The organism is Pseudomonas sp. AM14(2022) (genome assembly GCF_036346455.1).
GTDB lineage: Bacteria > Pseudomonadota > Gammaproteobacteria > Pseudomonadales > Pseudomonadaceae > Aquipseudomonas > Aquipseudomonas putida_A.
Map to the genome: position 1 here is coordinate 171,811 of NZ_JAOTNY010000011.1, position 53,874 is coordinate 225,684.

The 53,874-nt window shown below is 61.5% G+C and carries 48 protein-coding genes and 1 riboswitch (1 of these 49 only partly in view); of the genes, 16 read left to right on the plus strand and 32 right to left on the minus strand.

Going from position 1 to position 53,874, the window contains the following annotated elements; genetic code table 11:
- From V3W27_RS21060 to V3W27_RS21115, 12 genes are all read right to left on the minus strand, one after another.
- A protein-coding gene (locus V3W27_RS21060) for a methyl-accepting chemotaxis protein (RefSeq protein ID WP_330207437.1) crosses the window boundary here: on the minus strand, positions 1–1,215 show its 5' portion. The gene continues 720 nt to the left of window position 1, outside the view; the window shows 1,215 of its 1,935 coding nt (coding positions 1–1,215); its start codon is at positions 1,213–1,215; the stop codon falls past the left edge of the window.
- Positions 1,216–1,354: 139 nt separating this feature from the next.
- Positions 1,355–2,644 carry an adenylosuccinate synthase gene (locus V3W27_RS21065; RefSeq protein ID WP_003221122.1) on the minus strand — a complete coding sequence of 430 codons (1,290 nt, stop codon included), beginning with the start codon at positions 2,642–2,644 and terminating at the stop codon, positions 1,355–1,357.
- 54 nt (positions 2,645–2,698) lie between these two features.
- Positions 2,699–3,886 (minus strand): ATP phosphoribosyltransferase regulatory subunit, encoded by a 1,188-nt coding sequence (locus V3W27_RS21070; protein ID WP_330207438.1) that lies wholly within the window; start codon positions 3,884–3,886, stop codon positions 2,699–2,701.
- Positions 3,887–4,199: 313 nt separating this feature from the next.
- Positions 4,200–5,069, minus strand: coding sequence for a protease modulator HflC (gene hflC, locus V3W27_RS21075; RefSeq protein WP_027611416.1), 870 nt, complete (start codon positions 5,067–5,069; stop codon positions 4,200–4,202).
- A complete protein-coding gene (gene hflK / locus V3W27_RS21080) occupies positions 5,069–6,244 on the minus strand; it encodes an FtsH protease activity modulator HflK (protein WP_007967435.1) in 1,176 nt (391 codons plus the stop codon). Before hflK ends, hflC begins: the two co-directional genes overlap by 1 nt.
- Before the next feature lie 96 nt (positions 6,245–6,340).
- Positions 6,341–7,642, minus strand: a complete 1,302-nt coding sequence (gene hflX, locus V3W27_RS21085) for a ribosome rescue GTPase HflX (protein WP_003221114.1) — start codon at positions 7,640–7,642, stop codon at positions 6,341–6,343.
- Positions 7,643–7,654: 12 nt separating this feature from the next.
- Positions 7,655–7,915 carry an RNA chaperone Hfq gene (hfq, locus tag V3W27_RS21090; protein WP_003221112.1) on the minus strand — a complete coding sequence of 87 codons (261 nt, stop codon included), beginning with the start codon at positions 7,913–7,915 and terminating at the stop codon, positions 7,655–7,657.
- A gap of 94 nt (positions 7,916–8,009) precedes the next feature.
- A complete protein-coding gene (gene miaA, locus V3W27_RS21095) occupies positions 8,010–8,981 on the minus strand; it encodes a tRNA (adenosine(37)-N6)-dimethylallyltransferase MiaA (protein WP_330207439.1) in 972 nt (323 codons plus the stop codon).
- Positions 8,981–10,879 carry a DNA mismatch repair endonuclease MutL gene (gene mutL, locus V3W27_RS21100; protein ID WP_330207456.1) on the minus strand — a complete coding sequence of 633 codons (1,899 nt, stop codon included), beginning with the start codon at positions 10,877–10,879 and terminating at the stop codon, positions 8,981–8,983. The genes miaA and mutL overlap by 1 nt, the downstream gene beginning before the upstream one ends.
- Positions 10,880–10,884: 5 nt before the next feature.
- Positions 10,885–12,264: an N-acetylmuramoyl-L-alanine amidase gene (locus V3W27_RS21105; RefSeq protein WP_371260346.1), complete on the minus strand. Its 1,380-nt coding sequence runs from the start codon at positions 12,262–12,264 to the stop codon at positions 10,885–10,887.
- 51 nt (positions 12,265–12,315) lie between these two features.
- Complete coding sequence (gene tsaE / locus V3W27_RS21110; RefSeq protein ID WP_027611413.1) at positions 12,316–12,786, minus strand: tRNA (adenosine(37)-N6)-threonylcarbamoyltransferase complex ATPase subunit type 1 TsaE; 471 nt, start codon at positions 12,784–12,786, stop codon at positions 12,316–12,318.
- Positions 12,774–14,273 (minus strand): NAD(P)H-hydrate dehydratase, encoded by a 1,500-nt coding sequence (locus tag V3W27_RS21115; protein ID WP_330207440.1) that lies wholly within the window; start codon positions 14,271–14,273, stop codon positions 12,774–12,776. Before V3W27_RS21115 ends, tsaE begins: the two co-directional genes overlap by 13 nt.
- A 63-nt stretch (positions 14,274–14,336) precedes the next feature.
- Between V3W27_RS21115 and queG the strand changes: the two genes are divergently transcribed.
- A complete protein-coding gene (queG, locus tag V3W27_RS21120; protein ID WP_096794762.1) occupies positions 14,337–15,407 on the plus strand; it encodes a tRNA epoxyqueuosine(34) reductase QueG in 1,071 nt (356 codons plus the stop codon).
- A gap of 2 nt (positions 15,408–15,409) precedes the next feature.
- Here the strand turns inward: queG and V3W27_RS21125 are convergent, their stop codons facing one another.
- The 3 genes from V3W27_RS21125 to orn form a co-directional block, all read right to left on the minus strand.
- Positions 15,410–16,456, minus strand: a complete 1,047-nt coding sequence (locus V3W27_RS21125; RefSeq protein WP_027611410.1) for a Fic family protein — start codon at positions 16,454–16,456, stop codon at positions 15,410–15,412.
- 154 nt (positions 16,457–16,610) lie between these two features.
- A complete protein-coding gene (locus V3W27_RS21130) occupies positions 16,611–17,222 on the minus strand; it encodes a trimeric intracellular cation channel family protein (RefSeq protein ID WP_003221099.1) in 612 nt (203 codons plus the stop codon).
- A 204-nt stretch (positions 17,223–17,426) separates the two neighbouring features.
- Positions 17,427–17,969 (minus strand): oligoribonuclease, encoded by a 543-nt coding sequence (gene orn, locus V3W27_RS21135; RefSeq protein WP_003221098.1) that lies wholly within the window; start codon positions 17,967–17,969, stop codon positions 17,427–17,429.
- 107 nt (positions 17,970–18,076) lie between these two features.
- On the opposite strand from orn, the gene rsgA reads away from it, so the two are divergent.
- The 4 genes from rsgA (at position 18,077) to V3W27_RS21155 (ending at position 21,175) form a co-directional block, all read left to right on the plus strand.
- Positions 18,077–19,108 (plus strand): small ribosomal subunit biogenesis GTPase RsgA, encoded by a 1,032-nt coding sequence (gene rsgA / locus V3W27_RS21140; RefSeq protein ID WP_123585491.1) that lies wholly within the window; start codon positions 18,077–18,079, stop codon positions 19,106–19,108.
- Positions 19,109–19,320: 212 nt separating this feature from the next.
- The gene (locus V3W27_RS21145; protein ID WP_330207441.1) at positions 19,321–19,728 is read left to right on the plus strand and encodes a TIR domain-containing protein; all 408 of its coding nucleotides are present in this window, start codon (positions 19,321–19,323) and stop codon (positions 19,726–19,728) included.
- 2 nt (positions 19,729–19,730) lie between these two features.
- Positions 19,731–20,690, plus strand: a complete 960-nt coding sequence (locus V3W27_RS21150; RefSeq protein ID WP_096794760.1) for a caspase family protein — start codon at positions 19,731–19,733, stop codon at positions 20,688–20,690.
- Positions 20,690–21,175, plus strand: coding sequence for a toll/interleukin-1 receptor domain-containing protein (locus V3W27_RS21155; RefSeq protein ID WP_027611406.1), 486 nt, complete (start codon positions 20,690–20,692; stop codon positions 21,173–21,175). The genes V3W27_RS21150 and V3W27_RS21155 overlap by 1 nt, the downstream gene beginning before the upstream one ends.
- A 52-nt stretch (positions 21,176–21,227) precedes the next feature.
- Here the strand turns inward: V3W27_RS21155 and motB are convergent, their stop codons facing one another.
- A complete protein-coding gene (motB, locus tag V3W27_RS21160; protein ID WP_096794759.1) occupies positions 21,228–22,304 on the minus strand; it encodes a flagellar motor protein MotB in 1,077 nt (358 codons plus the stop codon).
- A 3-nt stretch (positions 22,305–22,307) separates the two neighbouring features.
- Positions 22,308–23,159 carry a flagellar motor stator protein MotA gene (gene motA / locus V3W27_RS21165; RefSeq protein WP_007952169.1) on the minus strand — a complete coding sequence of 284 codons (852 nt, stop codon included), beginning with the start codon at positions 23,157–23,159 and terminating at the stop codon, positions 22,308–22,310.
- Positions 23,160–23,325: 166 nt separating this feature from the next.
- Between motA and V3W27_RS21170 the strand changes: the two genes are divergently transcribed.
- Genes V3W27_RS21170 through asd form a run of 3 tightly spaced genes read left to right on the plus strand, consistent with a single transcriptional unit; the run spans position 23,326 to position 26,600 of the window.
- Entirely contained in the window at positions 23,326–24,864 is a 1,539-nt protein-coding gene (locus tag V3W27_RS21170) for an HDOD domain-containing protein (protein ID WP_330207442.1), read from the plus strand.
- Between the two features lie 42 nt (positions 24,865–24,906).
- On the plus strand, positions 24,907–25,740 hold the full coding sequence (gene rhdA, locus V3W27_RS21175) for a thiosulfate sulfurtransferase (RefSeq protein ID WP_330207443.1): 834 nt from the start codon (positions 24,907–24,909) through the stop codon (positions 25,738–25,740).
- Entirely contained in the window at positions 25,740–26,600 is an 861-nt protein-coding gene (gene asd / locus V3W27_RS21180) for an archaetidylserine decarboxylase (RefSeq protein ID WP_027611402.1), read from the plus strand. Before rhdA ends, asd begins: the two co-directional genes overlap by 1 nt.
- A 60-nt stretch (positions 26,601–26,660) precedes the next feature.
- Here the strand turns inward: asd and V3W27_RS21185 are convergent, their stop codons facing one another.
- On the minus strand, positions 26,661–27,062 hold the full coding sequence (locus V3W27_RS21185; protein ID WP_027611401.1) for a lectin OAA family protein: 402 nt from the start codon (positions 27,060–27,062) through the stop codon (positions 26,661–26,663).
- Positions 27,063–27,282: 220 nt separating this feature from the next.
- Between V3W27_RS21185 and V3W27_RS21190 the strand changes: the two genes are divergently transcribed.
- Entirely contained in the window at positions 27,283–29,037 is a 1,755-nt protein-coding gene (locus tag V3W27_RS21190) for a molecular chaperone (protein WP_330207444.1), read from the plus strand.
- Between the two features lie 103 nt (positions 29,038–29,140).
- Here the strand turns inward: V3W27_RS21190 and serB are convergent, their stop codons facing one another.
- Positions 29,141–30,355 (minus strand): phosphoserine phosphatase SerB, encoded by a 1,215-nt coding sequence (gene serB, locus V3W27_RS21195; protein ID WP_330207445.1) that lies wholly within the window; start codon positions 30,353–30,355, stop codon positions 29,141–29,143.
- 134 nt (positions 30,356–30,489) lie between these two features.
- Here serB and V3W27_RS21200 point away from each other — a divergent pair, with 134 nt between their 5' ends.
- Positions 30,490–31,998: an AhpA/YtjB family protein gene (locus V3W27_RS21200; protein WP_330207446.1), complete on the plus strand. Its 1,509-nt coding sequence runs from the start codon at positions 30,490–30,492 to the stop codon at positions 31,996–31,998.
- Positions 31,999–32,253: 255 nt separating this feature from the next.
- On the opposite strand, the gene V3W27_RS21205 is transcribed toward V3W27_RS21200, so the two are convergent.
- The 9 genes from V3W27_RS21205 to V3W27_RS21245 all read right to left on the minus strand — a co-directional run bounded on the left by V3W27_RS21205 (position 32,254) and on the right by V3W27_RS21245 (position 41,637).
- Positions 32,254–32,964 carry a PqiC family protein gene (locus tag V3W27_RS21205; RefSeq protein WP_330207447.1) on the minus strand — a complete coding sequence of 237 codons (711 nt, stop codon included), beginning with the start codon at positions 32,962–32,964 and terminating at the stop codon, positions 32,254–32,256.
- A gap of 186 nt (positions 32,965–33,150) precedes the next feature.
- Positions 33,151–35,415, minus strand: a complete 2,265-nt coding sequence (parC, locus tag V3W27_RS21210) for a DNA topoisomerase IV subunit A (protein ID WP_096794754.1) — start codon at positions 35,413–35,415, stop codon at positions 33,151–33,153.
- Positions 35,416–35,422: 7 nt separating this feature from the next.
- Entirely contained in the window at positions 35,423–35,947 is a 525-nt protein-coding gene (locus V3W27_RS21215) for a retropepsin-like aspartic protease family protein (protein ID WP_330207448.1), read from the minus strand.
- Positions 35,944–36,933: an esterase-like activity of phytase family protein gene (locus V3W27_RS21220; protein ID WP_098966918.1), complete on the minus strand. Its 990-nt coding sequence runs from the start codon at positions 36,931–36,933 to the stop codon at positions 35,944–35,946. The genes V3W27_RS21215 and V3W27_RS21220 overlap by 4 nt, the downstream gene beginning before the upstream one ends.
- Complete coding sequence (gene parE / locus V3W27_RS21225; protein ID WP_007967400.1) at positions 36,933–38,840, minus strand: DNA topoisomerase IV subunit B; 1,908 nt, start codon at positions 38,838–38,840, stop codon at positions 36,933–36,935. The genes V3W27_RS21220 and parE overlap by 1 nt, the downstream gene beginning before the upstream one ends.
- Positions 38,841–38,882: 42 nt before the next feature.
- Entirely contained in the window at positions 38,883–39,491 is a 609-nt protein-coding gene (locus tag V3W27_RS21230) for a YqiA/YcfP family alpha/beta fold hydrolase (protein ID WP_330207449.1), read from the minus strand.
- 170 nt (positions 39,492–39,661) lie between these two features.
- A complete protein-coding gene (cpdA, locus tag V3W27_RS21235; RefSeq protein ID WP_027611393.1) occupies positions 39,662–40,477 on the minus strand; it encodes a 3',5'-cyclic-AMP phosphodiesterase in 816 nt (271 codons plus the stop codon).
- A gap of 99 nt (positions 40,478–40,576) precedes the next feature.
- Entirely contained in the window at positions 40,577–41,029 is a 453-nt protein-coding gene (locus tag V3W27_RS21240; RefSeq protein ID WP_007967395.1) for a DUF1249 domain-containing protein, read from the minus strand.
- Complete coding sequence (locus V3W27_RS21245; protein ID WP_027611392.1) at positions 41,020–41,637, minus strand: NUDIX domain-containing protein; 618 nt, start codon at positions 41,635–41,637, stop codon at positions 41,020–41,022. The genes V3W27_RS21240 and V3W27_RS21245 overlap by 10 nt, the downstream gene beginning before the upstream one ends.
- 229 nt (positions 41,638–41,866) lie before the next feature.
- Between V3W27_RS21245 and V3W27_RS21250 the strand changes: the two genes are divergently transcribed.
- A complete protein-coding gene (locus V3W27_RS21250) occupies positions 41,867–42,613 on the plus strand; it encodes an RsiV family protein (protein WP_027611391.1) in 747 nt (248 codons plus the stop codon).
- Here V3W27_RS21250 and cytX read toward each other — a convergent pair.
- Together cytX and thiC are read right to left on the minus strand one after the other, a co-directional pair.
- Complete coding sequence (gene cytX / locus V3W27_RS21255; RefSeq protein ID WP_330207450.1) at positions 42,582–43,874, minus strand: putative hydroxymethylpyrimidine transporter CytX; 1,293 nt, start codon at positions 43,872–43,874, stop codon at positions 42,582–42,584. The genes V3W27_RS21250 and cytX overlap by 32 nt on opposite strands.
- 186 nt (positions 43,875–44,060) lie before the next feature.
- Positions 44,061–45,950: a phosphomethylpyrimidine synthase ThiC gene (gene thiC / locus V3W27_RS21260; protein ID WP_330207451.1), complete on the minus strand. Its 1,890-nt coding sequence runs from the start codon at positions 45,948–45,950 to the stop codon at positions 44,061–44,063.
- A gap of 147 nt (positions 45,951–46,097) precedes the next feature.
- Positions 46,098–46,203: riboswitch (TPP riboswitch) on the minus strand.
- 205 nt (positions 46,204–46,408) lie between these two features.
- On the opposite strand from thiC, the gene V3W27_RS21265 reads away from it, so the two are divergent.
- Positions 46,409–47,842: a TolC family outer membrane protein gene (locus tag V3W27_RS21265; protein ID WP_330207452.1), complete on the plus strand. Its 1,434-nt coding sequence runs from the start codon at positions 46,409–46,411 to the stop codon at positions 47,840–47,842.
- A gap of 168 nt (positions 47,843–48,010) precedes the next feature.
- Here V3W27_RS21265 and waaA read toward each other — a convergent pair whose 3' ends face one another.
- Together waaA and V3W27_RS21275 are read right to left on the minus strand one after the other, a co-directional pair.
- The gene (gene waaA / locus V3W27_RS21270) at positions 48,011–49,285 is read right to left on the minus strand and encodes a lipid IV(A) 3-deoxy-D-manno-octulosonic acid transferase (protein WP_330207453.1); all 1,275 of its coding nucleotides are present in this window, start codon (positions 49,283–49,285) and stop codon (positions 48,011–48,013) included.
- An 11-nt stretch (positions 49,286–49,296) separates the two neighbouring features.
- A complete protein-coding gene (locus V3W27_RS21275; protein WP_096794744.1) occupies positions 49,297–50,199 on the minus strand; it encodes a LysR family transcriptional regulator in 903 nt (300 codons plus the stop codon).
- A gap of 102 nt (positions 50,200–50,301) precedes the next feature.
- Here V3W27_RS21275 and V3W27_RS21280 point away from each other — a divergent pair, with 102 nt between their 5' ends.
- The 4 genes from V3W27_RS21280 (at position 50,302) to V3W27_RS21295 (ending at position 53,823) form a co-directional block, all read left to right on the plus strand.
- Positions 50,302–50,634, plus strand: a complete 333-nt coding sequence (locus tag V3W27_RS21280) for a DMT family transporter (protein ID WP_003221050.1) — start codon at positions 50,302–50,304, stop codon at positions 50,632–50,634.
- 204 nt (positions 50,635–50,838) lie between these two features.
- Positions 50,839–52,014 (plus strand): NAD(P)/FAD-dependent oxidoreductase, encoded by a 1,176-nt coding sequence (locus tag V3W27_RS21285; protein WP_247269723.1) that lies wholly within the window; start codon positions 50,839–50,841, stop codon positions 52,012–52,014.
- Positions 52,011–52,823 carry an aldo/keto reductase gene (locus V3W27_RS21290; RefSeq protein ID WP_247269722.1) on the plus strand — a complete coding sequence of 271 codons (813 nt, stop codon included), beginning with the start codon at positions 52,011–52,013 and terminating at the stop codon, positions 52,821–52,823. Before V3W27_RS21285 ends, V3W27_RS21290 begins: the two co-directional genes overlap by 4 nt.
- Positions 52,824–52,854: 31 nt before the next feature.
- Entirely contained in the window at positions 52,855–53,823 is a 969-nt protein-coding gene (locus tag V3W27_RS21295; protein ID WP_027611383.1) for a hypothetical protein, read from the plus strand.
- Positions 53,824–53,874 lie beyond the last annotated feature (51 nt).

The window sequence follows — 53,874 nt, forward strand, 5'->3', positions numbered from 1 at the left end:
CAGGCTTTCCGCCACTTCGTCACGCTGCATCCCGGCCGCCGCATCCGCCCCGGCATTACGCAGGGTCATGGCACCAATCTCGACACCGGTACGCTGCGCGACATCGCCCGCCTCGCGCACGATCGGCTGCAACTTATCCACAAAGCGATTGACCGCTGAGGCCATGTCGCCGATCTCGTCCTTGCTGTGGATCTGCACGCGTTTGGTCAGATCGCCCTCGCCCGCCGCCAGATCATCCATCGCGGCATTGAGCATCTTCAGCCGATTGACTACGCGATGGCCGAGCACGACCGCGAGCAACAGCAGCACCCCGCAACCGACCAGCGCCAGGCCCATGCCGATCCGCCAGCGCAAGGTCGCAGCGGCGTCCTGTACCGTGCTGGTGGTATTGGCTTTCATTTCGGCAGCGGTGGATTGCGCCGACTGCAGGCGCGCCTGCATTGCCGTCGCGCTGTCGGCGGCGGCGCCCTTGAGGCTGTCGCCCACCAGTTGATCGCTGCTGGCGATCAGCGCCGAGAAGCGCTGGTCGAGCGCCGCCAGATCGGTGTCCACCGAAGCCGTCGATACGCCCATCAGCACCTTGCCGATTTCCACGCCGTTGGGATTGATCGAGGCCTCGAGGTAGTAGACCGACGGATCGTTTTTCGCCGCGTCCAGCACTTTATCCAGCGCGCGTTCGCCCTGGCCCTTTTCCAGCAAGGCCTTGTTGATCGGGTTTTCGCGGTTGAGATAACGCGTCAGGTGCTGTCCGGTGGCATCGTCGTAAACCACGAACAACACGTTGGGATTGCGCTGGGCGCGACGAGCAAATTCGGACAGGGTCGGCACGTCGCTGTCCCACATGGCGCGCGGCGCCACCGAGGCGAGCAACTGAGCCATGTCATTGGCCGAGTCCTTGAGGTCCTTTTCCAGTGTCGTACGCAGTTGCGCCTGCTCTTCCTTCAGACGGGAAGACAGGCCGGCGGTCAGGCGCTGCCGGGTACTTGAGGAAAGGTTATCGAGGCTTGAGGTGACTTCACGCCCGGCCTGCTCCAGCTCGCCGGAGAGCTTTTGGCTGTCAGCGCCCAGACGAGCGCCGAGATCGGCTTCCAGCGCCGTGACCGTGCTTCGTGTCAGGGCGACTGCCACCAGCACTTGCACCAAAAGGGCGATACCAAGGGTAACGAACACGGGCCGCAACAAACGGCTTTGTAACAGTGAGAGAACGGCCGACACTGTGAATCCCTCTACTTCTGACGCCATTAATTTGATGGCACTCTTGTAGGAAGATTTACAGCAAAGGTCATGCCGTCCAACAGGCATAAACGACAAAGGCCCCGATTAAGGGGCCTTTGTTTTTTACATCAACGACTTATCAAGCGAACGGATGACGCAGCACGATGGTTTCGTTGCGATCCGGGCCCGTCGAAATAATGTCGATCGGCGCGCCGATCAACTCTTCAACGCGTTTGATGTAGGCACGAGCGTTAGCTGGCAGCTCTTCCAGGGTTTTGGCACCCACGGTCGATTCGGTCCAGCCCGGCACTTCTTCGTACACAGGCTGCAGGCCCACGTAGCTGTCAGCGTCAGTCGGCGCCACGGCATTGCCTTGCGCGTCCTTGTAGCCGGTGCAGATGTTGATGGTTTCCAGACCATCGAGTACATCCAGCTTGGTCAAGCAGATGCCCGAGATGCTGTTCACATCGATAGCGCGACGCAGGATGACGGCGTCGAACCAGCCGCAACGACGGGCACGGCCGGTGGTAGCGCCGAACTCGTGACCTTGCTTGGCCAGGTGCGCACCCACGTCGTCGAACAGCTCAGTCGGGAACGGACCCGAACCGACGCGAGTGGTGTAAGCCTTGGTGATGCCCAGGATGTAGTCGAGGAACATCGGGCCAACGCCCGAACCGGTCGCCACGCCACCTGCGGTGGTGTTGGAACTGGTCACGTACGGGTAGGTACCGTGGTCGATGTCGAGCAACGAACCCTGAGCGCCTTCGAACATGATGTCCTTGCCGGCGCGACGCAGGTCGTGCAGCTCGGCAGTCACGTCGAGCATCAGCGGCTTGAGCAGCTCGGCGTATTCCTTGCACTCGGCCAGGGTCTTTTCGAACTCGATGGCCGGCTCTTTGTAGTAACCGACCAGCATGAAGTTGTGGTAATCCACCAGCTCACGCAGCTTGTCTTCGAAGCGCGGCATGTTCAGCAGGTCGCCCACGCGCAGGCCACGACGTGCAACCTTGTCTTCGTAAGCCGGGCCGATGCCGCGACCGGTGGTACCGATCTTCAGCTCGCCACGGGCTTTTTCACGGGCCTGGTCCAGCGCCACGTGGAAGGACAGGATCAGCGGGCAGGACGGGCTGATACGCAGGCGCTCGCGCACCGGTACGCCTTTCTCTTCCAGCTTGGTGATCTCACGCAGCAGGGCGTCAGGTGCAACCACCACGCCGTTGCCGATCAGGCACTGCACGCCTTCGCGCAGTACGCCCGACGGAATCAGGTGCAAGACGGTTTTCTCGCCGTCGATCACCAGGGTGTGGCCAGCGTTGTGGCCACCTTGGTAGCGCACTACGGCGGCAGCATGTTCGGTCAGCAGATCAACGATCTTGCCTTTGCCCTCATCACCCCATTGGGTGCCCAGGACTACGACATTCTTACCCATAACACTTGTCCTCATTCGCGCAAACTTGGTGCCGGCGATGGCCGGCAGGAAAACTCAAGAAGCCAGTGGCGATACTTGCCAAAGCCCGTTCTGCTGAATCAATTGCCGGTCGCAGTCCGCATCACGGGCGGCGGCCAAAGGTTGTCCAGGCAATGCCTGAACGACACGCTGACCCTCACTGCGCAACTGGCAAACCTGCTGCCAGAGTGCCGCATCCGTACTGTCAGGCATCCAGATACCGCCAGACGGTAGCTCGATCTCAGCACGCCCCAGGGTCACCAGGGTTTTCAAATCGGTAGAGAAGCCGGTCGCCGGACGGGCACGACCGAAGTCGGCGCCGATGTCGTCGTAGCGACCGCCCTGAGCGATGGACTGGCCCACGCCCGGGACAAACACCGCGAACACCACACCGGTGTGGTAGTGGTAGCCGCGCAGCTCGCCCAGGTCGAAGTACAGCGGCAACTCCGGGAAACGCGTCGCCAGACGATCGGCGATCTCCAGCAAATCTTCCAGCGCCGCCAGCACCGGCGGCGGTGCATTGGCCAGACGCTCACGGGCCGCACTCAGTACTTCACGTCCGCCACACAGATCGACCAGCGCCCGCAGCATGCCGGACAGATCGGCCGGCAGGCCTTCGGTCAAGGTAATGACCTCGTCGATGGCCTTGCGTTGCAACGCATCGAACAACTGCTGCTCGACTTCACCGGACAGACCGGCGGCACGCGCCAGACCACGGTAGATGCCGACATGGCCAAGGTCCATGTGTACATCCGGCACATCGGCCAGTTGCAGCATGGCCAGCATCAGGCTGATCACTTCAACGTCGCTGCTCGGGCTGGCATCGCCGTACAGCTCGGCACCCAACTGGATCGGGCTGCGCGAGGACGACAGTGCACGCGGCTGGGCATGCAGCACGCTGCCGGCGTAGCACAGACGGCTCGGACCTTCGCGACGCAGGGTGTGCGCATCGATCCGCGCCACTTGCGGCGTGATGTCGGCACGGAACCCCATCTGCCGACCCGACTGCGGGTCGATGACCTTGAAGGTACGCAGATCCAGGTCCTGGCCCGCACCGGTCAGCAGGGATTCCAGGTACTCGATATGGGGAGTCACGACAAACTCGTAACCCCAGCTCTGGAACAGATCCAACACCTGACGACGCGCGACTTCAATGCGCGCCGCTTCCGGTGGCAGTACTTCTTCGATGCCATCTGGCAGCAGCCAGCGGTCTACCGTTGCCATTACGCCATTCCCCTTTGATCCGGGCGGCCAGCCTGCGGGCGAGCCTTGAGTGAAGCAGAAAATGACCGATCCGTTCAAAACGCACGCGCATGAACGACGCGGCGAAAGGCCTGTTACCGGCTTCGCCCATCACTTTCCTCGAAAAACGCTCGGGCCATTCAACCCGATGCCTGCAACAAAAAACAGCAATCAAACGTGCAGACGCAAAAAAGCCGGGAATTTCCCGGCTGCCGCATCATACACACGTTTTCCCAAAGGATCACCCCGCCCGAGGTTTTAGCCGCCGGGCGGAATGATTCAGGTCAACGTCGTATCAAGGCTTGGACTTTTCCAGGTAACGGAAGAAGTCGCTGCTTGGGTCGAGAACCATGACGTCGGATTTGTTCGCGAAGCTTTCACGGTAGGCACGCAGGCTACGGTAGAAACCGTAGAACTCCTGATCCTGGCCGTAGGCCTTGGAGTAGATCGCAGCGGCTTGGGCATCGCCATCACCGCGAATCTCTTCGGACTCACGATAGGCTTCAGCCAGCAGCACGCGGCGTTGACGATCGGCGTCGGCACGGATGCCTTCGGCCAGCTCGTTACCCTTGGCGCGGTGCTCGCGAGCTTCACGCTCACGCTCGGTGCTCATACGCTCGAACACACTGCGGTTCACTTCCTTCGGCAGATCGATGGCCTTGACCCGGACATCGACGACTTCGATACCCAGCTCTTTTTCCGCCATCTTGTTCAGCGACGCGGTGATGTCAGCCATCAGCGCATCACGCTCACCCGACACCACTTCGTGCAGGGTGCGCTTGCCGAACTGGTCACGCAGACCGGATTCCAGACGACGGGACAGACGCTCGTCGGCGATCTGCTTGAGGCCGGAAGTCGCGGTGTAGAAGCGCTCGGCATCTTTCACGCGCCACTTGGCGTAGGCATCGACCATCACGGCTTTCTTTTCCAGGGTCAGGAAGCGCTGTGTCGGTGCATCCAGCGTCATCAGACGTGCGTCGAATTTACGCACCTGGTTAACGTAAGGCACTTTCACATGCAGGCCCGGCTGAACATCGGCCTGAACCACACGACCGAATTGCAGCAGCACCGCACGCTCGGTCTGAGCCACGATGTAGAAGCAGTTCCAGCCCACCAGCACCACGACAACGCCAACGATCAGGGCGATCAGCGATTTATTGCTCATCAGCGGGTCTCCCTTGTACGTGTCTGCGGCAGGTCAGTGACATGCGGCGCGACGTCCGTGTTGTTGCTGGCGGCAGCCGAACCGGTGACCGGTGCATTGCTGCCCGAACTGTTCTGGATCATTTTGTCCAACGGCAGGTAAAGCAGGTTGCTCTGGCCGTTCTTGTTGCCGGTCACGAGTACCTTGCTGGTATTGCTGAAGACTTCCTGCATGGTGTCCAGGTACAGACGCTGGCGGGTGACTTCAGGGGCCTTGCGATACTCGGCGACCAGTTTGGTAAAGCGATCCGCCTCACCCTTGGCGCGCGAAACCGTTTCGTCGCGGTAACCGTTGGCATCCTCGAGGATACGCTGGGCCTGACCACGGGCTTCCGGCACGACGCCGTTGGCGTAGGTTTCCGCCTGGTTGCGCGAACGCTGCTCGTCTTCACGGGCGCGGATCACGTCGTCGAAGGCTTCCTGCACTTCACGCGGTGCCGCTGCGCTCTGTACGTTGACCTGGGTGACGGTGATACCGGTGCGATAGGTATCGAGGAAACGTTGCAGACGCTCCTTGATTTCGCTGGCCATCAATTCACGACCTTCGGTCAGCACCTGATCCATGGCGGTCGAACCCACCACGTGGCGCAGGGCGCTGTCGGTCGCATGCTGCAGACTGATTTCCGGCTGATCGACGTTCAGCACGAAGTCCTGCAGATTGCTGATCTTGTACTGCACGGTCAGCGGCACTTCGACGATGTTCTCGTCTTCGGTCAGCATCTGGCCCTGCTTGGTGTAGGCACGCTCACGCGTGACGTTCTCCATGTACTTCTTGTCGATCGGCGGGAAGTAGATGTTCAGGCCGGGGCCGACGGTCTCGTAGTACTTGCCGAAGCGCAGCACCACGGCTTGCTCCTGCTCGTCGACCACATAGACCGCGCTGTACAGCCAGACAGCCGCCAGCACCACGAGGCCGATGCCGAGCAGACCGCCGAAGCCGCCACCACTCCTGCCCGAACCACCGCCGTCATCACCACCGCGTTTCTTACCACCACCGAACAACCCGTTCAGGCTTTCCTGCAGCTTTCGGAAGGCCTCGTCGAGATCCGGTGGCCCCTTGCGGTCGCCGTTATTGCGGCGCTTGCCACCCCAAGGATCCTGATTATTCGAGTTGCCACCCGGCTCATTCCAAGCCATAGCGCTCTCCATCTGATAAAGCAAAGACGCACCCACGGCGCGCCGACCAATGCTACAGAATGCCTGCCGTTGCGGCACAACCGCTTTGCCAGGCTTTTATTGCAAAGTGTGTTGCTCGATGAATTCCATCGGCTGCAATCCTTCGCGGCTTACCAGTCGATTCAACTCGACACGGGGCAAACGAACGGCCAGCAGGCAGATGCCTTCTTCGTCATGCTCTTCTTTCTGTACCGCACCGAGTTCGAAGAACTGCGCACGCAGTCGAGCGAACCGTTGCGGCAAGCGCAATGTCCCCACAAACAAATCACTGCCCAGCAACTCGGCAATGGCTTGCTCAAGCAATTCCAGACCCGTGCCATCGCGCGCCGACAGCCAGACCCGCTGCGGTTTGCCATCGGCATCGCGCTGGATCTGTGGCTCAACGCCTTCAAGCAAATCGAGTTTGTTGTATACCTCGAGGATCGGCAAGTCCTGGGCTCCGATCTCGCCCAGTACCACCATCACCTGCTCGATCTGCAACATGCGATCCGGTTCGGCCGCATCGATCACGTGCAACAGCAGGTCGGAATTGCTCGACTCTTCGAGCGTAGACCGAAATGCCTCGACCAGCTTGTGCGGCAAGTGCCGAATGAACCCTACCGTGTCCGCCAGAACGATCGGCCCCAGGTCGTCCAGTTCCAGACGGCGCAGGGTCGGGTCGAGCGTGGCGAACAACTGGTCGGCCGCGTATACCTCGGACTTGGTCACGTTATTGAACAGCGTGGATTTGCCGGCGTTGGTATAGCCCACCAGAGACACGGTAGGGATATCCGCACGGGAGCGGCCGCGTCGCGATTGCTCGCGCTGGCTGCGCACTTTTTCCAGACGACCCTTGATCTGACGCAGACGAACCCGCAGCAGACGCCGGTCGGTTTCGAGCTGGGTTTCACCCGGGCCACGCATGCCGATACCGCCACCCTGACGCTCAAGGTGAGTCCAGCCGCGAACCAGGCGGGTGCTCATGTGATCAAGCTGGGCCAGTTCTACCTGGAGCTTGCCTTCATGGGTACGGGCGCGCTGGGCGAAGATATCGAGAATCAGGCCGGTACGGTCGATCACGCGACACTCGAAAACACGTTCGAGGTTACGTTCCTGACTGGGCGTGAGAATGTGATTGAAAATCACCAGATCGGCCTTTTCGGCATGGACCAGGTCGCGTAATTCCTCGACCTTGCCGCTGCCAATCAGGAATTTGGCGGTTGGCCGATGACGCGGTACGTTAAAAAACGCAACGGTCTCGGCGCCCGCCGAATTAGCCAATTCCTGAAACTCCTGCGGATCTTCGCGCGCCTCAGGGTCCTGACCTTCCAAGTGAACGAGTATGACTCGCTCACCACCACCGTGGCGCTCAAAGAACAAAGGAGACTCCTATCAGGCGTTACCTGGCTCAGCGTCACCTGCATCGGATTCGGTTGCGCTAGGCAGACGAATTGGACGTACTGGCACGACTGTCGAGATAGCGTGTTTGTATACCATCTGGCTGACGGTGTTTTTCAGCAGGATAACGAACTGGTCGAACGACTCGATCGTGCCTTGCAGTTTGATACCGTTGACCAGGTAGATGGAAACCCCAACTTTCTCTTTACGTAAAGTATTCAAGTAAGGGTCTTGTAGCGAATGCCCTTTTGACATGTGCCGCACTCCTTTAAGGATTCAATAATAAAAATAGGTAATTCAGATGGCTTTGGCCGCCACACCCCCAAGGATAGACGGCAATTGCAAGGACTCAGCTCAATATGGAGATGGTCCCAAGGTATTTCAAGGCGCGTGGCAGATTGTCGCAATCAAGACTGTCCAGCCAGTGCAGTTCTTCCCAGCTGCGCAGCCAGGTGAACTGGCGCTTGGCCAATTGACGCGTGGCAATGATGCCGCGTTCCTGCATTTCAGCTAACGACAGCTTGCCATCCAGGTAGTCCCAGACTTGGCGGTAGCCTACCGCACGTATAGACGGCAACCCGGAATGCAGGTCACTTCTTTTACGCAGGGCTACGACCTCGTCGATGAACCCCTGTTCCAGCATATTTGTGAATCTTTGTTTAATGCGCTCATGCAGTACCTGACGATTTGCCGGAGCAATGGCCAAGTTCGCGACAGTATAGGGCAATTGTTGCCGTCCCGAAGCGGCTGCTTCAGTACTTTGCGCAGATTGTTGCTGACGCAGGGCAGTCATGCTCTGACCGCTGACCCGATAAACCTCCAGCGCCCGACTCAGGCGCTGCGGATCGTTCGGATGAATGCGTGCCGCCGACACCGGATCGATGATCGCCAGGTGATCGTGCAGGGCTTGCCAGCCAAGGCGTGCAGCCTCTTCTTCGATCTGCGCACGAACCTCGGGATCGGCCGCCGGCATGTCCGCCAGGCCATCAACCAACGCCTTGTAATAGAGCATGGTGCCGCCAACCAGCAGCGGAATTTTTCCGCGCGCGGTGATCTCGGCCATGGCTTGCAGGGCATCACGACGGAAATCTGCTGCCGAATAGGCCTCGGCCGGATCGAGAATGTCGATCAACCGGTGCGGAAACTCGGCCAGTAGTTCTTTGGAAGGTTTGGCGGTGCCGATGTCCATGCCGCGATAGACCAGCGCCGAGTCGACGCTGATCAGCTCGCACGGCAGCACCTTGGTCAGCTCGATGGCCAGGTCGGTCTTGCCCGCAGCGGTCGGGCCCATCAGGAAAATCGCTGGAGGGAGCTGGCTCATCAACGACCGCGCAGGAACAGTTTGTCCAGATCGTCCAGGCCCAGTTGGGTCCAGGTCGGTCGGCCATGGTTGCATTGACCGCTGCGCTCGGTATTTTCCATGTCGCGCAGCAGACCGTTCATTTCCGGCAGGGCCAGGCGCCGGTTGGCACGGATCGCGCCGTGGCAGGCCATGGTGCCGAGCAGTTCGTTCAGGTGCGCCTGAATCCGGTCGCTGGTGCCGTATTCCATCAGGTCCGACAGCACGTCACCCACCAGTCGATTGGCCTCGGCCTGCTTGAGCAGTGCCGGAATCTGGCGGATTGCCAATGTTTCCGGGCCCAGACGCTGCAGCTCGAAGCCCAGCTTCTGGAACCATGCAGCGTGTTCTTCAGCGCAATCGGCTTCACGCTGACTGACCGCCAGCGACTCCGGCACCAGCAGCGGCTGGCCGCTGAGGCCTTCGCTGGCCATGGCGATTTTCAGGCGTTCGTACATGATCCGCTCGTGCGCGGCGTGCATGTCCACCAGCACCAAACCCTGAGCATTCTCGGAGAGAATGTAGATGCCCTTGAGCTGCGCCAGCGCGTAACCGAGCGGCGGAATATCTTCCTGACCGACTGGCAGCGCGTTGGCATTCGCTTCCGGCAACGGTGCGAAGAACTCGCGGTAAGCAGCTTGTGCCTCGGCGGCCGGCACAGCCGACTGCGGACGCGGCGTGTACTGATACTGATAAGCGCCGCCAGCGCTGGCGCCCGACGAGGTGTTGAACACCGGTTGCGCCTGCGGCTGTTCCAGCAGCGCGTTGGCCGCCAGACGCATTTCGCCCTGCGGGCCGAATTCACCGGCCTCGATACCGGTTGGACGCACCACGGCTGTGGTGACAGAGCCGGCCAGTTGATCTTCCGGACGCACATCGCCCAACGCGCGGTGCAATGTGCCGTAAAGGAAGTCATGCACCATGCGTCCGTCACGGAAGCGCACTTCGTGCTTGGTCGGGTGCACGTTGACGTCCACCGCCGCCGGATCGACTTCGAAAAACAGCGCGAAGGTCGGATGACGACCGTTGAACAGCACATCGCGATAAGCCTGACGCACCGCGTGGGCCACCAGTTTGTCGCGTACCGCACGGCCGTTTACGAAGAAATACTGCAAGTCCGCCTGGCTGCGGTTGAAGGTCGGCAACCCGACCCAGCCCCACAAGTGCAGGCCATTGCGCTCGATCTCGATCGGCAGCGCCTGTTCGAGGAAGCCCGAACCACAGATCGCCGCCACACGCCGAGCGCGGGCTGCATCATCGTGGGCCTCGTGCAGGCTGAGGATGGTCTTGCCGTTGTGGCGCAGATGGAAGGCCACGTCGAAACGCGCCAGCGCCAGACGCTTGATCACTTCTTGCAGGTGATCGAATTCGGTTTTTTCGGTCTTGAGAAACTTGCGCCGCGCCGGCGTATTGAAAAACAGGTCGCGCACTTCCACCGACGTACCGACCGGATGCGCCGCCGGCTGAACGCGAGGCGCCATGTCGCGACCTTCGGTTTCGACCTGCCAGGCCTGATCGGCATCGCGTGTGCGCGAGGTCAGGGTCAGGCGCGCCACGGAGCTGATCGACGCCAGTGCTTCACCACGGAAGCCCAGGCTCATCACCTGCTCCAGATCTTCGAGATTGCGAATCTTGCTGGTGGCGTGACGGGCCAGCGCCAGCGGCAGGTCGTCAGCGGAAATGCCGCTGCCATCGTCACGCACCCGCAGCAGCTTGACGCCACCCTGCTCGACATCGACATCGATGCGCTTGGCACCGGAGTCGAGACTGTTTTCCAGCAACTCCTTGATCACCGAAGCCGGGCGCTCGACCACCTCGCCGGCGGCGATCTGGTTCGCCAGCCGCGGGCTGAGCAGTTCGATGCGTGCGGCGTTCAACACCTGATTCATTCTTTGGACGCCAGTTCGGTGCCGGGAATGGTCAGGTGCTGGCCGATCTTCAGCTCATCGCTACTGAGGTTGTTGGCACTGCGCAGCGTCGCGGGGGACACCTGATAACGCACGGCGATCATCGCCAGCGTCTCGCCCGGGCTCACGCGGTGATCGCGCGGGCCTTGGGCGATCTTGCCGGAGTCACGCAGCCAGGCGATGTAGGTGCCCGGTGGCGGATTCTGCTGGAAGAACTGGCGCACGCCGCTGCTGATCGAACGCGCCAGCGCCTGCTGGTGGCTTGAAGCCGAGAGCTTGTTCGCTTCGTTGGCGTTGGAGATGAATCCGGTTTCGACGAGGATCGACGGGATGTCCGGCGACTTCAACACCATGAACCCGGCCTGCTCCACGCGCTGCTTGTGCAACGGAGTCACGCGACCGATGTTGGTCAGGACTTTCTGGCCGACGTTGAGGCTGGAAGTCAGCGAAGCGGTCATCGACAGGTCAAGCAGTACGCCGGCGAGCATGCGGTCCTTGTCGTCGAGGCTGACATTGCCGGCACCACCGATCAGGTCGGAACGGTTTTCGCTGTCGGCCAGCCAACGGGCGGTCTCGGATGTCGCGCCGCGATCGGACAGGGCAAACACCGAGGCACCGAAGGCTGCCGCAGACGGCGCAGCGTCGGCGTGGATCGAAACGAACAGGTCGGCGCCCTTCTTGCGGGCAATTTCGGTACGGCCGCGCAACGGGATGAAGTAGTCGCCGGTACGGGTCAGTTCGGCGCGGAAACCTTTCATGCCGTTGACCTGACGCTGCAGCTCGCGGGCGATCTGCAGCACCACGTCTTTCTCACGCTGGCCGCGCGAGCCGGACGCACCCGGGTCTTCGCCGCCGTGACCGGCGTCGATCACCACAATGATGTCGCGCTTGCCGGCCGGGGCCGGTGGCAACTTGATCGCCGGTTCAGACGGTGTCACCGGCACTGCCGGCACGGTGGCGACCGATGGCGTTGGCGCAGGTGGCGGCGCGGCATCGGCCGGGTTGTCGAACAGGTCGACCACCAGACGGTTGCCATATTGCGCGTTCGGCGCCAGCGAGAAACTTTTCGGGGTGACGGCTTTTTTCAGGTCGATGACCACTCGCAGATCGGTCGGCGTGCGCTGGGCCGAGCGCATCGCGGTGATCGGCGTGTTAGCAGTCGAGACCTTTAACGGCGCCCCCAGGGTGGCGCCATTGATGTCGATCACCAGCCGATCCGGTGCGGTCAGGGTGAAGACGCTGTGCTGCACCGGACCGCTCAGGTCGAAGACCAGTCGCGTGTTGTCCGGCGCCCGCCACAGGCGCACGCTGTTGACCTTTGTCTCGGCCACAGCGTTGACGGTTACTGCCATCAACATCAGTCCAACGGCAGCCACCAACGCGCGAAAGCGCATACCTAACCCCATCATTTAATTGGATTCCAATGCCAAAGCGGCACACCAGGCCTCGCCACGCGAGCCCTGGGATAAAATTTTCAGCGAACGCCCGCTGTCTTGCGGGCTAATGGTAATGGTCAGGTCAGGCTTTGGCAAAAAGCCTGCACCTTTATCGGGCCACTCGATCAGGCACAGGGCATCGTCTTCGAAATAGTCGCGGATGCCGAGAAACTCCAGCTCCTCCGGATCGACCAGGCGATACAGGTCGAAGTGGAAGGCACGCACGTCGCCGATCTCGTAGGGTTCGACCAGGGTGAAGGTCGGACTTTTTACCGCGCCGACATGCCCCAACCCACGAATGATGCCCCGCGACAGGGTGGTTTTGCCCATGCCCAGATTGCCTTCCAGGAAAATCAGGCCGTGGCCCCGGGTAACGCGGGCGATCCGTGCGCCAAAGTCGCTCATGGCCTGTTCATCGGCCAGGTACAGGGTTACTTCAGACACGGTGCATGCTCCTCCAACAACTGACGAATGACTGGAATCAGATCACTGGCCGCCAGCCCACGGCCGAATTTACCTTGTTGCGCGCCGGCATTGGCGTGCAGCCAGACTGCCAGGCACGCGGCATCGAAGCCGTCCATACCCTGCGCCAGCAATGCCCCGGTCAAGCCGGCGAGTACGTCGCCCAGGCCGGCGGTGGCCATGGCCGGATGGCCTTGATGACACAGCGCCAGACGCCCATCGGGGTGGGCGATCAGGCTGCCGGCGCCTTTGAGCACGACGACGGCCGAGTATTTTTTGCTCAACGCCCGCGCGGCGGCCGGGCGATCTGCCTGCACCTCAGCGGTACTCACGCCCAGCAGGCGTGCCGCCTCGCCCGGATGCGGGGTGATCACGCATTCCTTGGGCAGACTGACAAATCCGCTCGCCAGCAGATTCAATGCGTCGGCGTCCCAAACCTGTGGCAGCGGCGCATTGGCGGCCGCCGACAACAGCGCCCGCCCCCAGCTCGCCTGCCCGAGACCCGGGCCAACCACCAGCACCGAAACCTTTTCCAGCAGCCCCATCAACTGATTGGCTGACGACGTGCCGAGCACCATGACTTCCGGCATCCGCGTCAGTGCTGCCGGGACATGTTCCGCACGGGTTGCCAGCGACACCATCCCGGCGCCACTGCGCAAGGCCGTTTCGCTACTGAGCAGAATCGCCCCGCCAAAACCCTGATCGCCGCCGATCAGCAGCAAGTGCCCGAAGCGCCCTTTGTGTACAGCGGGCGCACGCGGGGCCAATCGTGGAAGATTAGCCGCCGAGAGACGCAGAGCGCTGACAGGAATGTCACGGTAAATGTCGGCGGCGGCTTGCAGATCGTTAAACACCAACGCCCCGACCTGATCCGCCGCCGCCCCGGTGAACAGGCCGAGCTTCAAGCCGATGAAAGTCACGGTAAGGTCAGCGTGAACCGCAACGCCGAGGACATGTCCAGTATCGGCAGACAATCCGGAAGGAATATCCACCGCCACCACCGGCAGGCCACTGGCATTGATCGCCTTGATCGCAGCGGCATACGGCTCACGTACATCGCCGGCCAGCCCGGTGCCGAGCAAGGCATCGACAATCACCCCGCGCAGCTCGCTTTGCGCGGTCCAACCCTGCACAGCGACGCCATCGTTGATGGCCTGCGCATAAGCCTGTGCTGCATCGCCCTGCAAACGTTGCGGATCACCGACGGCCAGCACCCGCACCGCCCAACCGGCCCGGTGCGCCAGTGTGGCGATCAGAAAACCATCACCGGCGTTGTTGCCATGCCCGGCAAGCACCGTCATTTCGCTCGCCGACGGCCATTGCCGTACCAGTGCACGCCAGGTCGCGTGCGCGGCGCGCTGCATCAATTCGAAGCCCGGCGTGCCCGCAGCGATCAGCCGCGCATCGAGTGCTCGCACCTGTGCGGCGCCATACAGCGCGTCGGGTAATTGATCTTTCGTGTGCGGCATGCGTCTTCGGGCTCCGATGTCTGGCAGAATTATACGCACCTCAGCTCCGGTTTCTCTCGCCTCATGTCCGCCATCACCACAGATCTGCCCGCCCTCGCCCAATCGATCAAGGATTGGGGCCGCGAGCTGGGCTTCCAGCAAGTCGGCATCAGCGGTCTGGACCTGGCCGAGCATGAGCAGCACCTGGAGCGCTGGCTCGCCGCCGGCTACCACGGCGAAATGGATTACATGGGCGCCCACGGCAGCAAACGCTCGCATCCGGAGCAACTGGTTCCGGGTACGTTACGCGTGGTTTCGCTGCGCATGGACTACCTGCCCGGCGACACGCAAATGGCGCAAATGCTCGCGCAACCGGAGAAAGCCTACGTTTCGCGTTATGCCTTGGGCCGCGATTACCACAAATTGATCCGTAAACGTGTGCAGCAATTGGCCGACAGGATTCAGTCGGAGATCGGCCCGTTCGGTTTTCGCGCCTTCGTCGACAGCGCCCCGGTGCTGGAAAAAGCCATCGCCGAGCAGGCCGGGCTGGGCTGGATCGGCAAAAACACTTTGGTGCTGAACCGCAAGGCCGGCAGTTATTTCTTCCTGAGTGAACTGTTCGTCGATCTGCCGCTGCCGGTGGACGAACCGCACAGCAGCGAACATTGCGGACGTTGCACCGCGTGTCTGGATATCTGCCCGACCAACGCCTTCGTCGGTCCCTATGTGCTGGACGCCCGGCGCTGCATCTCCTACCTGACCATCGAGTTGAAAAACGCCATCCCCGAAGACCTGCGCCCGCTGATCGGCAACCGCGTGTTCGGCTGCGACGACTGCCAGATCGTCTGCCCGTGGAACCGCTTCGCCCGACCATCCGGGGAAAGCGATTTCAAGCCCCGGCACAACCTGGACAACGCCGAACTGGCGGAGCTGTTCATGTGGGACGAGGACAAATTTCTCAGCAGCACCGAAGGCTCGCCGCTGCGCCGCGCCGGTTACGAGCGCTGGTTGCGCAATCTGGCGGTCGGGCTGGGCAACGCGCCATCGAGCATTCCGGTGCTGGAAGCCTTGAAGGCGCGCCGTGACTACCCATCAGAGCTGGTGCGTGAACATGTTGAGTGGGCGCTGAAACAGCACGCTGAACGCCGTAATTGAGGCTATGCCGGCTTTCTCCACTTGGCTGTGCGCCCCTTACCTGTCGGCTCAATCAGCCCTTCTGCTTTCAGTGATCGTAAAACCAGGCGCACTGTATCGCGACTGACTCCCGGACAGGACTCTTCAATTTCCGAGATGGAAAAAGGGAGGACTCGCTTCAAGGCTTCGTCTCTGATTCGGTCGCTTTTACCCCCTCGACGCTTCTCAATCGTACCCACTCGCTCTTCGAACTCTTTGTACGCTCTAAGCAATGCCCCCCAAAAATAATCCATCCATGGCCGAACATCATGCGTGCCCTCGTGCCATCCCTGAGAACTCAGTTCGAGTGTTGCGTAATAGCCCTCCTTTGACTCCTCGAATATCCGTTCAAGACTGATAAATCGCCCGACTCGGTAATCAAATTGATAGAGCAGCAGCAATGTCAGCAGACGAGCGACGCGACCATTTCCGTCAGAGAAGGGGTGTATGCAAAGGAAGTCGAGGACCGTAAGCGGCACTAAAACCAAAGGGTCAGCCAGATTCAATGCCAGCGCCCGGTGGTAATGCCCCAGGGTTTCAGTCACCGCAATAGGGGTCATATGAGCAGGAACAGGTTGGAAGCGAATCCGCGATGAACCATCGGCATGACGCTCGATGATGTCGTTGTTCATCGCCTTCCATTCACCACCATCCTGAGGTAGATAGCGGTAAAGAAGACTGTGTAATTGTCTAAGTACACCTTCGGAAAATGGCATCCCATCGGCAGATTCATGGATGAGTGACAGTGCGTCCCGATAGCCAGCAATTTCCTGTTCGGATCGGCTCTTGGGATCAGTGTTTTTGCTCATCAGTGACTTCAGCCGCGCTGGCGCGACAGTTACACCCTCCAGTCGGTTAGATGACTCCGTGGATTCGATTACGGCTATCTGCGTAAGCCCTTGGAGGACCTGCGGCGATTGAGCAACGAACAGTTGTTGCTTACCCCGAAACTCTCCCAATGCACGAAGCGTCGCAATCTGAAGACCGTCGAAGCGCAAGGCGTCAAGAAATTCCGGGGTGAGTGAGTGCATGATTCAGGCAGCCGTCTAAATGAGGTAAAAAGACTTAAATAGGGTATTTCATGACAAAATACCCCTTTTAGGCTTTATTTTTTACCCTATTTAGAGGCGCAGCATCTATTCAACATTCCCGACAGAATATTTCCACGCGCCCGCCAGCGTGACGTCAAGGTGCGTCGTTATAAACGAACTTGGGCATTTCCCAGTGGAAACGAATGGCCAGCAACCGCAACAGAAAACCGCCGAACAGGGTAATCAGAATCGCCTGTTCGCTCGGCACATTCAGGTACAGGCAGAGCATGTAGCACCACGCGGCGGCGAACGAGACGCTGGCGTACAGTTCGCGGCGGAAGATCAGCGGGATGTCGTTGCAGAAGATGTCGCGCAGGATGCCGCCGAAGACGCCGGTGATCACACCGCTGACCGAGGCCACCAGCATGCCGTGGCCCATTTCCAGAGCGGTCATGCAGCCGATCAGGGTGAACGCCACCAGACCGACCGCATCGAGCACCAGAAACAGTGAGCGCAGATGACGCATCCAGCGTGCGGTGAATACAGTGAGCATCGCGGCGGCCGAGGTCAGCACCAGGTATTCCGGGTGCTTGACCCACGTCAGCGGATAGTGCCCGAGCAACACGTCACGTACCGAACCGCCGCCCAACGCCGTGACACAGGCGATCAACACCACCCCGAACCAGTCCATGCCGCGCCGCCCGGCAGACAGCGCGCCGGTCATGGCTTCAGCGGTAATGGCGATCAGATAGAGCATCAGCAACATGGCGGCGGTCCTGGCAGGAAGGCGCGCAGTCTAGCCATTTCAGCGCCGCACCAGAAGGGGGCGCGCTCCGGGATGCATTTCTGGCTTGAATCTTACGGGACTCTGACGCCCTCTTCGCGAGCAAGCCCGCTCCCACAGGGGGAACGCATTCCAAATGGTGGGAGCGGGCTTGCTCGCGAAGACGTCAGGGCAGACACCCCTCAATCAGAACTTGATGAAATGCTTGCGGTAGTGCTGCAGCTCGGCGATCGACTCGCGGATGTCGTCCAGCGCCAGGTGAGTGCTGCCCTTCTTGAAGCTGTCGCGCACGTCCGGTGCCCAGCGTGCGGCCAGCTCTTTGAGCGTCGACACGTCGAGGTTGCGGTAGTGGAAGTAGCTTTCCAGTGCCTTCATGTGGGTATAAAGGAAACGACGATCCTGGCAGATGCTGTTGCCGCAGATCGGCGACTTGCCCTTCGGTACCCATTTCTCGAGGAAAGCGATGGTTTCTGCCTCGGCCTCGGCCATGCTGATACGGCTGTCACGCACGCGCTGGGTCAGGCCCGAGTTGCCGTGGGTGCGGGTGTTCCACTCGTCCATGCGGGCGAGCACTTCGTCACTGTGGTGAATGGCGATCACCGGGCCTTCGGCCAGGGTGTTCAGGTCACTGTCGGTGACGATGGTGGCCATTTCGATGATGACGTCGTTTTCCGGATCCAGACCGGTCATTTCCAGGTCGATCCAGATCAGGTTCTGCGGGTTTTGCATATTCGGGCTCCTAGACAATGCTGCGCAGTTTAGCCTAGGCCGGTGCCCGGGCGTGCTAAACTCGCGGCCGTTTTACCTAATCGCTGCATTCTTCAGACGGAACACCCATGGCCAAACGCCAACTCAATCGTCGTCAAAACTGGCGCATCGAAAAGATTCAGGGCGAGCGCGCCGCGCGCGCTGCCAAACGCGAGTCCTCGGCGGTCGAAGCCCTCGAGGGCGGCGATCTCGGCCCCGAGCAACACGGCCTGGTGATCGCCCACTTCGGTGTGCAGGTCGAAGTCGAGGCTGTGGACGGCGAACAAGCCGGCCAGGTTTTCCGTTGCCACTTGCGCGCCAACCTGCCGGCGCTGGTGACCGGTGATCGGGTGGTCTGGCGCGCCGGCAACCAGGGCATCGGGGTGATCGTTGCGCAACTGCCGCGCACCACCGAACTCTGCCGCCCCGACAGCCGAGGCCAGCTCAAGCCAGTGGCCGCCAACGTCGACATGATCGTCATCGTCTTCGCACCGCTGCCCGAGCCGCATGCCAACCTGATCGACCGCTACCTGGTCGCTGCCGAACACGCCGGCATCCGCCCGTTGCTGTTGCTGAACAAGTTCGACCTGATCGACGAGCAGAACGCCCCGGCGCTCAATGCCCTGCTGGCGGTGTACCGCACGCTGGGTTATCCGGTGCTGGAAGTCTCGGCGCATCACGGCAATGGCATGGAACAGTTGCAGAAGCAGCTCGACGGGCGCATCAGCGTGTTCGTCGGCCAGTCCGGCGTCGGCAAGTCGTCGCTGGTCAACAGCCTGCTGCCGGAAGTCGAGACCCGCGTCGGCCCGTTGTCGGAGCTGTCCGGTCAGGGCACGCACACCACGACCACCGCACGCCTGTTCCACTTCCCGGGCGGCGGCGAGTTGATCGACTCCCCGGGTATCCGTGAGTTCGGTCTGGGCCACGTCAGCCGCGCCGACGTCGAAGCCGGTTTCATCGAGTTCAACGACCTGCTCGGCACCTGCCGCTTCCGCGACTGCAAGCACGATCGCGAACCCGGTTGCGCACTGCTCAAGGCCCTGGAAGACGGCCGCGTGCAGCAGCAGCGGATGAACAGCTACCGCTCGATCATCGCCAGCCTGCCGGAAAACGGCTACTAAACATCTGCACCGGCAGCCTCTCGCCCGAGGGCTGCCGGATGTCGGACCGCGCCTGACAAATCCTCGATTCCGTTAAACGTCAGACTCTTCTGACAGACTCGTTCGCACCTGTTTGCAGGACATTTCTCTTTCACCGCCCAGCCCTTGTAGGCTCGCGTCAGATGCCTAGATTGGGGTCCTCCTTCGCACCTTCGCGACCTTCGAGGAACCCCATGCAGACCTACCATTTGTTCATCAGCCATTCGTGGAACTACGCCCACACTCACGACAATCTGGTGCGCCTGCTCGGCGCCAGACCGGATTTCAGTTTCAAGAATTTTTCCGTGCCGCCGCACAACCCGATCATGGGCGCGCAGACCGACAAGCAACTCGAAGAAGCCATCGAGAACAAGATTCGCCCGTGCTCGGCGGTGCTGATCATGGCCGGGATGTATTCGACTTACAGCAAGTGGATCAACAAGGAAATCGAGATCGCCAAGCGCATGGGTAAGGTGATCATCGCGATCAAGCCGTTCGGCGCCGAGCGCATTTCCACGGTAGTACGTGAGGCGGCTCACGCCGAGTGCGCGTGGAACACCAACAGCATCATCGGTGCGATCCGTCAGCACACGGCGGTGTAACCATGCGCAAGGGACTGTTTATCGGCATCAACCACTACGACCACGTCTCGCCCTTGAGCGGCTGTAACAACGACGCCATGGCCATGGCGTCGGTGCTGGAGCGTCATGCCAACGGGCGACCGAACTTCAGCAGCAAAGTGCTGACTTCAGCCGAAGAAAAACTCACGCTCAGCCACATGAAACAGCAGATCCAGAGCCTGTTCTCAGGCGATTGTGACGTGGCACTGCTGTACTTCGCCGGCCATGGTCAGTTTGACACCAGCATCGACGAAGGACTCCTGATTCCCCAGGACTATCAGCCTGGCGGAGACGGGATCCGCATCAGCGACATTCTGGAGTGGGCGGACAAGGCCCCGCACATCAAGAACAAAATCATCATTCTCGATTGCTGCCAGGCCGGCGCAGCAGGCGCCATGCGCAATCTGCGTGGCGGCAGCAGTGTGATCGGCGAAGGCATGACCATTCTCACGGCCTGCAAAAAAGAGCAGTACGCCCTGGAAAGTCGCGGTCATGGCGTATTCACGGATCTGTTGCTGCAAGCGCTGCACGGTGGCGCTGCCAACGTACTCGGCAAGGTCACCCCCGGTAGCGTTTACTCGTTTGTCGACAATGCGCTGGGCGCCTGGGAACAGCGTCCGGTGTTCAAGACCAATGTCTCGCAGTTCGTACCGCTGCGCGAAGTCGCGCCGCTGATTGCCGAGGAAACCTTGCGCAAACTCAAGGACTGGTTCCCGGAGCCGAGCTTCGTTTTCAGACTCGATCCCAGCTACGAGCCCACCGAAGCACTGTTCGACCCCGAACACGGCGACATCTTCAAGCAACTGCAAATGTGCAATCGCCACAGCCTGATCGAACCGGTGGATGCCGAGCACATGTACTACGCCGCCATTAACTCCACGGGCTGCCGCCTCACGGCGCTCGGCGCCTATTACCGTGAACTCGCCCTCAAAGGACACTTCTGATGCCCGTATTCATCAGCTACCGCCACATGGATCGCCCGCAGGCCATGGCGATCAATGCGCAATTGATGCAGGCCAATATCAAAACCTACCTCGACGTGCTCGACCCAGAATCGCAGACCACCGACGACATCACCGGGGTTATCACCCGCAACATCACCGAATGCACGCACCTGCTGGCGGTGGTTTCGGAGAAAACCGCACTGTCGTGGTGGGTGCCGTTCGAAATCGGCGAAGCGACCATCAGCAACCGCCGGATCTGCTCGTTCCGCACCGGGCCGGCAAAGCTGCCGGAGTATCTGGACAAGTGGCCGAAGCTGAGCACGGCCAGTGATCTGAATTTCTTCATCGATGCCTATCGTGAAGAAGTATCGAGCAAGCGCTCGATGACGCTGGATTCGAGCAACGAATCCTTCAGCGGCACCTATAAGCGCAACGCCGATCTTTTCCATGAACAACTGAAGAACCGAATTCGGCGCGGTTTCTGAGGCCAATCGACAGCCACAAAAAAGCCGACATCACTGTCGGCTTTTTTGTCGCTCACTGCTTCGGCGCAGGGGCCGGTGCAGCGGCTGGCGGAGCTGTTGGCGCTGGCGCCGCAGTCCCCGGCACTGCCGGTTTCGGTGCGGCGTCGTCGAACAGGTTCAAGCGTTCGCGCAACTCGTGCGCCGGCACCGGTTGCTGATCCGCCGGCAGCGCGTTCGGATCGACCGGCGTCGCCGGAGCGGCGCCGTTCTGATCTTCGGCCGCTGGCTTGGCCGCGTCGGCACCTTGCGAACCTTCGATGGCGGCCTGGGCCTTTTTGGTCAGGACCACAATGTCGATGCGGCGGTTGACCGGGTTGAACGGGTTTTCCTTGTCGAACAGCGCCGACGAGGCGTAACCGACCACGCGCGCCACCTGCGAATCCGGATAGCTGCCTGCCACCAGCGCACGCCGCGCGGCGTTGGCACGGTTGGCCGAGAGTTCCCAGTTACCGAAATCGCCGGTGCCGGTGTACGGCTTGGCGTCGGTGTGGCCGCTGATGCTGATCTTGTTCGGCACCGCTTTGATGGTGTCGGCCATGGCCAGCAGGATGTCTTCGAAGTACGGCTTCAGGCGTGCGGAGCCCGAGTCGAACATCGGCCGGTTTTCCGCGTCCATGATCTGAATGCGCAAGCCGTTCGGGGTGATCTCGAACAGGATCTGATCCTTGAACTTCTGCAGCTGCGGGTTCTCGTCGACCTTGTTCTGCAGTTCTTGCAGCAACAGCTCCAGGCGCTCTTTCTCGACCTGCTCGGCCATGCCTTCGACCTGTTCGGTGTCGACCGTGACCTTGTCCGGTTGCGGCTGCGACTTCACCTCAGGGTTGAGGGTGTTTTCTGGGGCCAGGGTCGGCGTGCCGCCCAGATCAATGATGTACGGCGTGCCACTTTCGGAGAAGCCGACCGGGTCCTTGAAGTAACCGGCGATGGCGATCTTTTGCTCAGGCGTTGCGGTGGACAGCAGCCACAACACCAGGAAGAACGCCATCATCGCCGTGGCGAAGTCGGCGAAGGCGATTTTCCACGCCCCGCCGTGGTGCCCACCGGCTATGCGCTTGACGCGCTTGATGATTATCGGCTGATTATTTTCCATGGCTTAGCGACCGCGAACGGCTTGTTCCAGCTCGGCAAAGCTTGGACGGTGCGCCGGGTACAGAACCTTGCGCCCGAACTCCACGGCCAGCGATGGCGGCATGCCGGAAGCCGACGCCACCAGCGAGGCCTTGATGGCTTCGTAGACGTTCAGTTCTTCCTTGGCATCGTGCGCCAGGGAATGCGCCAACGGCCCGAAGAAGCCGTAGGCCGCGAGAATACCGAAGAAGGTACCGACCAGTGCCGCACCCACGTGCAGACCGATGGACTTCTGATCGCCTTCACCCAGCGACGCCATGGTCACCACGATACCCAGTACCGCCGCGACGATACCGAAACCGGGCATGGCGTCGGCGATGCCGTTCACCGCATGGGACGGGTGCTCGAGATCTTCCTTGAGGCTGTAGAGTTCCATGTCGAACAGGCCTTCCAGCTCATGCGGAGCCATGTTGCCGGAGGACATGATGCGCAGGTAATCGCAGATGAACGCGGTCATGCGTTCGTCTTTGAGCACGGCCGGGTACTTGGCGAAGATCGGGCTCGCGGCAGCGTCTTCGATGTCGCCTTCGATGGCCATCATGCCTTCGCGGCGGCTCTTGTTGAGGATCTCGTAGATCAGGCCGAGCACTTCCAGATAGAACGTGTGGCTGAAGCGCGAACTGAACATGCTCAGGGATTTCTTGAGCACGTGCATCGTCATGTAACCGGGGTTGGCCTGGAGGAATGCACCGAGGGCCGCACCACCGATGATCATCACCTCGAAGGGCTGGATCAGGGCGGCAATTTTGCCGTGGGAGAGCACGTATCCGCCGAGCACGCTCGCGAATACGACGATGATGCCGATAATTTTAGCCATAGGTAGAAAGTACTTATTTAAGTCGGGTTCAAGGTCATATTCGGAAGTTAAAAAATCTCTTCTTCTACTTATCGGCAAAACTGCGCCAGACTATAGCCAGTTCAGGCGAAAAGCCAATTTAGCCCATGCCGGGCGCGTCTACAGTCAGTGAAGATCTCGTCCAGACATGGCTAATGAAACGAACGTCCCACACGCAAAACCGACCACGCTCGAGGGCTGGGTCAAACTGCTCGATGGCGTGCGCCTGCCCGTGCCGCAAGAGGCGCACGACAAGGTTTGCCGGGCGATCCGCGACAACCGCAGCTCGTTGCGCGATATCGCCGACCTGATGCAGGACAGCCCGGCGCTGGCCTTGAGCATCATCCGTGAGGCAAATCGTCACACCCACGGCACCATGGCCGCTCCGGCGGAAAATCTCGAGGTGGCGATCAACCGTCTGGGCCTGGCGCGTACCGAAGAATTGCTCACACGTCTGCCCGTCGAACCGCAGATGCAGATCCCCAAGGCCCTGCGCCAACTGCAGATGATCAGTCAGCACGCGACGCAACAGGCCAACGGTTTTTTTGCCAGTCGTTTGGCGCGCCTGTGGCAGGACATTCACTGGGGCAGCCTGTTGTTTCTGTCGCCGTTATGGCCGCTGGCGCTGACGTTTCCCGAATTGCTCGAAGAGTGGGAGCTGCGGGTTATCCACAAGGGCGAATCGGCGCGCACGGTCGAGAAGCAACTGTTTGGCGTGCGCCTGCTGAAGATCGCCGAAGCGCTGGTACAAGTCTGGCACCTGCCGATCTGGGTGCAGCAGGGTTATAAACTGTTGCTCAGCGAACAGCGCGAACTGGTGAAAGTTCTGCGCATCGCCCGCGACAGCGAACATCCGTTGCGCCAGCAGAATCGCCTCGACGACGATCCGACCCTGCGCCGCTGGCTCAACCAGCCGGCCAACACCGTGTTGCTGGCCAACGGCCTGGCGCTGTCGGCACAACAGGCCTGGGACAGTCCGCACAGCGAGCGCTGGCAGTACCTGACCAGCCTTTATCTGCAAATCTCGATGGACGAAGTGCAGCAGCAGTTGCACCAGCAAGCCGCCAACAGCGCGCGCCAGCATGCCATGCCCGATCTGTGGCACCCGGCCGTTTCATTATTATGGCCATGGGGCACCCATCGCTTGCCGGCCGGGATGCTGCCGGCGGCGGCGCCGAATGCCGAGGATCTGACTCAATGGCGCCGGCAATGCGCCGAACTGCTGGCCGAGCCGAGCCGCTTCACCAATGCCATGAGCCTGACCGTCGCCGCCCGTGATGCGCTGGTCGCCAGCGGCATGCGCCGGGTGATGATTCTGATGGCCGACCGCACGCAATCGAATCTGCGAGTGAACCAGACCTTCGGTTTGCCGAAGGAAGCCGCCGCGCTGAATTTTGTCGTCAGTCAGAGCAAAGTCTTGCAGCGCCTGCTCGCCCAACAGGCACAGGTGCGGATCAACCCCGAGAACAACGCACAATTTTCCGCATTGTTACCGCCGGGCCTGCGTGCGCTGTTCCGTGGCGAGCATCTGTTCCTGCGCTCGCTGGTCAATAACGGCCGGGTGATCATGATCGTCGTCGCCGACCAGGGCGGTGGGCCGTTCGCCGACATCAGCGTGCAGGCTTTCGGCAAAACCGCGCAGTGCATCGAAAAGGCCCTGCACAGCTTTAGCAGCCGTGGTCGATGAGGCTGCGCTACAATCCCCCCCTTTGTGCTCTGGAGACCTCACATGTCTGACTTCTCTGGCTTGCCGCTCGTCATCGAACCGAGCGACCTGCTCCCTCGGCTGGATGCCAGCGAACTGATTCTGGTGGACCTGACCAGTGCCGCCCGCTATACCGAGGGCCATCTGCCCGGCGCACGTTTTGTCGACCCCAAGCGCACCCAGCTCGGCCAGCCGCCGGCGCCGGGGCTGCTGCCGGCCAAAGCCGATCTGGAAGCGTTGTTCAGTGAGTTGGGCCATCGTCCAGACGCGGTGTACGTGGTCTATGACGACGAGGGCGGTGGCTGGGCCGGGCGTTTCATCTGGCTGCTCGACGTGATCGGTCACGACAAATACCACTACCTCGACGGCGGTCTGCCGGCGTGGCTGGAAGCGGGCATGCCGATGTCGATCCAGGTTCCGCCTGCGGTGGGTGAGCCGGTGGCGCTGACCCTGCATGACGAGCCGACGGCAACCCGCGAATACCTGCAAAGCCGTCTCGGCGCCGCCGATCTGGCGATCTGGGACGCACGCGGGCCGCTGGAATATTCCGGTGAGAAAGTCCTGGCCGCCAAGGGTGGACACATCCCCGGCGCGGTGAACTTCGAATGGACCGCCGGCATGGACAAGGCGCGTCAGCTGCGGATTCGCACGGACATGCCGCAGATCCTCGAAGACCTCGGGATCACCAAGGACAAAGAAATCATTACCCACTGCCAGACCCATCACCGGTCGGGCTTCACTTATCTGGTGGCCAAGTCCCTCGGTTATCCGCGGGTCAAGGGCTACGCCGGTTCCTGGGGCGAATGGGGCAACCACCCTGACACGCCTGTCGAGATTCAAGGTTCTAAGGACAACTAATGAAAGAGCGTCTGTTTATCCTCAGCCAGTACCTGCTGCCTCATCACCTGCTGTCGCGCCTGGCCGGCTGCGTTGCCGAGTGCCGCGTGCGCTGGTTCAAGAATGCCTTCACCCAGTGGTTCGCCAAGCGTTATCAGGTGGACATGTCGCAAGCGCTGGTCGAAGACCTGACCGCCTACGAGCACTTCAACGCGTTCTTCACCCGAGCCCTGAAAGACGGCGCGCGGCCACTGGATCAGACCCCGGGCGCGATCCTCAGCCCGGCCGACGGTGCGGTCAGCCAGCTCGGCCCGATCGAACACGGTCGGGTGTTCCAGGCCAAGGGCCACAGCTTCAGCGTGCTGGAACTGCTGGGCGGTGACACGGCGAATGCCGCGCCGTTCATGGGCGGCGACTTCGCCACCATTTACCTGTCGCCGAAGGATTATCACCGCGTGCACATGCCGCTGGCCGGCACCCTGCGCGAGATGGTCTACATCCCGGGCCGGATCTTCTCGGTCAACCAGACCACTGCGGAAAACGTTCCGGAGCTGTTCGCCCGCAACGAGCGTGTAGCATGCATTTTCGACACCGAACGCGGGCCGATGGCCGTGGTGCTGGTCGGCGCGATGATCGTCGCTTCGATCGAAACCGTGTGGGCCGGTCTGGTCACCCCACCGAAGCGCGAACTGAAAACCTTCCGCTACGACGAAGCCGCCCGTGCGCCGATTCATCTGGAAAAAGGTGCGGAACTGGGGCGCTTCAAACTGGGTTCGACGGCGATCGTGCTGTTTGGCCCGGATCAAGTGAAATGGGCTGAAGAACTGGTGGCGGGTTCGCCAGTGCAAATGGGCCAGGCTCTGGCCCTGCCGACGGCCTGAGCCGGCTGATCCGCCCTTTCACACGTCTGTGAAGGGGCGGACACGACCTGGGAGGCGCCGTTACTCTATCTGCCCACGGAAGCCGATCGGCCCTTCGTTGGCGTAGGTATTGGTGCCACTGAGGTTTTTCCCTCCATCGCTGGAAGTGACGCTCAACGCGACAACGTTCTGATTGTCCCGTCCACCGATCACCCACTTGCCACCCGGATGCCATGGGGCATCATTGCCACCCCACTGGTTCTCGACGTTGTATTGATTCTGACCGGTGCGCTGCGCCTTGAAGCCAATCGGGCCTTCGCCGGCGTAAGTCATGGTGCCGGTGAAGCTTTTGCCGCCATCGCCCGACTTGATCTCGATGGCGACGACTTGCTGGTTGTCCCGCCCGCCCAGCACCCAGGTTCCACCCGGATGCCACGGTGCCGAACTACCGCCCCATTGATTTGCCACTGCATATTTAGACATGAACCTCATCTCCTTGAAGTTTCGGGAGACCTGCCCGAGGTTGACGGCAGGCCGTGCAACCGTGCGTTTCCGATCGCACGTCTGAGAGACTAGTAGGGCTTGTTGAATGGCATCCGGCCAGCAGACCAGTGGTCAAAAAGCCTGACGCCATCCGGCGAAACAGACTACAGCTGCTAGAGTTCTTGGTGTTGCCAATTTCGCCGCTGGAGCCAGTCACGGCATGAGTGAGTCACGCCCCCAACCCTCCCTGCGCGCCCCGATCCCGACGCAAACGCGCCTGTCGTTCTGCGAAGCCACCCCGCGCGATCTCAAGCGCTGGATCGCCGGCCTGCCCAAGGCCAACATCGGCGAAACCGCCCGCCAGTTGTACCTAGGCCTGGGCGAACTCAACCAATTGCTCACCCCTAGTGACAATCGCCTGCAACTGCTGGAGCTGCTGCGCCCCGAGGTTTACTTCGTCTGCCAGCATCTGGAGCGGCACTTTCTGCATCAGGCAATCATGCTCGATGAGCGCTCTCGCAAGATCAGCAACTTGTGCCAGGCGCTGCAAAGTCATCTGGCTATCGGCTACAAGCAGATCGTTCTGCGCATTGTCCCCAAGTATCACAAGGATCGGGCGGCACTGGTCAGTCAGGCCCTGCAACGGGCCGCGCATGTGCTCAAGGGGCAACTGCTGCGGGCGACGCAGCTGTACAGCCCGCCGCCGGAACATCTGTGGTTCGAGCTGCATCAGTTGTATCGCTGCGCTTGCGCCTTGCAGTTGCAACAGCGTCGGGTGCATGACGATCTGGCGAGCCTGAGCAGCGAACTGAGCCTGGAACAGACCTATATTGCCGCCCTGCTGCTGGGCAGCGCCCGTTGCAATCAACTGCGCCAGAACCAGATCGCCCGGCTGGCCGAAGTGCTGGAGCCGTGGAGTGCCCTGCTCAAGCTGCATCCCGGCAGCCCGCAGGATGGACTGTTCGCCATCAGCGCTGAACTGGACGCCGGCCCGCGCTACCGCAGCATGTTTCGCAAAGAACAACAGGGCGCACTGCTGGGCTTCGATCCGCAACCGCTGGTGAACGTGATCGAAGCGCATTTACTGCAGCAGGAGACGTCGACGCCGTTGCCGATCCCGGCAGGACTGAGCCTCGATACCCTGCAACATTTGCACGCCAGTTGGGGCCAGGCCGCTGAGCGCAGTTTTCAGCGCACCGCCGGTCAAGGCAACCTGACTGTTTGTGTCGGCATGAGCGCCCTGCACTTTTACCTGGGCGGCGAACGCAGCTTCAGCGAACTGCTCAAACATCCCGGTGCTCGCGCGGCCAATTTCAGTCGCGTCGTGGTCCAGGGCGAAAAGGACAGCTGGAGCCAGGCCTTCGACGCCGCACCGCAGGGCGGGACTGAGGAGTTGCTGCCCTACGAAGAAATCCAGTACGACCATCTGGGCGAAGACGAGAGCAACGCGGACAGCCCTCCACACTATCCGACCTACAGCTTGCCGGTGATCAACCACAGTCCCGGCGGCTATTGTCTGGCGTGGCCGAGTGAAGTACCCGCCGAATTGCAGGCCGGGGAAATGCTCGGGATTCAGGACAGTGCGAATCAGGGCTGGAGCATTGCGGTGGTGCGCTGGATTCGTCAGGTGCGCGGCAGCGGGCCGCAAATGGGCATAGAACTGGTGGCGCCACACGCCGAACCTTGCGGTTTGCAACTGGTGCGCTCGCGAGATGATCACAGTCAGTATTTGCGCGGTCTGCTGCTACCGGAGATCAGCGCCATCGACTTGCCCGCGACCTTGCTCGCCCCGCGCCTGCCGTTTCAGGAAGGCAATAAAGTGCTGATCAACACCCACGGCGAGGAACACCGCGCCGGGCTGGATCGACGGGTGGCGAGTACGCACAGTTTCAATCAGTTTGCCTATCGCTCGCTGGAGGCCGCGCAGAATGGCGGGGGCGAGGAGGATTTTGATTCGTTGTGGAAGTCGCTTTAGATCGGGTTGAGCCCTTCGCGAGCAGGCTCGCTCCCACACTGGAATGCATTTCAACTGTGGGAGCGAGCCTGCTCGCGAAGAGGCCAGTCAGACGATAGAGATGTCAGAGCTGCCCATCGCGATCGCGGAAGCCCAGCAGATACAGCACGCCATCCAGCCCAAGGGTGGAAATCGCCTGCTTCGCCGACTGTTTGACCAGCGGCTTGGCGCGGAACGCCACACCCAGCCCGGCAAGCGCCAGCATTGGCAGGTCATTCGCGCCGTCGCCCACAGCGATGGTCTGCTCCAGACGCAAGCCTTCCTTGTGCGCCAGTTCCTTCAGCAGATCCGCTTTACGCTGCGCATCGACGATCGGCTCGATGGCCACGCCGGTGCACTTGCCGTCGACCACTTCCAGTTCGTTGGCGAACACGTAGTCGATGCCGAGTTTGGCCTGCAACTGCTTGGCGAAGTAAGTGAAGCCGCCGGACAGGATCGCGGTCTTGTAGCCCAGGCGCTTGAGTTCGGCGAACAGGGTTTCGGCGCCTTCGGTCAGGCGCAGCGAAGCGCCGATCGAGTCCAGCACGCTGACATCCAGACCTTTGAGCAACGCCAGGCGCTCTTTGAAACTGGCGCGGAAGTCCAGTTCGCCGGCCATCGCGCGCTCGGTGATGGCCGAGACTTGCTCGCCGACACCGGCGGCCTTGGCCAGTTCGTCGATAACTTCGGCTTCGATCAGCGTGGAGTCCATGTCGAACACCGCGAGACGCCGGTTGCGGCGGAACAGCGAATCTTCCTGGAAGGCGATGTCGACGTTCAGCTCCTGCGCAACGCTGAGGAATTCGGCACGCAGCGCCTGCGGATCAGCCGCTTCACCACGCACGGAGAACTCGATGCAGCCCTTGCCCTTGTCCGCCGGAGTGTCCAGCGGCATGCGACCCGACAGACGGTCGATATGGTCGATGTTCAGGCCATATTTGGCGGTGATCGAGCTGACCGCCTGCAATTGGCCGGCGGTTACTTTGCGGGTCAACAGGGTGACGATGTGGCGTTTCTTGCCCTGATTGCCCACCCACTGCTGGTAATCCTCTTCGGACACCGGGGTGAAGCGCACCTGCTGGTCGAGCTCGTAACCCTTGAACAGGATGTCCTTGAGCACGGCTTTGCCTTGCTCGGAGTCGGGAATCTCGACCAGGATGCCGAACGACAGGGTGTCGTGGATCACCGCCTGACCAATGTCGAGAATGTTCACACCACCTTGTGCCAGAACGCCGGTAATGGCCGCAGTCAGACCCGGACGGTCGACTCCCGTGATGTTAATCAGGACGATTTCGCGCAACGCGCACCCCCGCAACTGGAAAAAAACCGCATTCTACCCACTTTCAGTGACCATCGGGCACCGCGAGCGCTTTGCCGGTCTAGGGCCTGTCGCTATACTGCGCGTCAACTTCACGGACAAAAGAGCCGAGCTCAGTGAACCGGCCCACGCCAGTTAAAACCGATAACTTCTTCCTGCTGATCTTCCGTGCACTGCGCCACCGCCGTGTGCCGATTGCATTGCGCATTGCCAGCCATAACGTGATCCTGGTCGCTCTGGCCTTGGTGATCTATGCCGGGGTGATGGGCTTGCAGTTCAAGCAGGCCATGCACGAGCAGGCCGATGCGCTGGGCGAAAGCCTGACCACGCAGACCGCCACCTCTGCCACTGAACTGTTGGTGTCCAACGACATCCTCAGCCTCAACGTGCTGCTCAACAACCTGACCAAGAACAAGCTGGTGGCACACGCCGCTATCTATAGCGTGGACAACCGCATTCTCGCCGAATCCGGTCAGCGCCCCAAGCACAGCCTGCTGGGCGAAGCCGAGGGCATGTACGAGAGCAAGATCACCTTCCAGGACGTGACTGCCGGGCAACTGCGCATCAGCCTGGACATGGATCAGTTCCAGCAGCCGATGACCATCAGCCTGCAGAGCATGGGCATTCTCAGTGCGATCCTGCTGGCCTTGTCGCTGGCCCTGAGCCTGCGCATGGGGCGCTATCTATCGACGCCGTTGCTGCAATTGCGCGTCTGGCTGCGGCGCATCGACGAACACACGCCGGGCATAGATCGTCAGGACGAAATCGGCGATCTGGCGCGTCAGCTGCACGCCAACTACGCTCCGGAGCCTGCGCCTGAGCCAGAGCCGGAACCCGAGTTCGAGGAAGAGGATGAGCCAGAGTTCGAAGTGCGCAACCTGCGTGACCCGAGCTTTGACGAAACCCGCCCGATGGCCGCGCAAAAGCCTGCGCCGCGCCACATGGTCAGCACCGTTGAAGACGATGATGACGACGAAGACCCGTTTGCCGATCTGCGCGACGAGTCGCTGACCGAAGCTGTTCCGGCGCCGCGTAAAGCGACACCAAGCGTGCCGCAGCACAGCGCGGTGCTGGCGATCCAGCTGGGTTCGCAAGAGCAACTGCGGCGCCTGCCGCGTGCCCGCCTGGAAGAGTTGCTGGAGCGCTATCGCGATTGTCTCGATCAGGCCGCTTCGCTGTATCAGGGCGAAATCGAAACCCTGAACGATGGCAGCACACTGATGCTGTTCCACACCGAAGACAGCGGTGACGACTACCTGACCAACGCCATCTGCTGCGGCGAGTTGCTGCGGGCGCTGGGCCATCAGTTGCAGATCGAAGTCGCCGACAGCGGCATCACCCTGCAATTGCAACTGGGCCTGACCTTGGGCGACGAGTTGTTCGGCCTGAGCCAGATCGACCTGCTGCTGACCGATTCGGCTCAGGATGCCCTGGCCCTGTCGCAACACAGTCGCAACCTGCTGCTGGTCGAGCGCAAGATCGGTGACGATGCGCTGATTCGTCAGCGAGCGCGGATCCGCCCGATCGCCAGCCCGGAAGGCGCTTGCTGTGTCGAGCGCTTGATGGAGCCGTATCCGTCGATGCTTGAGCGACAACTGGCGCGGATGCATGAGCGCCGGGCGTAAGCCTTAGGCCTGAAACACAGAAGCCCGCAGACGAGCGATCGTCTGCGGGCTTTTTTGTTGCCTGCGATCTTTTATGGCGCCTGTTCCGGCCCCTTCGCGAGCAAGCCCGCTCCCACAGGGTGTGTGCCCGCCGCTGATCAAATGTGGGAGCGGGCTTGCTCGCGAAGGCGTCAGCACTGACGACAACTGTCCTCCAGCCCCCCAGAAACAACAAAGCCCGCACAAGGCGGGCTCTGGTTTGACTCTGATTCAGACTCAGAAGCGGAACACTTCCATATCCGTGCGAATCGGCGAAGCCATCGGAATCTTCGGCTGCTTCTCTGCATCCGCCGCCGGCGCTGCCGGTTTAGACGCTGCCTTACGCGGTGCTTCGGCCACCGGAGGCTGGTTGGCCAATGGCTTGAGCGCCACCGACAACTGCTCGGCCAGACGCTGCAGCAGAATCCCCTGCGCCTGCACCTGCGAAGCCGTGGTGCCGGCATGCAGCTCCTGCAGATGAACGATGCGGTTATCGCGCACCTGACCACGACGGTCGATCAGGCGCCATTGTGCATCGAGGATCGCCGGTTGCTTCTCACCGGAGTCCAGACGCGTGATGGTCAGCAATACCTGCACATCCGGGGCAAATCCCAGAGTGGCGGGTGCCAATACCACACGCTGGCTGTCCAGATGACCGGCCACCTGACGCATCAGCAATTGATCGATATCCGACGAAAGGCTGCCCGCCCAGCGACCGTCGGTCGAGGCTTGCAGGCTGCCGTCCGGTTGACGTTGCAGCAAAGTTTCACGTTGCAGGTAATCAGCAATGACTACCGGACCCAACAAAACCGCCATGCCTGTGCTTTGCGCAGGCTGAGCCGGACTTCCGCTGTCCAGCTGATACAGCGACACCGGCTGGTGAACGCTGCAACCCGCCAGGCCCAAAACGCCGGCGAGCAGGAAAATAAGGGGGCGCAGAGCAGTCATCATCCCGTCCAGGTGGCCGCCACAAGGCTGACCACAGTGAAAATACTCAATAAATATGAAGAACGCTCGGCCACGCCGGCGCTTGGAAAGGCCATATCATCCGTGAATATGCGTTCCGACTCCAGCGCCAAAGCGTCGATCTACGCGTTAAATCGTAGATCGACGCCTCTAGATGGGCGTTTTCGCCTAATTGAGGTTTTCGACGAGCAGTGCATCGACCCGCTGGAAGCCACGTGGAAGCTTGTTGCCACGCCGTCCACGCTCACCTTTGTAGTGTTCGAGGTCTTCAGCTTTCAGTTTATACGGACGTTTGCCTGCTTGCAGGATCAAGGTTGCACCCGCGGGAATCACAGCAATGTCCGTGACAAACTCTTCACGGCTGGCGACACGGTCACCCGGTACACCGATGATCTTGTTGCCCTTGCCCTTCGCCAACTGCGGCAAATCGCTGATATTGAAGACCAGCATCCGCCCCTCGCTTGTCACGGCGGCAAGCAAGTCATTCTCGCGATCAGTCACCGGACGTGGCGCGATCACCTTGGCGTTGTTCGGCAAGCTCAACAGGGCTTTACCGGCCTTGTTCTTGGCTTGCAGGTCTTCGCCCTTGACCACGAAACCGTAACCGGCGTCGGAGGCGATCACGTACAGCGCATCGTCTTCCGGCATCAGCACGCATTCGAAGGTCGCACCCGGTGGCGGGGTCAGACGGCCGGTCAACGGTTCGCCCTGGCCACGCGCCGACGGCAAGGTGTGGGCGGCGACCGAATAGCTGCGGCCAGTGGAGTCAATCACCACGGCAGACTGGTTGGAACGCCCCGCCGCCGAGGTCTTGAAGCCGTCACCCGCCTTGTACGACAGGCCGGTGGCATCGATGTCATGGCCTTTGGCCGAACGGATCCAGCCTTTTTCCGACAGCACGACGGTAACTTTCTCGTTCGGCAGCAGATCGTGTTCGGTCAGCGCTTTCGCTTCAGCACGTTCGACGATCGGCGAACGACGGTCATCGCCATAGGTTTCAGCGTCTTTGAGCAGCTCGGTGCGCACCAGCTTCTTCAGCTTGGCTTCGCTGCCCAGCAGGGCTTGCAGCTTGGCCTGCTCCTTGAGCAGTTCGTCCTGCTCGTCGCGCAGCTTCATCTCTTCCAGACGCGCCAACTGCCGCAGGCGGGTGTCGAGGATGTAGTCGGCCTGGATCTCGCTGAGGGCGAAACGCTCGATCAGCTTGGCTTTCGGGTGCTCCTCGGTGCGGATGATGTGGATCACTTCATCCAGGTTGAGGTAGGCGATCAGCAAACCGTCCAACAGGTGCAGGCGACGCTCGACCTTGTCGAGGCGGAATTGCAGACGGCGCCGCACGGTCAGCACGCGGAACTCCAGCCATTCGACCAGCAATGCACGCAGGTTCTTCAGTTGCGGCTTGCCATCCAGACCGATGATGTTGACGTTGACCCGGTAGGTCGACTCCAGCTCGGTGCTGGCGAACAGGTGCTGCATCAGCGCTTCGTGATCGACGCGGCTGTTGACCGGAATGATCACGATGCGGCACGGGTTTTCGTGGTCGGACTCGTCACGCAGGTCAGCGATCTGCGGCGCTTTCGACGGCTTGGCCTGCATCAGCGCGGCGATCTGCTCCAGCACTTTGGCCCCGGAGACCTGGTGCGGCAACGCGGTGACGATGATGTCGCCGTCCTCGACGTGGTACACGGCGCGCATGCGTACCGAGCCCTTGCCGGTTTCGTACATTTTCAGCAGGTCGGCACGCGGCGTGATGATTTCCGCTTCGGTCGGATAGTCCGGGCCCTGAATGTGTTCGCAGAGCTGCTCGACCGTGGCTTTCGGCTCATCGAGCAAACGCACGCAGGCAGTGGCGACTTCGCGCAGGTTGTGCGGCGGTACGTCGGTGGCCATGCCCACGGCGATACCGGTGGTGCCGTTGAGCAGAATGTTCGGCAGGCGCGCAGGCAGAACCAAAGGCTCCTGCAGGGTACCGTCGAAGTTCGGCCCCCAGTCGGCCGTGCCCTGGCCCAGCTCGCTGAGCAGCACTTCGGAATAGCGCGACAGGCGTGCTTCGGTGTAACGCATGGCGGCGAAGGACTTCGGATCGTCCGGCGCACCCCAGTTGCCCTGGCCGTCGACCAGCGTGTAGCGATAGCTGAACGGCTGCGCCATCAGCACCATCGCTTCGTAACACGCCGAGTCGCCGTGCGGGTGGAACTTGCCGAGCACGTCACCGACGGTACGCGCCGATTTCTTGTGCTTGGAATCGGCGTCCAGCCCCAGTTCGCTCATGGCGTAGACGATACGCCGCTGTACCGGTTTCAGGCCGTCGCCGATATGCGGCAGGGCACGGTCCATGATCACGTACATGGAGTAGTTGAGGTAGGCATTTTCGGTGAAGTCAGCCAGCGAGCGGCGTTCTACACCGTCCAGGCTGAGATCAAGGGAGTCGCTCATGCGGGCCTCATCGGTTCGTTGTCTGGCGCAGCAACATGGTGCCACCGCGCTGGGTAAATTCAAGTTTGTTTAGGGCGCTCATGCCGAGCAGCACCTGATCGCCATGCAGCCCCGGCGCCACCAGCGCGCGGACGTCCCGCAGCACAATGTCGCCCAGTTGCAGACGGTCGATCTTTGTCCGGTAGCCCTGGCTCAGGCCGTTGGCCGTGCTCAGGGTCACGCCGAAACCTTCTTCCAGCTTTAACCGTTTGGCCAGATCCGCCGGGATCGCCACATCGGTGGCACCGGTGTCGAGCATGAACTCCACCGGCTCACCGTTGATCTGGCCGCTGGCGACAAAATGCCCTTGGGTGTTGCCGGCCAGCTTCACTTCGATCACGCCACCATGCTGCTCGGACGTGACCACCACGTTCGGATTCTGCTGACGTTCTTCCCACTGGCCGAAAAACCGCGTGGCCAGAAACAGCCCCGCGCACCAGGCCAGAATCATCAATACCCGGCCGGCGCGCTTGCCCGGCGGTTGCTGACTCACGGCTTGGCGCTCCAGCCACCTTCAGGCGCGGCGAAGCGCCAGACGATCGGGCGAACCTCACCGTCGGCGCGGGGGCCGAAATTATTGTCGACGCCGACCCACGCACCCTCAGCGTCAACGATCAATGCTTCTTCCAACCCGAAGTTCTGCGAGTAACGGCGGTTGGCCTGCAACAGTTCAGCGGCGTACGACCAGCAGCGCTCGACCTTGGCAGTCTGCGCATCGCGCCGACAAATCTGGAAGGCGTTGCGTTCAAGGGTAAACAATTTGCCGTTGAACAACGAAAGGTCGGAAAAGTCGCGGTCGACCGCTTTGGCGTGCGGGAACTGCGGCGGCTGCATCTCCTTGCCGCCCTCGCTGAGCAGCACGCAACGACCGTCGCAATCCCACACCGTCTGCTGACGCTTGATCAGCAGCAAGCCGCGGTTTTGCCGTTCGCCGGCCAGCCACATCTGATCGCCCGCCGGGTTGATCGCCAGACCTTCGAAGATCGCATTGAAATGCAGGAGCATGCCACTGGCCCGCGCTTCGCGAACCATCATCGGCGAAATCTTCAGCCAGTTGACCGGGCCGCTGACGGGCACCTGCAAGACCGCCGCGTGGCCCTCGCTGACAATGTAGCGATTGCCGGCACTGTCGCAGCTGATGCCTTCGAAATCCAGGTCGCCACCGCGCACGAACGACGCGGCCCAATTGCGCGAGCGCAATCCCCACGGCAAACCGGTCTCCGGCACCAGCGGTACGTCGATGTGCAAGGCTTCGGCCTGCCAGACCTGATCGGCGGTATTGAGCCGATAGATCTGATCGTCATCGCGGTCCGACACCGTCCACAACTCGCTGCCACACATGGCCAGTCCCGACAGGTTACCGCCACGCATGCCTTCGACCGGATGTTCCGAGAGCACGCGCAACTCCTGCAGCGGCTCCGCCGACACGCCCATCGCACTCAGCAGCAATGCACCCGCCAAGGCCCAGCCAAACCGCATCAGGCCAGCACCTCGGCAAGGTTGCCCTTGGATTCGAGCCAGGTTTTGCGGTCACCGGCGCGTTTCTTCGCCAGCAACATGTCCATCATTTCCGAGGTTTCGGCAAAATCATCGCCCAGCGTCAACTGCACCAGGCGCCGGGTGTTCGGGTCCATGGTGGTTTCACGCAATTGCGGCGGGTTCATTTCACCCAGACCTTTGAATCGGGTGACCTGCGGTTTGCCGCGTTTCTTCTCGGCCACCAGACGGTCGAGAATCCCGTCGCGCTCGGCTTCGTCGAGGGCGTAGTAGATCTCTTTGCCGAGATCGATGCGGTACAGCGGCGGCATCGCCACGTAGACGTGACCGGCGTCCACCAGTGGGCGGAAATGCTGGACGAACAACGCGCAGAGCAACGTCGCGATGTGCAGACCGTCGGAGTCGGCGTCGGCGAGGATGCAGATCTTGCCGTAGCGCAGTTGACTCATGTCTGCCGCGCCCGGATCGACCCCGATGGCCACGGCGATGTTGTGCACTTCCTGGCTGGCAAGCACTTCGCTGCCGTCGACTTCCCAAGTATTGAGGATCTTGCCGCGCAACGGCAGGATCGCCTGGAATTCCTTGTCCCGCGCTTGCTTGGCGGAACCACCGGCGGAATCACCTTCGACCAGGAACAGCTCGGAACGCATCGGATCCTGTCCGGCGCAGTCAGCCAGTTTGCCCGGCAACGCAGGGCCTTGGGTGACGCGCTTGCGCTCGACCTTTTTGCTTGCCTTGAGGCGGCGACCGGCGTTGTTGATCGCCAGTTCGGCCAGCGCCAAACCGGTTTCCGGGTTGGCGTTGAGCCACAGGCTGAAGGCGTCCTTGACCACACCGGAGACGAATGCCGCCGCTTCACGGGACGACAGACGCTCTTTGGTCTGGCCGGAGAATTGCGGCTCCTGCATCTTCATCGACAGCACGAAAGCGATGCGCTCCCAGACGTCTTCCGGCGCCAGCTTCACCCCGCGTGGCAGCAGGCTGCGGAATTCGCAGAATTCGCGCATCGCATCCAGCAGGCCCTGACGCAAACCGTTAACGTGGGTACCGCCCTGCGCCGTCGGGATCAGGTTGACGTAGCTTTCCTGCACCGCGTCGCCACCTTCCGGCAGCCACAGCAGCGCCCAGTCCACCGCTTCTTTATTACCGGCGAGGCTGCCGCAGAACGGCTCGTCCGGCAGGCGTTCGAATTCGCTGACCGCGTCCACCAGATAGGAGCGCAGGCCGTCTTCGTAATGCCATTCGACTTTCTCGCCGGTGCCTTTGTCTTCGAAGCTGACCAGCAGCCCTGGGCACAGCACAGCCTTGGCCTTGAGCACGTGCTTGAGGCGGCTGATGGAGAATTTCGGTGAGTCGAAGTATTTCGGATCCGGCGCGAAGTACACGCTGGTGCCGGTGTTGCGCTTGCCGACGGTGCCGACGATTTCCAGCTCGGTGGCCTTGAAGCCATCCTTGAAGGTCATCTGGTATTCGTTGCCGTCACGCTTCACGCGCACCCGGACTTCGGTCGACAAGGCGTTGACCACGGAAATACCCACCCCGTGCAGACCGCCGGAGAACTGGTAGTTCTTGTTGGAAAACTTGCCGCCCGCATGCAGCTTGGTGAGGATCAGCTCGACACCCGACACACCCTCTTCCGGGTGAATGTCGACCGGCATGCCGCGACCATCGTCGCTGACCTCAAGCGAGTGATCGGCGTGCAGAATGACCTGCACCGATTTGGCGTGGCCGGCCAGGGCTTCGTCGACACTGTTGTCGATGACTTCCTGGGCGAGGTGGTTCGGCCGACTGGTGTCGGTGTACATGCCGGGGCGTTTGCGCACCGGGTCGAGGCCCGAGAGGACTTCGATGGCGTCGGCGTTATAAGAGCTAGCGCTGGGAGTGGCCATAGGGTCTCGTCGTCAGTGATTCAATGAAAAATGGGCAAGACTTCACAGTGCGGTGAAATCGATTGCCTGATACAAATCGGCGCCAATGCCGGCAAAACTCAACAACGCCGGTAATTGTTCGGCAAAACCCTGGTAACCATGGTCGCCGCCGGCCTGAATGCGCAAGGCGCAGGCCCGGTAATACTGCTGGGCGAGGCGATAATCCAGTGTTTCATCGCCGGTCTGCAACCACACCTGATAACGCTGTGCATCCGCGGATGCCGGCACTTCCAGCTCGGCCAGGGCCGTCACATGGTCGTGGGTCAATTCCCAGGTCTCATCGGTATACAGGTTTTTCTGTGTGCCCAGGTAGCCGTCGAACATCCGGTGCGGGCTGACCGCCGGGTTGACCAGCAGGGCTTTCAAGCCGTGGCGCTCAGCCAGGTGAGTCGCATAGTAGCCGCCGAGTGAGCTTCCCACCAGCAACGGCCGGCCCAGCTCGGCAATCGCCTGCTGCAACTGACCGATGGCTTCACGCGGGTGGTGATGCAGCGCCGGGACACGCAATTGGTCGCTCAAACCCAGCCGTTCCATCACCTCGACCAGCTGACAGGCCTTTTTCGAGGCCGGCGCGCTGTTGAAACCGTGGATATAGAGGATCGAACCGGACATTTGAGCTCCCTGGGTGTCGGCGAAAGATAGCGGAGTTTACAGGGAGTCAGGGAAGTCGTGGGTGTTTGTAGGGACGCCTTCGCGAGCAAGCCCGCTCCCACAAGGGATTTGCGAACGGCACAGATCCTTTGTGGGAGCGGGCTTGCTCGCGAAGGGGCGCAACTCGGTTTTCAGTAGCCTTCGGAGCCGTAATCGACGGTGAATTGGAAGTCGGTAACGCGCTCGACACCGGTTTCCAGCCGCCCGTCCGGCAACAGCCGCAACCAGCGATAGCCCGGCGCCTGCTCACCGACCTTGAAGTCGTGACTGCCCGGCTCGAACTGAATGCAGGTCGAAGGCGAGGCCATCAGCCGTACGCCGTTGCGTTCGCGGTCGATCTCCTGATGCACATGCCCCCACAGCACCGCGCGAGCCTGAGGAAAACGATCGAGCACGTCGAAGAATGCTTCGGGATTGCGCAAACCGATCGGCTCCGCCCAGGCACAACCCACCGGCACCGGATGATGGTGGAAACACACCAGATGATGGCGCTCCGGCGCTTCGCTCAGCGAGCGCGCCAGCAGTTGCAACTGATCATCCTGCAGATACCCCGGCACAGAGCCCGGCACCGCCGAGTCGAGCAAGGTCACGCGCCAGTTGCCGACATCGACCACTGACTCCAGCAACGCACTTTGCACCGCGGCCTGAGCCATGATTTGCGGCTCATCGTGATTGCCGGGAATCCAGCGCGCCGGCGCATCGATCTGAGCCGTCATCTCACGAAACTGTTGATACGACTCCAGAGTGCCATCCTGGGAAAGGTCCCCCGTGGCCAGAATCAAGTCGATCCGAGGTTGCTGCCCCAGCACCAACTCGATGACCTTTTGCAGGCTCTCGCGGGTGTTCATGCCCAGCAGTGTGCCGTCCGCCTCGGCGAACAGATGACTGTCGGATAACTGCACCAGCAGCGCCGGATCGGCGGTGGTCAATGTGGATACGCTCGGCAAGGCGTTCTCCCAGGGCAAAAGCACGGAATCGGTTGAGTGCCGCAATTATGCTGGGGGATGACGCAAAGGGGAAACCGGCGAACCGGACGCAGTTCACAACTAGCGTACGACTTCGTACTCGTGCCCCAGGGCCAGACAATGGCTCAGCCATTCCCCCAGGAACAGATTGAGCTGGGCCTTTTCATCCGGCTGATGCATCGCGGCGTTCGGGTAAGGATAGATGCCGCGAAAGCGTCGTGCATGTTCGGCGCTGATCACCTCGGCCATGCGCGCGTCGTGATAGACCTGCACTTCCAGTTGCGGCACCGGCAGCCACGGCAAACTGTGTTCCTGACGCACCTGCAAAGTGGTGGTGTAGGGGCAGGTCTGCAGCACTTCGAGGGCCAGCACGCCGAGCATCTGCTCGCCCTGGGTCACGGCGATCCGCCGCGCCTCGGGGTCGTTGCGCATGTCCGGCACCAGTCGCATCAGGCGCGCGTAGTTGGCCTCGCAGGCGGCTTGCAGCCCGGCGAGGTCGACTCGATAGCGATCGCGCAGCTTGTTTACGACCATAACCCCCTCACTTCGGCGCGGTTCAGCGCCAGCCATTGCAAGGCGATGATGCTCGCCGCGTTGGCAATGCGTCCGTCACGGACGGCCTGCAAGGCATCTTCAAAGGCCCAGACCGTGACACGGATGTCTTCTGCTTCTTCCTCCAGCCCATGCAGGCCGCCTACGCCTTCGGTGCTGCAGTGCCCCAGGTACAAATGCACGAATTCGTTGCTGCCGCCCGGCGACGGGAAATATTTGGTCATCGGCCACAGGGCCTTGATGTCCAGCCCAGCTTCCTCCTGCGCCTCGCGGTGAGCAACTTCTTCCGGCACTTCGGCCTTGTCGATCAGACCGGCGACCAGCTCAACCAGCCACGGGTTGTCGGTCTTGCCCATGGCACCGACGCGAAACTGCTCGAGCAGCACCACTTCATCGCGCTTTGGATCGTAAGGCAGCAGGCACACGGCATCGTGACGCACGAAGACTTCGCGGTTGATCTCGCGGCTCATGCCCCCGGCGAACAGTTCATGGCGCAGGTGCAAACGGTCGAGCTTGTAGAAGCCCTCGTAGCAGCGCTCGCGCTTTACGACATCGACGGTGGCCGGAGTGGCGTTGGCAAAATCTGTCATGAGCATCCTCTCTTGCTGCAAATCCAATACGAGGCTGCTTTTGGTTACTGGCGACCTCGACTTCGCGCCATCCTAACGCGCCCGCGATGATTGATGCAGCCCCTTTACCGTCAGCGGGATGGACGGTGGAGGCGAAACCCACTCTAATTAGCTTAGTGGCGAACTGACTGCTTCGGCGAGAGTCGAAGCGGATAACTTTTTGCCTTCCCCTGTTTCAGAAAGGACGCCCATGTCGCTTTTCAAAATTGCCTCCGTGGCCGCCATCGCCCTGACCCTGGGCGCCTGCGCCAACCTGTTCCAGCCCAACTACCGCACGCCGCTGGAAACCACTCGCGATGCGTCGGAAACCCTGAAACCCGGCTGTTCCAACCCGGACTGCCCGCTGGTGAATATCGATACCGTGCACTTCGCGGCCGAGCCTGCGCTGGACGGCATCATCGAAAAACGCCTGCTGCAAATGACCCGCACCGAGCAGAACGCAGCGGTGGCGCCAACCCTGGCTGCCTATCGTGATCAATTCCTGCGCAACGCCGGCCCGCGCAACAGCAGCTATTTGCAGGCCAAGGTACGCGAGCAGCATGACGGCTTGGTGATCATCGAACTGTCGAGCTACCTCGACACCGGCGGCGCCCATGGCACGCCGGGCCGCGGTTTCATCAACTATTCGCGTCAGCAGCATAAAGTGCTGAACCTGTCGGACATGTTGCTGCCGGGTCAGGAAGAGGCGTTCTGGAAAGCGGCGCAAGTGGCGCATAACAGCTGGCTGATCAGCACCAAGCTCGATCAGGAAGCGGATTTCGTGAAGAGCTGGCCGTTCGTCAAAACCCCGAACGTGGCGCTGACCTACGGTGGCGTGATCCTCAAGTACGACGTGAGCACCATCGCGCCTTACGCGCTGGGCCACGTCGAACTGAAGATCCCTTACCCGCGTCTGAACGGCATTCTCAAACCCGAGCTGTTTCCCGGCCGTAACTGAACGCCCGACCGAGCACCAGTTGCAACAGCCCTGCCAGCACCAGTGCCGGCAGGGTCGCGCCGACATCCGGATACAGATTCGCCAGCAAGTGGTAGGTGCTGATCCCGCCCAGCCACGCCAACAGCGCCGGCCAGCGCAATGCGGCTGACGCCACCTGAGCGCTGCGCTTGCGCAGGATGAAGTGATCCACCAGCACCACGCCGAACAGCGGCGCAAACACCGAGCCGATCAGCAACAGGAAGTTCTGGTACTGCGCCAATGGCGCCAGCAGTGCAATCAGGGTGCAGATCACGCCGATGGCCAAGGCCAGATGCTCGACTTTCAAGCGCAACAGAATCCCGCTCGACACCGCTGCCGAATGAATGTCGGCGAAAGCGTTTTCCGACTCATCCAGCAGAATCAGCAACAGCGGAATGCCCAGACCGGCCCCGGCCAGTGCCAGCAGCAACGCATTGACTTCACCGCTCGGCGCGAACGCCAGGGTGTAGGCCACGCCTAGGCTCATCAGCCAGAAATTGCCGATGAAGAAACCGATGGCGGTGCCGCCGAAGACGTTCTTCGCACGCTTGCCGAAGCGCGAGTAATCGGCGATCAGCGGCAGCCACGACAACGGCATGGCGATGGCAATGTCGAAGCCCACGGCGAACGGCATCGAACCGTCCCCGGCACGCGCCCAGAGTGCCGCCAGATCAGCCTTGGCGAACAGACTCCAGGTCAGCCAGATGCACGCGGCCAAGATCAGCCAGATACCCCATTTACGCAGGATCTTGCGCACGAACGTCAGCGGCCCGCTGACTGCGAGCAAAGTCGCCAGTGCGCCGAAGCACAAGGTCCAGAGCATCGGGCTGGCCCACAGCGAACCTTCGCTGAACGCACGGCTGCCGAGCAGGCTGGCAGCGTCACGCATGACGATGATTTCGAACGAGCCCCAACCGATCAGTTGCAGCAGGTTGAGCAGCGCCGGCAGGCTCGCGCCTTTGTGGCCGAGGCTCAGTTTGAGTGCGGCCATCGACGACAGACCGGTATCGCTGCCGATCACGCCGACCGCGGCCAGCAGCAGCACGCCAACCAGTGTGCCGAGGAAAATCGCCAGCAGCGAACCGGAAAGGCCCAGACCCGGCGCGAGCAAGGCACCGGTTTGCAATACCATCAGGCCGATGCCGAGGGAAAACCACAGGGAAAACAGATCGCGACCGCCGAATACTCGCTTGTCGGCGGGTACGGCGAGGTCGGGGGAATAAGTGCCGGGTTGAATGCTCAAGGTGTTATCTCAGAGGAGTATTTTTGTCATTGAGATCCCTGGCGCCTGTTCTGACGCCTTCGCGAGCAAGCCCGCTCCCACACTGGATCGCCTGTGAACACAAGTTTCGTGAACAACTGGATTCAAATGTGGGAGCGGGCTTGCTCGCGAAGGGGCCAGCACAGACACCGCAGACTTCAGGTCAGATCAAACCTTCTTGTACAGCTGACTGCCTTCCTTCTTGAACCGCTCGGCCTGCTCCGCAAGACCCTGGGCGACGTCCACGTCGACCGCGTCGATCCGCTGGTTGGCCGCGTATTCACGGACTTCCTGAGTGATCTTCATCGAGCAGAATTTCGGCCCGCACATCGAGCAGAAGTGCGCGACCTTGGCCGAGTCCTTCGGTAGGGTTTCGTCGTGATACGAACGCGCGGTGTCCGGATCGAGACCAAGGTTGAACTGGTCTTCCCAACGGAATTCGAAACGCGCCTTGCTCAAGGCGTTGTCGCGAATCTGCGCGCCCGGATGCCCTTTGGCCAAGTCCGCTGCGTGGGCGGCGATCTTGTAGGTGATGATCCCGGTCTTCACGTCATCCTTGTTCGGCAAGCCGAGGTGTTCCTTCGGCGTCACGTAGCAGAGCATGGCGCAACCGAACCAGCCGATCATCGCCGCACCGATACCCGAGGTGATGTGGTCGTAACCCGGAGCGATGTCGGTGGTCAGCGGGCCGAGGGTGTAGAACGGCGCCTCGTCGCAGCACTCCAGCTGCTTGTCCATGTTCTCTTTGATCAACTGCATCGGCACGTGGCCCGGGCCTTCGATCATGCACTGCACGTCGTGTTTCCAGGCGATCTTGGTCAGCTCGCCGAGGGTTTCCAGTTCGCCGAATTGCGCTTCGTCGTTGGCGTCGGCAATCGAGCCCGGACGCAGGCCGTCGCCCAGCGAGAAGCTGACGTCGTAGGCCTTCATGATTTCGCAGATTTCGTCGAAGTGGGTGTAGAGGAAGTTCTCTTTGTGGTGCGCCAGGCACCACTTGGCCATGATCGAACCACCACGGGAAACGATGCCGGTCACGCGCTTGGCGGTCAGCGGCACGTAGCGCAGCAGCACGCCGGCGTGGATGGTGAAGTAGTCGACGCCCTGCTCGGCCTGTTCGATCAGCGTGTCGCGGAACAGCTCCCAGGTCAGGTCTTCAGCAACGCCGTTGACCTTCTCCAGCGCCTGATAGATCGGCACGGTACCGATCGGCACTGGCGAGTTGCGGATGATCCACTCGCGGGTTTCGTGAATGTGTTTGCCGGTGGACAGGTCCATCACCGTGTCCGAACCCCAGCGAATGCCCCACGTCAGTTTCGCCACTTCTTCTTCGATGGACGAACCCAGGGCGCTGTTGCCGATGTTGCCGTTGATCTTCACCAGGAAGTTACGGCCGATGATCATCGGTTCCAGTTCGACGTGGTTGATGTTGGCCGGAATGATCGCGCGACCACGGGCGATTTCTTCGCGGACGAACTCGGGGGTGATTTCTTTCGGAATGCTCGCGCCGAAGCTGTGGCCGGCGTGTTGCTGGGTCAACAGGCCGGCGGCGCGGGCCTCTTGCAGCTTCATGTTTTCGCGGATGGCGACGTATTCCATCTCGGCGGTGATGATGCCTTTGCGCGCGTAGTGCATCTGGCTGACGTTGGCCCCGGCCTTGGCGCGGCGCGGGTTGTTGACGTGAGCGAAACGCAGTTTGGTCAGTTCAGGGTCGGCGAGGCGCTCCTGACCGAAGTTGGAACTCAGGCCTGGCAAACGCTCGGTGTCGCCACGGTCGTCGATCCACGCCGAACGCACGTCGCCCAGACCTTTGCGCACGTCGATCACCACGTTCGGATCGGTGTACGGGCCGGAGGTGTCGTAGACGGTGACCGGCGCGTTGATTTCGCCGCCGAAGTCGGTCGGGGTCACATCGAGGGTGATTTCGCGCATCGGCACGCGGATGTCCGGGCGCGAGCCCTGAACGTAGACTTTTTGCGAACGGGTGAACGGCTGAACCGACTGTTCATCGACCTTGGCCGAGTCACTCAGGTTGATCGCGTTTTTTGCTTTTGTAGTCATCACGGGCTCTCCAGACAGCATCCAGGCAAATGGATTGTCGGAGCAGAACCTGAAAGGCACGGACGCACCAGGACTGGTGCTGTGCATCGTCGTCGAGCGTTCGATTGTCGAACAATTTCCCGGACGAAGCACAAGAGGACTCGCCGGGTGACGAGAAATCTTGTTCCCTACGCAGGCGCTAACCTGATCAGGTTCAACGGGATCCGAAATTATTCGATCTCAGCCTCATAGCAAGGCACCCCGACAAGAACCCGGCCAGTCTAGACACAACCGGCAAAGAACGCCAACACCGCGGCAAACACCATGATGAATGGCGCAATTACCGGGACTTGCAGGATTGTTGCCGCACGATTGCGCAACTACACTCGCTGTGCCCTGCGCGCCTTGACGCTGCCGGGGCCGCGCCGTAGCCTTGGCGCGCACATTATTTCCGTAATATTTTTGCTAGGGATCGCCTCATGCTGCGCAAACTTTCACTGGCTGTTGCCGTGTCTTGTGCGTCCAACGCAATGGCCTGGGCAGCAGAAGCGCCCTTGTCGACCAAGACCGATCTGGTCAGCGTCTATCAGGAAGCCGTCGACAACAACGCCGATCTGGCCGCCGCCCGCGCCCAGTACGGCGCCCAGAAAGAAGTGGTGCCGCAGGCCCGCGCGGGGTTGCTGCCTAACCTGTCCGGCGGCGCCGAAGTGGCGAATGTGCGCACCTCGATCGACCAGCCTTCAGCCATTGCCAATCGCAGCGCGCATTCCTATCAGGCGACTCTCGCCCAGCCGTTGTTTCGCGCCGACCGCTGGTTCCAGTACCAGGCCGCCAAGGACGTCAACGAACAAGCCGCCCTGCAACTGTCGGCCACCGAGCAGAACCTGATCCTGCAATCGGCTGAAAGCTACTTCAACGTGCTGCGCAGTCAGGACAACCTGGCCTCGACCAAGGCTGAAGAAGCCGCGTTCAAGCGTCAGCTCGACCAGTCCAACGAGCGTTTCGATGTCGGCCTGTCGGACAAGACCGATGTCCTGCAATCGCAGGCCAGTTACGACACCGCGCGCGCCAACCGCATTGTCGCCCAGCGTCAGGTCGACGATGCGTTCGAAGCGCTGATCACTCTGACCAACCGTCAGTACAACTCGATTCAGGGCATCGTCCACACACTGCCGATCCTGCCACCGGCGCCAAACGACGCCAAGGCCTGGGTCGAAACCGCGGGCAAGCAGAACCTCAATCTGCTGGCGAGCAACTTTGCGGTCAGCTCCGCCGAACAGACCCTCAAACAGCGCAAGGCCGGTCACCTGCCGACCCTCGATGCCGTGGCCAAATACGAAAAGGGTGACAACGACGCCCTCGGTTTCGCCAACCCGAACGCCTTCGGTACGCCGTACAGTGGCAACGTCGAGCAAAGCACCCTGGGCCTGCAACTGAACATTCCGATCTACAGCGGCGGGCTGACCAGTTCGCAAGTGCGCCAGTCCTATGCGCAACTGGATCAGAGCGAGCAACAGCGCGAATCCCTGCGTCGGCAGGTGGTGGAAAACACCCGCAACCTGCACCGCGCGGTGAACACCGATGTCGAGCAGGTGCAGGCGCGCCGCCAGTCGATCATCTCCAACCAGAGCGCGGTGGAAGCCACGGAAATCGGTTATCAGGTGGGTACGCGCAACATCGTCGATGTGCTCGACGCCCAGCGTCAGCTGTACACCTCGGTGCGCAACTACAACAACACTCGCTACGACTACATCCTCGACAACCTGCGCTTGAAGCAGGCGGCGGGGACCTTGAATCCGGGTGACTTGCAAGACCTGGCGCGCTATCTGAAGGCCGACTACAACCCGGACAAGGACTTCCTGCCGCCGGATCTGGCCAAGGCAGCGGAAGCACAGCTCAAGGCGCGGCCCTAAACAATCTGGAAAATCCCCTGTGGCGAGGGGATTTATCCCCGATGGGGTGCGTAGCAGCCCCAAAACCATTCACCGCGGTGATTCAGTCTGATATGGCAAGCAGGGTTAACGACTGCTGCGCAGCCGATCGGGGATGAATCCCCTCACCACAATAAATGTTCCAGGCAACTACTTGATCAATCGGCCCAGCCCATCCAGCAACCGCTGCAGCGCACCCTGATTACGCCGCATCACCGCCAGCCCCGCCTCGGCCATGCGCTGGGCATCGCGCGGCAATTCGAACAAGCGCTGCACTTCCACCGCCAGCCCTTCGGCATCATCCACTTCGGCCAGCGCGCCGGCTTCGCGCAACTGCGCGGCGATGTCGAGGAAGTTGAACAGGTGCGGGCCGCTGAGTACCGGTTTGGCCAGGGCCGCCGGCTCCAGCAGATTGTGCCCGCCGTTGGGCACCAGGCTGCCGCCGACGAAAGCACTGTCAGCCAACGCATAGAGAAACAGTAGCTCGCCCATGGTGTCGCCGAGCAGCACTGAAGTGTCCGCTTCGACGTTGGCACCGGTGGAACGGCGCACCGTGGCAAAGCCTTCACGCTGGCACAATTCGAACACCGAGTTGAAGCGCTCGGGATGGCGCGGCACCAGGATCAGCAATGCATTCGGGTAGTTCGCCAGCAGCCGGCGATGGGCGTCGAGCACCACTTCGTCTTCGCCTTCGTGGGTACTCGCAGCGATCCACACCGGGCGCTCCAGCGCCTGCCATTGGCCCCGCAACTCATGGGCGCGCTGCAGCAGTTGCGGGTCGATGGTCAGGTCGAACTTGATCGAGCCAGTGACCTCGACCGTCTGCGGACGCGCGCCGAGATCGCGGAAGCGCTGGGCTTCGGCCTCGGTCTGCACCGCGAAAAAACTCATCTCCGCGAGCATCGGCGCGGTCAGTTTGCTGAAGCGCCCATAGCCCCGGGCCGATCGTTCGGACAACCGGCCGTTGGCCAGCACCACCGGAATCCCGCGCTTGGCGCACTGATGGATGTGGTTGGGCCACAGTTCGGTTTCCATGATCACCGCCAGTTTCGGTTTGGCGTGATCAAGAAAACGCGCCGCTGCGCACGGCAAGTCGTAGGGCAGATAACAATGCTGGATGCGCGGTTCGCCGGCGAACAACGCCTGAATCCGTTCCGATCCGGTCGGGGTCATGCAGGTCACGGTGATCGGCAGCTGTGGATAACGCTGCAGCAAGGCGCGAATCATCGGCGCGGCGGCAATGCTTTCGCCCACAGACACCGCGTGCACCCAGATCCCGCCGGGTTGCAGTGGTGGCATCCCGTAGGAGAAGCGCTCGCCAATCCGTTTGGCATACGCCGGGGCCTTGCGCGAGCGCAGCCACAGCCGAATCGCCACCAATGGCAGCCCCAGGTAAAACAGCGCGGTGTAGAGAGTTCTATTCATGGCGGCGGAGTTTATCGACTTTTGTCGCCAATCGCCCGCAAGTGCACGGCAAAACGTTCAGCCAGCCAGCGCGCAGCCGGGCCGAGGGGTTCATCCCGGCGCCAGACCAGCTCCACCACCAACGCCGGCGGGGTCCATTCGCTGTCCAGTTCGACCATCAACCCCTGATAGGCCGAATACTGCACCACATGCCGGGGCAGCCAGGCCCAGCCCAGATCCCGCACCAGCCATTCGGCCATCACATAGAAACTGTCAGCGCGCCACACCTGCGGACTGGCCGGTTCGTTGCCGGGGTAGACGCTGGTTTGCGTCGACATCAGCAATTGCCGATGCTGTGCCAGTTGCTGGCAGGTGACGTAGGACTGCGTCGCCAGCGGATGATTGATGCCGCAGACGGTGACCATTTCTACCCGGCCCAGTACCCGTCGTTCCAACGCTTCGGGGATTTCATCGTGATAGAACAGCAGGCCCAGATCGGCGCGACGCTCGACCAGTTTGCGTGCGACTTCACCCTGGGCGGCACTGGTCAGTTGCACTTCGAGACTGGGAAATTGCTCGGCCAACGCATCGAAGCTTTCTACCAGTGCCTGATATGGCATGGCTTCATCCTGAGCAACCCGAAGCTGCGCTTCCTGACCGCGCATCATCGCCATCGCCCGCCCATTGAGGCGCTCGCATTGGCGCAGCACTTCCCGGGCTTCTTCGAGCAACGCTTCGCCCGCTTCGGTGAGCCTGGGTGAGCGACCACTGCTACGCTCGAACAGGCTGACGCCCAAATCGTCTTCCAGCATGGCAATCGCACTGCTGATCGCCGACTGCGCCTTGCGTTGCTGGCGCGCCACGGCAGAAAACGAGCGCTGTTCGGCGACGCTGACGAAGGCGCGCAGTTGTTCCAGATTCCACAGGGTATTCATGCAGCAACCCATCTTCAAAACAGATAGGTAATGACTTTACCCCATCTGGCGAGCGACTAGAATGCCGCCTCAGCAAGCAACGTTTTACATGAGGATCTACACATGAACGCCTACGCCTTTCTGGCCATCGCCATTTGCGCCGAAGTGATCGCCACCGTTTCGATGAAAGCGGTCAAAGGCTTGAGCACCCCGCTGCCGCTGATTCTGGTGATCGTCGGCTACGGGATCGCCTTCTGGATGCTGACGCTGGTGGTGCGCACTGTGCCGGTGGGAGTCGCCTACGCCGTGTGGGCGGGCATGGGCATCGTCATGGTCAGCGTCGCAGCGCTGTTCATTTATGGGCAGAAGCTGGACGTGCCGGCGATGCTCGGAATGGCGCTGATCGTGCTCGGCGTGGTGGTCATCCAGCTGTTCTCCAAGACTGCCGGGCACTGATTTGCAGTAACGCAAATCCCCTGTGGGAGCGGGCTTGCTCGCGAAGGCGGTGTGGCAACAACATTTCTGTTAACTGACACACCGCATTCGCGAGCAAGCCCGCTCCCACATTTGGTTTTGCATCTGCCCTGTTGATCATCGACAAATCCCGCTCTTTCCCGAGTCTGTATACTGCGCCCTCGTCTTGAACACTGAGGTCGTTGCATGCCATCCGTTATTTCCACCGACGTTCTGATTGTCGGCGCTGGTGTCGCCGGCCTCTGGCTGAACGCGCGTCTGCGCCGTCAGGGTTTTTCGACCGTGCTGGTGGAAAGCGCCAGTCTCGGCGGCGGGCAGAGCGTGAAGTCCCAGGGCATCATTCACGGCGGCGCCAAATATGCGTTGCACGGTGCGCTGACCGGCGCCTCGGAAGCCATCGCCGACATGCCGCGCCGCTGGCGTGAAGCGCTGGCCGGCAACGGCGAGCTGGACCTGTCCGGCGTGCGCCTGTTGTCCGAAGCGCATTACCTGTGGTCGCCCGGCACCCTCGCCGGCAACCTCACCAGTTTCTTCGCCAGCAAAGCCGTGCGTGGCCGGGTCGATCAGGTCAAGGGCGATCAACTGCCGCCGGCCCTGCAAGACAAGCGCTTCAAGGGCAAGGTCTATCGCCTCGCCGAACTGGTGGTTGACGTGCCGAGCCTGATCCAGCGCCTGGCCGATCTGGCCGGTGACGGCCTGCTCGCCGGGCAAACCATCGAGCCGCTGCTGGAAGCCGGTGTGCTGGTCGGCCTGAAGGTCGACGGTCGCGAAATCCACGCCCAACGCATCGTCCTCAGTGCCGGCGCCGGCACTGCCCGATTGCTGGAAGACCTGGGCCTGACCCATCCGCAGATGCAACGCCGACCGCTGCACATGATCATCGCCAAAGGCCCGGGCCTCAAACCGTTGTACGCCCATTGCCTGGGCGGCGGCACCAAACCGCGCATCACCGTGACCACGCACCCGGCCGCCGACGGTCAGTGGGTCTGGTACATGGGCGGTGACATCGCCGAAAGCGAAGGCGTGGCCCGCGAACCTGCCGAACAGATCGCCACGGCGCAAAAGGAGATCGCACAGCTGTTGCCGTGGATCGACCTCAGCACCACGCAATGGGCGACCTTGCGCGTCGACCGCGCCGAGCCGCTGCAAACCGGCCTGAGCCGTCCGGACAACGCCTTCCTCGCCGAGGAGGGTCGCCTGCTGGTCGGCTGGCCGACGAAACTCGCACTGGCACCGGACTTCGCTGACCGGGTCATCGCTGCGCTGGAGCGCGACGGCATCCAGCCGCAAGCTGCCGAGCCATTGCCGACACTGCCAAAACCACCGATGGGCGTACCGGCCTGGGAGCAACTGTTGCCATGAGCGTAGCGACCCTGCACGAACTGCATCGCCCACTGGGCAGCACCGGCCTGACGGTCTCGCCGCTGGGCCTGGGCACGGTCAAACTGGGTCGCGACCAAGGGGTGAAATACCCCAACGGTTTTCAGATTCCCGATGACGATGCCGCGCGCATGCTGCTCAGGCAGGCACGCGAATTGGGCATCAACCTGATCGACACCGCCCCGGCCTACGGTCGCAGCGAAGAACGCCTCGGCCCGTTGTTGCGCGGCCAGCGGCAGGACTGGGTAATCGTCAGCAAGGTCGGTGAAGAGTTTGCCGACGGCCTGTCGCGCCATGACTTCAGTGCGGCGCACACGCGGATGTCGGTGGAGCGCAGCCTGCAACGTCTTGAAACCGATTTTATTGACCTGGTGCTGGTGCACTCCGACGGCAACGATCTGGCCATCCTCGAACACGAAGAGGTCTACGCCACCCTCGCCGCACTCAAGGCCGAGGGCAAGATTCGCGGTTTCGGCTTCTCCGGCAAAACGGTCGAGGGCGGACTCAAGGCGCTGGAGCAAGGGGACTGCGCGATGGTCACCTACAATCTGAACGAACAGAACGAGAAGGCAGTCATTGACTATGCTGCTGCCCACGGCAAAGCCATTCTGGTGAAAAAAGCCCTGGCCAGCGGCCATGTATGCCTGAGTCCGGGCGTGGATCCGGTGCGCGCCAGCTTCGAGTTGTTGTTCCAGCAGCCCGGCGTAGCCAGTGCTATTGTCGGGACGATCAATCCGCTGCACCTCGCCCATAACGTTGCGACCGTTGCCCAGGTCCTCCGTGGTCACTGACGCCGCCCCGCGGCCTTAAGCAGGAGCCGACATGCCGCGCACGCTCATCAGAAAGAACCCGAGCAACTTCAAGACGCTGCCGCTGTTCGTCGAGGCCACGCCCGAAGGCCTGACGTATCAGAGCGTCGGCATGCCGCTGAATTTCGCCCAGACCCTGCAGCGGCGCAAACCGGTGAGCGTGGCGGATGCCGAGCGCTTTGCGGTGGAACTGGCCAACCTCGGGGTCTCTGTGCGCCTGACCCTGCACTGGCAGAATCGCGATTACTGGGTGCTGGTGCGCCAGCGTCGGCAGGATCGCGGGGACGTCGTGCTCAAGCTGATTTCCGGTTACGTGCCTGCTCAAGAACTGAACATCCCGCTGCACACGGCGATTCAGGAAATTGCCGAAGAGTGCCTGCTGGAAACCCCGGAAGGCTGGCTCGGCGGGCGCTTCAACGACACCTGGCTACCGGCGCCCTACGCCTCCGCCCTGCATTATCGCGAGGCCCTGCCGTTTCGCCTGACGCCGCAGTCCGGCTCGGCGCGGCCGGTGCGCTGCGCCAATCTGCAATTGCTCGAACGACCACGGGCCTACGTGCATCTGCCGACCGCATCGCTGCAACTGATCTACGACTTGCGCCTGGACGTGCCCAAGGAAGCCAAATCCCTGAGTCTGTTTCACGTCGATGAACGCCTGGAAGGTGATCAACTGGTGGCGCGACTGGACCGCAAGCGCCCGGATTTGTACCTGATGCCGTTGCAGGACGGCGAACCGCTGGCCGAACTGTATACCTTGAAGAAAGGTCAGCTGTCTCCGGCGGGCACGCGCGGTCTGTATCTGGCCGAAAGCTTTGCCAGACAGGATGGCTGGCTGGTGCGTGACGAGCGGATTCGCTGGAAGGACTGGTTACGCCAACAAGGCCTGACCCCGCCGGAGAAACCCACGGGACTGGCGCGGTTGCGCGGCAAGGCCAGGCAATTGCTGAAGAAGATCGTACCGCGCAAGAAAGTCAGTTCCTGAAAAGCAAAAGATCGCCGCCTGCGGCAGCTCCTACAGGGAAACGCATTCCAA

What these genes read in the sequence shown, in the direction of transcription:
- V3W27_RS21065 (WP_003221122.1), bottom strand. Translation starts at nt 2,644, where the DNA reads ATGGGTAAGAATGTCGTAGTCCTGGGCACCCAATGGGGTGATGAGGGC.
- V3W27_RS21070 (WP_330207438.1), bottom strand. Translation starts at nt 3,886, where the DNA reads ATGGCAACGGTAGACCGCTGGCTGCTGCCAGATGGCATCGAAGAAGTA.
- hflC (WP_027611416.1), bottom strand. Translation starts at nt 5,069, where the DNA reads ATGAGCAATAAATCGCTGATCGCCCTGATCGTTGGCGTTGTCGTGGTG.
- hflK (WP_007967435.1), bottom strand. Translation starts at nt 6,244, where the DNA reads ATGGCTTGGAATGAGCCGGGTGGCAACTCGAATAATCAGGATCCTTGG.
- hfq (WP_003221112.1), bottom strand. Translation starts at nt 7,915, where the DNA reads ATGTCAAAAGGGCATTCGCTACAAGACCCTTACTTGAATACTTTACGT.
- miaA (WP_330207439.1), bottom strand. Translation starts at nt 8,981, where the DNA reads ATGAGCCAGCTCCCTCCAGCGATTTTCCTGATGGGCCCGACCGCTGCG.
- V3W27_RS21105 (WP_371260346.1), bottom strand. Translation starts at nt 12,264, where the DNA reads ATGTTGATGGCAGTAACCGTCAACGCTGTGGCCGAGACAAAGGTCAAC.
- V3W27_RS21115 (WP_330207440.1), bottom strand. Translation starts at nt 14,273, where the DNA reads ATGCCGCACACGAAAGATCAATTACCCGACGCGCTGTATGGCGCCGCA.
- queG (WP_096794762.1), top strand. Translation starts at nt 14,337, where the DNA reads ATGTCCGCCATCACCACAGATCTGCCCGCCCTCGCCCAATCGATCAAG.
- V3W27_RS21125 (WP_027611410.1), bottom strand. Translation starts at nt 16,456, where the DNA reads ATGCACTCACTCACCCCGGAATTTCTTGACGCCTTGCGCTTCGACGGT.
- V3W27_RS21130 (WP_003221099.1), bottom strand. Translation starts at nt 17,222, where the DNA reads ATGTTGCTGATGCTCTATCTGATCGCCATTACCGCTGAAGCCATGACC.
- orn (WP_003221098.1), bottom strand. Translation starts at nt 17,969, where the DNA reads ATGCAAAACCCGCAGAACCTGATCTGGATCGACCTGGAAATGACCGGT.
- rsgA (WP_123585491.1), top strand. Translation starts at nt 18,077, where the DNA reads ATGGCCAAACGCCAACTCAATCGTCGTCAAAACTGGCGCATCGAAAAG.
- V3W27_RS21145 (WP_330207441.1), top strand. Translation starts at nt 19,321, where the DNA reads ATGCAGACCTACCATTTGTTCATCAGCCATTCGTGGAACTACGCCCAC.
- V3W27_RS21150 (WP_096794760.1), top strand. Translation starts at nt 19,731, where the DNA reads ATGCGCAAGGGACTGTTTATCGGCATCAACCACTACGACCACGTCTCG.
- V3W27_RS21155 (WP_027611406.1), top strand. Translation starts at nt 20,690, where the DNA reads ATGCCCGTATTCATCAGCTACCGCCACATGGATCGCCCGCAGGCCATG.
- motB (WP_096794759.1), bottom strand. Translation starts at nt 22,304, where the DNA reads ATGGAAAATAATCAGCCGATAATCATCAAGCGCGTCAAGCGCATAGCC.
- motA (WP_007952169.1), bottom strand. Translation starts at nt 23,159, where the DNA reads ATGGCTAAAATTATCGGCATCATCGTCGTATTCGCGAGCGTGCTCGGC.
- V3W27_RS21170 (WP_330207442.1), top strand. Translation starts at nt 23,326, where the DNA reads ATGGCTAATGAAACGAACGTCCCACACGCAAAACCGACCACGCTCGAG.
- rhdA (WP_330207443.1), top strand. Translation starts at nt 24,907, where the DNA reads ATGTCTGACTTCTCTGGCTTGCCGCTCGTCATCGAACCGAGCGACCTG.
- asd (WP_027611402.1), top strand. Translation starts at nt 25,740, where the DNA reads ATGAAAGAGCGTCTGTTTATCCTCAGCCAGTACCTGCTGCCTCATCAC.
- V3W27_RS21185 (WP_027611401.1), bottom strand. Translation starts at nt 27,062, where the DNA reads ATGTCTAAATATGCAGTGGCAAATCAATGGGGCGGTAGTTCGGCACCG.
- V3W27_RS21190 (WP_330207444.1), top strand. Translation starts at nt 27,283, where the DNA reads ATGAGTGAGTCACGCCCCCAACCCTCCCTGCGCGCCCCGATCCCGACG.
- V3W27_RS21205 (WP_330207447.1), bottom strand. Translation starts at nt 32,964, where the DNA reads ATGACTGCTCTGCGCCCCCTTATTTTCCTGCTCGCCGGCGTTTTGGGC.
- parC (WP_096794754.1), bottom strand. Translation starts at nt 35,415, where the DNA reads ATGAGCGACTCCCTTGATCTCAGCCTGGACGGTGTAGAACGCCGCTCG.
- V3W27_RS21220 (WP_098966918.1), bottom strand. Translation starts at nt 36,933, where the DNA reads ATGCGGTTTGGCTGGGCCTTGGCGGGTGCATTGCTGCTGAGTGCGATG.
- parE (WP_007967400.1), bottom strand. Translation starts at nt 38,840, where the DNA reads ATGGCCACTCCCAGCGCTAGCTCTTATAACGCCGACGCCATCGAAGTC.
- V3W27_RS21230 (WP_330207449.1), bottom strand. Translation starts at nt 39,491, where the DNA reads ATGTCCGGTTCGATCCTCTATATCCACGGTTTCAACAGCGCGCCGGCC.
- V3W27_RS21240 (WP_007967395.1), bottom strand. Translation starts at nt 41,029, where the DNA reads ATGGTCGTAAACAAGCTGCGCGATCGCTATCGAGTCGACCTCGCCGGG.
- V3W27_RS21245 (WP_027611392.1), bottom strand. Translation starts at nt 41,637, where the DNA reads ATGACAGATTTTGCCAACGCCACTCCGGCCACCGTCGATGTCGTAAAG.
- V3W27_RS21250 (WP_027611391.1), top strand. Translation starts at nt 41,867, where the DNA reads ATGTCGCTTTTCAAAATTGCCTCCGTGGCCGCCATCGCCCTGACCCTG.
- thiC (WP_330207451.1), bottom strand. Translation starts at nt 45,950, where the DNA reads ATGACTACAAAAGCAAAAAACGCGATCAACCTGAGTGACTCGGCCAAG.
- V3W27_RS21265 (WP_330207452.1), top strand. Translation starts at nt 46,409, where the DNA reads ATGCTGCGCAAACTTTCACTGGCTGTTGCCGTGTCTTGTGCGTCCAAC.
- waaA (WP_330207453.1), bottom strand. Translation starts at nt 49,285, where the DNA reads ATGAATAGAACTCTCTACACCGCGCTGTTTTACCTGGGGCTGCCATTG.
- V3W27_RS21275 (WP_096794744.1), bottom strand. Translation starts at nt 50,199, where the DNA reads ATGAATACCCTGTGGAATCTGGAACAACTGCGCGCCTTCGTCAGCGTC.
- V3W27_RS21280 (WP_003221050.1), top strand. Translation starts at nt 50,302, where the DNA reads ATGAACGCCTACGCCTTTCTGGCCATCGCCATTTGCGCCGAAGTGATC.
- V3W27_RS21285 (WP_247269723.1), top strand. Translation starts at nt 50,839, where the DNA reads ATGCCATCCGTTATTTCCACCGACGTTCTGATTGTCGGCGCTGGTGTC.
- V3W27_RS21290 (WP_247269722.1), top strand. Translation starts at nt 52,011, where the DNA reads ATGAGCGTAGCGACCCTGCACGAACTGCATCGCCCACTGGGCAGCACC.
- V3W27_RS21295 (WP_027611383.1), top strand. Translation starts at nt 52,855, where the DNA reads ATGCCGCGCACGCTCATCAGAAAGAACCCGAGCAACTTCAAGACGCTG.